Raw genomic sequence first — 56,528 nt, 5'->3', positions numbered from 1 at the left:
GACACCGTCACCGTGCGTGATCTGGCGTCCCTGAACCTGCCGGTGCTGGATGGCGAGCTGGCCATGGGCCTGCGCGGTGGTGAGAACCTCAATGAGCGTCAACTGGCCGTGCTGGCCCAGTCCGACGAGCTGGTTGCCGAATTGAAGGCAAGCGATCTGGTGGTGATTGCCGCCCCCATGTACAACTTCAACATCCCGACCCAGCTGAAAAACTGGATCGATCTGGTGGCCCGCGCCGGCGTTACCTTCCGTTACACCGAAACCGGTCCGGTCGGCCTGGTGGAAAACACCCGCGCCCTGGTGATCAGCCCCCGCGGCGGCATGCACGTCGGCAGCGCCACCGATCTGGTGACCCCTTACATGCGTACCGTGCTGGGCTTCATCGGCATCAAGGACGTGGACTTCATCTACGCCGAAGGCATGGGCATGGGCCCGGATGCCCAGGCCAAGGGCATCGAGCAGGCCAAAGGCCAGCTGGAGACCCTGGCACTCTGATCAAGACGGCACTTTGCCAGACGTCAGAAAGCGACAACGCAGCCCTCGGGCTGCGTTGTCTGTTTTGGGGCCTTGTAGCGAATGGGGCCGGGCAGGTTAATCCCGCAGAAAGCGGCGGCAGCCGCTGCCGACCATCAGGCAGACCGCCACCAGGGAGCCCAGCAGCAAAGTGGTGAGCCACTGCTCGGCGCTGTCGGGCAGGCGCGGTGACAAGAGGCTGATCATCAGCAGGGCACAGAGGGTGATCAGGCTGGTCGGGCGGGTCAGGAACATCATGGGTCATCCTTGGCTGCGGCTGGTGAGTAGAAGGCTAACCGCGGTCTGTGACAGCAAGATGTATCCATACCTCTTGCCGCAGGTCAGTTGACCGGGGTAGCCATCACCATAGCAGCTTTTGCCGCCGGAGCCAGCGGCATGGGCCGGGTTGTGATCCGGATCCCTATCTGAACTGCTTCTGATCTTCCTGATAGTGGAAATCACCGCTGGCCAGCCTGGCGACCAGCGCTTCCTTGTCGAGATCCTGCGCCTTGCAGAGATCATCGAGATCATCGAAGCGATCACGCAGCTGCATGTTGACCAGGCTCAGCAGCATGTTGACGTCCATGGTGGCAAAGTTGTTCAGGTTCATGAGGGTCGCTCGCTATCCAGCAGGTGAAGTTGTTCGATGGCGTCGCTGACGCTTTGCAGGTGCAGACGGATGGATTGACGTGCCTCGGCCGGCAGGTAGTCGGTGAGGGTGTGCTGCCAGCTGCCCGCTTCGGTCTTGAGCTGCTGGAACAGGGTGAGCCCCGCCTGGGTGAAGGAGACCAGGCTGACCCGCTTGTCGTGCTCGCTGCTCTCGGTAAAGAGGATCCCTTTCTCCACCAGCCGGTGAATTTCGCGGGAGATCCGCACCTTGTCCATCCCGCTCGCCTCGACCAGCTCTTTCTGGCTGATGGGGTAGTTGGGGCCGAGCACCATCATCAGGCGCCATTGGGGCACCGTCAGCTGATAGCGCTGCTGGTAAAACTGCTCAAAGGTGTCGCGCACCATCTCGGCGGCGTGAACCAGCTGATAGGGGGGATAGTGGGCAAGCAGCTCTATGATCTTTGACATATGACATCCTGCTGTGACGGCTGCATCGGGTGCAGTTTCTCTTGATACTTTGGCCTTGATGATACGTAACACAAGGCCGTTTGTCTGAACATGCACCAGAGAAATGTGCGGTTGCGCACGTCATCCGCCGCAACCGGGTCTGTTCGAGGCTGGTTTTGTGGCTGCGGGCTCAGCCTTTGCGCAGCCAGATCAAGGCGTTGTGCTTGAGCCAGGCCTCGCGGCTTTGCAGGGTGTAGAGCGCGGCCTCGTCGCGACTGCCCGCCTGCCAGCTGTGGGGCTCCTGTTTGGGCAGTTTGCGCTGGCCCAGCAGACAGGCCGGCACATGGGCGTTGGCCTTGATGGCGGCGCTCAGCAGCGGCTGCGCGGCCTCGGCACCCGCGCAGACGAATGTCATCAGCGCCTTGTTGTAGAGCAGCCAGCTGGAGGCTTCATCAAAGCGCACCAGCAGGTCCTGCAGCGCCTGCCACTCCCCTTGCAGGGCATAGAGGCTGGAGAGGGGATAGCGGCAACCCAGCTCGTCGGCCACGCACAGTTCGAGCAGCGCCAGATATTCGCTGCGCGCCTGTTCCAGTTGGCCGAGGCGCAGCAGGCAGTCGGCCCGTCCGGCCCGGGCGGCGAGCAGCGGGCGCGCTTCGTGGGCACTCCAGCCATGGCCGGCAATCTGCAGCCAGAAGGCGGCGTCGAACAGCGGCTCGGCGTCGGCGATCACCTTGTCGAACCAACCGAGGCGGCTGTGCGGATCGCGACTGGCATCGGCCAGTTCGAACCACTGTTGCCACTGCTCGGCCTGCTCGGCCTGCTCGCTGTCCAGCGTCTGTACCGTGCTTGGCACGGCCTGATACTCGTCCAGTTGCAGCAGCTGGTTGAGGGCGGTCTTCATGTTCTGGCGCTGGCGCTTGCAAAACTCCATGAAGGGGAGGTCACTGCCGGCGGCCGAGTGCAGCATCTGCGCCATGGGCTTGTCACGAAACAGGCTCAGCTCGGCGGCCAGGCTGAAACGGTACTGGGTGGTCGGGTCGTTCAGATCCTTGGGCTTGGGCCAGGTGGCAAAGCCCTGGCTGAAGCCGTAACACCACTGACCGAGCGGGTGACTCTGCTCGAAGACCTGTTCCGGGCTCTCGGTGGAGAGGCGGCACTGGCTCGGCAGGGCGAGCTGGGCCTCATCGGCCTGGGCTTCCAGCTCGGCGATCAGATGGTGCAACGCATCGCGGCTCTTCTCATCCAGCTCGGCGTCATGGGGCAACAGACCGGCCAGCGGGGCCTGCCAGTCAGGGGCATCCGGCCCGACCAGGCGGGCGCACAAAAAGCCGTGCAGCGCCGGGTAGGTCATGTCCTGCCCACTGTGGGTCTGGATCCATTGATTGAGATGACGGGTACGAGTGGATGGATTCATCGACAGTTCCTCTGGATTTTGACAGCGGCGAAGTCTACCCAAAAGTGGGGTTATTTGCAGCTAAAGGGCGGCTGACTGGCGATTATATCGCCGTGACGCTGCCAAAAGGTCCTGAAAATCACCCGCGAACAGGGCAAGGGACTAGGCCCTGTTACCGCTCTTGGGGTAACATGCGCGCCCATACGGGCAATGAAAAATTGGCCATCCGGACAATGAAAGAAGAGAACACCATGCTACAGATTGGCAAGATGAACACCCTTACCGTAGTCGAGCTCGAAGAGCGCGGCGCCTGGCTTGCGGCCGACGAATATGGCGAGCTGCTGCTGCCCAAACGCCAACTGCCGGAAGGGGTGGCCGAGGGCAGTGAGGTCAAGGTCTTCCTCTATCTGGATGCCGACTGCGAGCCGGTGATCACCACCGACAAGCCGTTTGCCATGGTGGACGACATCGTCGGCCTCAAGGTGGTCAATGCCAACAAGATCGGCGCCTTCCTCGACTGGGGCATGAAGAAGGATCTGTTCGTGCCGACCCGTGAGCAGAACAAACCGATGCAGGTGGGCCACGTCTATCTGGTGCGGCTGATGCTCGATCACGAGGGCCGCATGGTGGGCACCAGCCGCCTCGAGCGCTTCCTGCGCACCGACAAGCCCCCCTTCAAGGCGGGTGACGAAGTGACTGCCCTGCCCGGCGAGCGCACGCCGCTCGGCATCAAGGCCATCGTCAACGGCGAATACGCCGGCATGCTGTTCAAGAACGAGGTGTTTGGCCGGGTGACCACGGGCCGGCCGTTGACCGCCTGGGTCAAGCAGGTGCGTGATGACGGCAAGCTGGACCTGACCCTGCAAAAGCCGGGCATGGCGCGGATGGACGATGCCGGTGAGCTGATCCTGGCCCGTCTCAAGAAGCAGGGCGGCAGCCTGGCGGTGGGTGACAAGAGCGAACCCCAGCTCATCTACAAGCTGCTCGGCATGAGCAAGGGCACCTTCAAGAAGGCCATCGGCGGCCTCTACAAGCAGGGCAAGATTGTGCTCGAGGATAACTGCATCACACTTGTGGCTGCCGATAACGCGCCGGATGGCAAGTAAGTGCCGAGCCCCTGCATTGGCCATTGCCAGGCGAAAGATGGCCTCTGTCTTGGCTGCGGCCGTACCCTGACCGAGATAGGTCGCTGGTCCGCCATGGACAGTGATGGCCAGCTGGCGGTGATGGCACAGCTGGACGGCTCAACCAGCACCCATCGCTGCCCCGGTTGCGGTGAGCCGGCGTTTTGCGCCGTGTCAGCCGGCGCGACCATCACCGAGTGCTGGTGCAGCCAGTTGCCGGCCCTGCCCATGAGGGAGGCCAGCGCCTGCTGGTGCCGCCGCTGTCTGGTCAAGGCCATAGCGGCCCGTCCCTGAGGGGGCTTAGGAGAAAAGAGAAAGGCGCCGAGGGCGCCTTTTTTATGCCTGTTGCTGGCGGTGCCAGCGCACATGGACATCGTGCTCATTGAGATGACGGGGCAGCAGGAAGGTGGCGAAAATCACCTCAAACTCTTCCTGATGATCCAGCAAGCCGACCCACACCTCGACCCAGCGCTCCATGTCGACCGGCACACCGAGTTCGGCTGACCAGTCGGCGTTGGGCAGGGTCGCCTCGACGGCGCCACGCTGCTCGAACTCCAGGGTGATGTCGACGATTTGTTCGGGGGCCAGCATGTCTGCGGCCTGCTCAAGAAACTGATCATAGGCCCATTCGACCAGTTGATCCGGGGTACGCTGTTCCATGAAATCACTCCAGATACATCGAGGTTCGCTACTGTAGCAATTATTGGCGGTGGCGGCCAGACCAGTGGCCATGGTGCGCCAGGTCTGGGCAAGGGCGCCGGCAAAGGGGTATGGTTGAAGGGGGATGGCCAAGGGAGAGGTGCCATGAAACGACGGACAAGGCGACAGCAGATCAAACGGCGGCGAGAGGCCTGGTGGTGGCATTATCTGCCGCTGCACCGGGGCACCATCGGCGGCCATCTGGGCCCACCGGCAGACGATCCGGCCGCCAGCAGTTGAGCCTTGGCGGCCAGCTGGTCAATCGGCCTGATGCACCTTGTTGAGGGTGATCTGACCGAGCTGGCCCATCTGGCGGCGGATCCAGGCCGAGCGTTGCTGGACGTAGGGTGAAGGAGGCTTGACCCGGTAGCGCCAGGGATTGGGCAGGGCGGCGGCCAGCAGGGAGGCTTCGTAGCGGGTCAGGCGGGCGGCCGGTTTGCCGAAGTAGTGCTTGGCCGCGGCCTCGGCGCCGTAGATGCCGGGTCCGAACTCCACGATATTCAGGTACATCTCGAGGATGCGGGACTTGTCCCAGCCCAGCTCCATCAGCAGGGTGAACCAGGCCTCGATCCCCTTGCGCAGGAAGCTGCGATCGCTCCACATGAAGAGGTTCTTGGCGGTCTGCTGGCTGAGGGTGCTGGCGCCGCGCACCCGTTCGCTGTGCTGGTTGTGCTTGAGCGCCGAGCTGATGGCATCCATGTCGAAGCCGTTGTGTTCGGCAAAGCGTTGATCTTCGGCGGCGATCACCGCCAGTTGCAGCTCGCGGGAGATCTTCTCGAGCGGCACCCAGTCGTGCTTCACCTCGGCCACCTTGGCCGGTGGAAACAGCGCCCGCTCGAGGCGCCAGGTCCACATGGGCGGATCGATGAAGCGCAGCAAGGCCACCGAGACGATGGTGCTGAGCAGTGCCGCCAGCAGCAGTTTGCCGAGCCCGCTCAGCAGGCGTCTGGCGAGGGCGGGACGCACGGGCTCCGGCTCCGGTTCTGGCTCCCAGACGTAGTGGCTGGGATCATCGGGATCCGGAATTATTGGGGCAGCCATTCGATGTGGCAGAACTTCTCGTCAACACGGCGGGAGAGCAGCATGCGGGCGAACAGGTGCTCGTACTCTTCCTGTTCGTTGCCAAGCCCGATCCAGACTTCGGCATAGTCGGCGTCGCTGACTTCGAATCCCACGTCCGCTTCCCAGTCATCGGCCGGATCGGTTTCCGCCAGCAGGCCGCGATCGTTGAACTCCTGATTGAAGCGGGCAATCTCCTGCTCCGGCAGGTTGTCGGAGGCCAGCTCCATGAAGAGTTCCAGAGCGGTGTCGAGCAGTTCCTCGACGCTGTGCATTTCGTCGTTCAAAGACATAAGCGGTCTGTTCCAGCTGAAAATAAAAGAAAAACCCCGTCGGCAAGGCCGGCCGGTGGCGCGCGGTATTCTAGCTGGCCCCTGCTTGCTTGGCGAGTACGGCTGGCGGCGCCGTGGCAATAAAAAACCGGATCCTGGCACAGGATCCGGTCTTCATTGGGGGAAGGGGTCACGCATAGGGCGTCAGCTCATCCCTTCTTGTCATCGGCGAAGGTGATGTTGAGCTCCAGCACGGACAACTCATCACTCTTCTTGTCCAGCTGGACCGTGATCTTGTCAGGGTCGATCTGCACATATTTACGGATCACGTCGAGGATATCCTGCTTGAGCTGGGGCAGGTAATCCGGCCCCCTCTGGATGAACGCTCGTGAGCCACGATGATCTGCAACCGCTCTTTGGCCAGTTGTGCGGTGCTCTGTTTCTTGTTGGAACGAAAATAATCCAATAATGACATGCTTAACTCCCGAACAGTCGGCTAAAGAAGCCCTTCTTTTCTTCTTCCAGAAAACGAAAATCCTTGGTGTCGCCCAGCAGACGTGCAACGGCATCCTCATAGGCCTGACCGGCATCGGACTCCTTGTCCAGGATGACGGGTTCCCCCGAGTTGGAGGCACGCAGCACCGCCTGGGACTCCGGGATCACCCCGAGCAGTTTGATGGCCAGGATCTCCTGCACGTCCTGCACGCTCAGCATGTCGCCACGGTTGACGCGAGTCGGGCAGTAGCGGGTGAGCAGCAGGTGTTCCTTGATCGGGTCTTCGCCACGCTCGGCGCGGCGGGACTTGGATGCCAGGATACCGAGGATGCGGTCCGAGTCGCGCACCGACGAGACTTCCGGGTTGGTGGTGACGATGGCCTCGTCGGCGAAGTAGAGCGCCATCAGGGCACCCGCTTCGATCCCCGCCGGGGAGTCGCAGACGATGTAGTCGAACTTCATTTCGGTCAGCTGATCCAGGATCTTCTCGACCCCTTCACGGGTGAGGGCGTCCTTGTCCCGGGTCTGGGAGGCGGGCAGGATGAACAGGTTTTCGCAGCGCTTGTCCTTGATGAGGGCTTGGTTGAGGTTGGCCTCGCCATTGATGACGTTGACGAAGTCATACACCACGCGCCGTTCGCAGCCCATGATGAGGTCCAGATTTCTCAGACCAATGTCAAAATCGATGACCACGGTCTTGTGGCCACGCTGAGCTAAACCGGTACTCAGGGCCGCGCTGGTTGTGGTCTTGCCAACGCCACCTTTACCCGATGTAACGACTATGATTCGCGCCATTCTCGCTTCCTTGTAACTCTATTTGATACGGTCTATACGGAGTTGTTCGTTATCCAGCCGGACATGAACCGGCTGCTGGATGAGGCCGGCCGGCAATGCATCGCTCAGCTGGAATGTGCCTGCGATGGAGAGCAGCTCGGCCTGCAATTGCTGGCAATAGATCCGTGCCTGGGGGTTGCCCTTGGCACCGGCAATGGCCCTGCCACGCAGAGTGCCATAAATATGAATACTGTCGTCGGCGATCACTTCGGCGCCCGGACTGACCGAACCCAGCACCACCAGCGAGGTGCCGGCGGCATAGAGCTGCTGGCCGGATCGCACCGGGCCCACATGTACCTTGCTCGCTATCAGCGGAGCCGGCACGGCTTTCACCTCGACGATGGGGGCCGGGGCTGGAGCCGGCTCTGGCTGGGGTTGCGGCTCGGCTTTGCGGCTCTTGCCGGAGGCCATCACCGCCAGTCCGGCCGCCTTGGCCGCCGTCTTCATCGCCTCGCTCTGGGCCCCCGTGATCCCGACCAGCACGAAGTCTTCCGATTCCACCAGCTCCTTGAGCTGCTCGAAGTCGGGGATATCGGTGAGCCGTTCCACATTGATGACGAGGGGGGCACAATTAAAAAACTGGGGCGCCTGAGCCACTTTGGCCGCCAGCAACTGGCGGATCCGCTCAGGTTTGCCATCGCTGATATGCAACACAGAAATAGTGAAGGTGGTCCCTTTCAATTCGTTATCGCGCTCAACCATGAATCTTCCCCGAGACAGAGACGGTAATCCGTTATTGTTATTCAATTCCCGATGTTATAGTTTGCCATCCTCAGAGGCAATAAACCGGTTGGATTATATCAATTTCCATGTTGTGTGCAGTCTATAAAAGTCGCAAAAAAGCCGAGACCTATCTTTTTGTTGAAAGAAGAGAGGATTTTTCCCGCGTACCCGAGGTGCTGATGAGTGCATTCGGCCGTCCCGAACTGGTATTGATGACCAAACTGGACCCAGCCAAGCCCTTGGGGATCGCCTCCACCAGCCGGGTGATGGAGGCGCTGCAGAGCCAGGGCTTCTATCTGCAGGTGCCACCGCCACCGGAAAATCTGCTGGAACAACACAAGGCCCAATTAAAGGCCGAACGGGAATGAAGGGTCGGCTGGCTCTGTTATTGATAAGCGGGATCGTCAGTTACCCGCTGCAGGCCAGCCCCGATTTTGAACATTATGTGACGGGTCTCAAACAAGAGGCCCTGGCCGCCGGGATCTCGCCGGCGACGGTCACCACCGCCTTCGCCGATATTCACCTGATCGAGGTCGCCATTCGGCACGATAAAAATCAGCCGGAATTTAAACAGACCCTCGCCACTTATATTCCTCGCGCCGTGCCGCAATGGAAAGTCAATGAAGCCAAACGGCTATATCGTCAGTATTTGCCGCTGCTCACAAAAATAGGGGCGGAATATGATGTGCAACCTCGTTTTATTGTCGCCCTGTGGGGCATTGAAACCAATTTCGGCAAATTGACCGGCAAATATCCGCTGGTGTCGTCGCTGGCGACCCTGGCCTGGGAGGGGCGCCGTGAAGCCTTCTTCAAGGGGCAGTTGTTCGACGCCCTGCGCATTCTGGAGCAGCAGAAAATGGCGCCAGCCGATCTCAAGGGATCCTGGGCCGGCGCCATGGGGCAGGTGCAGTTCATGCCCTCGTCCTACCTCAAATATGCGGTCGATCAGGACGGGGACGGCAAGCAGGATCTGTGGGGCAATCTGGCGGATGTGTTTGGTTCGGCAGCCAATTATCTGCATCAGAACGGCTGGCACGGGGATGAAACCTGGGGTCGTCGGGTGAGGGCACCGGCAGGGCTGGATCCTGCGCTGGTCGGGCTGGAGGAGACCCGGGCGCTGTCGGCATGGCAGGCCCTCGGAGTGCGCAAAGCGGATGGGGCAGACTTGCCGCGGGCGTCGCTGCAGGCCTCGCTGGTGCAGCCCGATGAAGAGGGCGGGGCTGCCTATCTCGCCTATCCCAATTATCGGGTGCTGCGCGACTGGAATCGCTCCCACTATTTCGTGGTGGCGGTGGGCACCCTGGCCGATCGTATCGTGGAATAATCGATCTCAGCAGCGCCGGATTTGCCGCCGGGGGCAAGCAGCCAGCGTGGGAATAACGATCGGATGCGGTGGACTTGCCGGGTGAGGCGGGGCGCAATATCCAAACGACAGGCAATAAAAACGGCGGGAATGCCCGCCGTTTTTATTGTTGCCACGCCGACTTATTCGCAGGCGACTTGCATCACCTTGATGGCCAGGCCACCGCGGGAGGTTTCACGGTACTTGGAGTCCATGTCCTTGCCGGTGATGTACATGGTCTCGATCACCTTGTCCAGCGAGACGCGCGGCTTGGAGGTGCGACGCAGCGCCATGCGGGAGGCGTTGACCGCCTTCATGGCAGCGATGGCGTTACGCTCGATGCAGGGCACCTGCACCTGACCGGCGACCGGGTCACAGGTCAGACCCAGGTTGTGTTCCATGCCGATCTCGGCGGCTTCACAGACGTGCTCCGGGCTGCCGCCCATCAACTCGGTCAGACCGGCGGCGGCCATGGAGCAGGAGACGCCCACTTCACCCTGACAGCCCACTTCGGCGCCGGAGATGGAGGCGTTCATCTTGTAGAGCATGCCAACGGCGGCGGCGGCCAGGTAGAAACGGGTGTAGTCGTCGCGGCCAACCGGCTGGATGAACTTGTCGTAGTAGGCCAGCACGGCCGGGATGATGCCGGCGGCACCGTTGGTCGGCGCAGTCACTACACGGCCACCGGCCGCGTTCTCTTCACTCACCGCCAGGGCGAACATGTTGACCCAGTCCACGATGTTCATCGGGTCGTTGGAGAGGTTCTCGTTGGTGGTCAGCTGACGATAGAGCGGTGCGGCGCGGCGCGGTACGCGCAGCGGGCCGGCGAGAACGCCTTCGGTGCGGCAGCCGCGCTCGATCCCTTCACGCATGGTGGTCCAGATCTTGCCAAGCTTCTTGTAGATCTCTTCCGGGGTATTGAAGCACTTCTCGTTTTCCATCATCAGGGCGGAGATGGAGAGGCCGGTCTGGCTGCAGTGGGCGATAAGCTCGGCCGCGCTCTTGAACGGGTAGCTGACGGACATGTCGCCGCTGTCGGCCTTGCCGAAGTTCTCTTCGTCAACGATGAAGCCACCGCCGATGGAGTAGTAGGTCTTGCTGTAGACGGCAGCATCTTCGATGAAGGCGGTCAGCTTCATGCCGTTTTCATGCAGCGGCAGGGCTTCATCATGGAACACCATGGCATCGCGCGGGAAGCTGACAGTGTGGCAGTGCAGGCCGATGGGCAGACGACCGGTCTGCTCGACGCGGGAGATGAACTCGGGGATGCCGTCGATGTCGACATTTTCCGGCAGGTTGCCCGCCAGACCCATGATGATAGCGGTATCGGTGTGGTGACCTTTGCCGGTCCAGGAGAGTGAGCCGTAGACATCGACCTGGATCCGGGTGATGTCACGGATCTTGCCGCCTGCACGCAGTTCATCCACGAACTGTTTGGCTGCTTTCATCGGGCCGACAGTGTGGGAAGAGGAGGGGCCAACACCGATTTTGAAGATATCAAAAACGCTGATCATGTAACAATTACCTCAGGATAGAAGGGGGCGCCATGCCCACTCGCAGAAACGGGGTGATCCATGGGACGAGGGCGTCGTCGCCGAGGTCAATGAACCAGATAACCACAGTGTAACGGCTCAAAGCCCAAAAAAAGTTGAAATAGATCTATTTTTGTTGAATCAGAGCGGGCGAGTATAAAATTTATTTTGATGCTTATCCATTTTGTTAAGCGTTTGCCCATAAAAATACCCGACAATGCCGGGTACTTAGGAACCAAATGGAGCAAGTTACCGATTTTTAACACTCGGTAATGTTAACTGCCAGGCCACCGCGGGCGGTTTCCTTGTATTTGGTCTTCATGTCGTTGCCGGTTTCCCACATGGTCTTGATCACCTTGTCCAGCGACACCTTGTGCTCGCCGGTACCGCGCAGGGCCAGGCGCGCGGCGTTGATGGCCTTGACCGCCCCCATGGCGTTGCGCTCGATGCAGGGCACCTGCACCTGGCCACCCACCGGATCGCAGGTGAGCCCCAGGTTGTGTTCCATGCCTATTTCGGCGGCGTTTTCGACAATCGCCGGACTACCGCCGAGGATCTCGGTCAGCGCCCCCGCCGCCATGGAGCAGGCGACGCCTACCTCGCCCTGGCAGCCCACCTCGGCGCCGGAGAGCGATGCGTTCTTTTTGTAGAGGATGCCGATGGCGGCGGCGGCGAGGAAGTAGCTCAGCAGCAGCTCGTCATCCACCTTGCGCACGAAGCGATCGTAGTAGTGCAGCACGGCGGGGATGATGCCAGCGGCGCCGTTGGTGGGGGCGGTCACCACCCGGCCGCCGGCGGCGTTCTCCTCGTTGACGGCCAGCGCGAACAGATCCACCCACTCCATCACCATCAGCGGATCCTTGTTGAAATTGGTCTCGCAGCTGAGCTGACGATAGAGTGCCGGGGCTCGCCGTTTCACCTTGAGGCCGCCGGGCAGCACCCCCTCGCTGCGACAGCCACGCTCGACGCAGCCCTGCATGGCCTGCCAGACCTTGCGCAGGCCCGCCTTGATCTCGGCTTCGGTGCGAAATACCTTCTCGTTGGCCAGCATCACGCCGGAGATGGAGAGGCCGCTCTCCTGGCAGTGGGCCAGCAACTGGGCGCCGCTCTCGAACGGGTAGGGGATGGGGTGGGCCGCATCGAAGCGGGCGGCCTCCTCCTTGGCGTTGGCGAAGTGGCTCTCCTCGATGATGAAACCGCCGCCGATGGAGTAGTAGGTCTGGCTAAACAGCAGCTGTTCCCCGGCGAAGGCGCGCAGGGTCATGCCGTTGGAGTGGGCGGGCAGGGTCTTGCGCCGGTTGAAGATGATGGCGCCGCTGCGGGCAAACTGGCTCGGCTGTTCACCCGCAAGCAGCAGCGACTGGCTGCGCTCCACCTCGGTCAAAAAGGTGGGGATGGCTTCGATGTCCACCGACTCGGGTTCGAAACCGGCCAGTCCCAGGATGATGGCCTTGCCGGTGCCATGGCCCTTGCCGGTCTGGCCGAGCGAGCCGTAGCACTCTACTTCTACCCGTTCGGTGTTGGGCAGCACTCCCTGCTGCTTGAGCGCGTTGACAAAGGCGTAGGAGGCGCGCATCGGCCCCACGGTATGAGAAGAAGAGGGACCGATCCCGATGGAAAACAGGTCGAAGACACTGATCATGACACCACTCCGATTATGGGTTTCGTCTAAATATTGTAAATTTTTTGTAGTCGATGGAAAGCGGGAAAACCGAGGGGTGTGATGGCGGCACGCAAATGAAAGCAAGGATAGATGGCAAAGAGGAGGGTGCTTTACGCCAAATAAAGAAGGAGCGGCCCAGGGGCAGCTCCTTTGTGCGTGTTCAGGCAAGGGTTGCCGGCGGTTTAATCGAGAAACTCGCACAGATAGGCGGTGGGGGTTTTCACTTCCAGCTTGAAGGAGGAGTGGCCGGCCACGTCGAAGGATTGACCCTGCTCATAGGTGTGCCATTCGTCTTCGTCGGCCAGCTGGATGGTCAGCGCACCCTTGACCACCGTCATCCGCTCGGGGGCGGCGGTATTGAACTGGTAGTCACCGGCTTCCATCACACCCACGGTGGCTTTGTCGCCTTTTTGCTCGAAACCGATGGATTTTACATTTCCATCAAAATACTCGTTAACTTTCAGCATGTTTTCATCCCTGTATGCACGTTTGCCCAGCCAAAGTAGCACAATCTTTTGCCAGTTGTCATGAATAAAGCGGGAAAAATCGCCGTGAGCCTTTTGAATCTTTACTTTGTTGCAAACTTATCAATAACTCCCGTTAACGATTTGACGATTTAAAACAGCGAATAAATATGAGATAAAGCGCGCGCTCAGGGGAATGGACAGCTGTTCATCCCCTGTTTGGTTGATTGCACTGGGAAAGTGCGAATATTTGCTACTTAAAGGAACATTCTGTGTTAACAAAAGGACTCATTAAGAACGTTGGCTTCCAGGTCGTGGTCGCCATGGTGCTGGGGGCACTGGTGGGGGCGTTCATGGGTGAACAAGCCACCGTGTTTGCACCGCTCGGTACTCTCTTCATCCAGCTGATCAAGATGCTGGTGATCCCGCTGGTGGCGGTGGCCATCCTGTCGGGGGCGGCCAACCTCGGCGCCAGCCCGGCGGCGGGCAAGATTGGCGTTACCACGCTGGCCTTCTTCCTCGGTACCTCGGCGCTGGCGGTACTGCTGGCCCTGGTGATGGGCCAGATCTTCAAGCCCGGTGTCGGGGTCGAGTTCGGCTCCATGGCCTCCATGTTCTCCGGTGACTATGCCGACAAGGGCGCTCTGCCCGATGCGGTCGCCACCCTGCTCGGGATGATTCCGACCAACGTCTTCCAGTCACTCAACGAAGCCAACATCCTGCAGATCCTGGTGTTCTGCATGTTCCTCGGCATCGCCCTGGCCAAGCAACCCCGCGAGCGGGCCAAACCCCTGGTGGACGGCCTCAACACCCTGGTGGATGCCTTCGTCTGGATGATCAACAAGGTGATGCTGATCGCGCCGCTCGGCGTGTTCGGCCTGATGGCCGATGCCATCGGCACCTACGGTTTCGACGTGCTGACCCTGGTGCTCAAGCTGTTCGTGGTCTATCTGGCCGCCATCCTGATCTTCGCCTTCGTGGTCTATCCGCTGCTGATCGTGCTCTTCTCCAACACGCCGGTACGCAAGTATCTGTCTGCCATGAAGAAGCCGCAGATCGTCGCCTTCTCCACCGCCTCTTCCATGGCGACCCTGCCGGTCAACATGGAGACCTGCGAGGAGGAGCTGAAGGTAACCAATGCCACGGCCTCCTTCGTGCTGCCGCTGGGCGCCACCATCAACATGAGCGGCAACGCCATCTATTACGGTCTGGTCGCCATCTTCTTCGCCCAGGTCTACCAGATCGATCTCTCTATGGGGGCCTGGGCCGCCATCATAGTGACCGCCACCCTGGGGGCCATCGGTCAGGCCGGTGTGCCGGGCCCGAGCTTCCTGGTGGTCGCCGTGCTGCTGGCAGCCGGGATCCCCATCGAGGGGCTGCCGTTGTTGTTTGCGCTGGATCGTTTGTTCGACATGATCCGTACCGCTCTCAACATCACCGGTGATGCGGCCTGCGCCGTCATCGTCGACCGCTACAGCCCGGATTACGATCCGGACCGCTGGAACAAATAATCCAACTGCAATGAACAAGGGGCCCGCGGGCCCCTTTCTTTATGCTTGTTGTTGTGACCGTCAGCCGAGCTGAGCGAGTGCCTGCTGGCAGCGCTGCTCGGCGGCGTCCAGCTCCAGCAGCACCATCTTGATGTCTTCGAGCTGCTGCTGCAGGGTCTCCCGTTTGTCGGCCACCAGCCCCAGCATGGTCTGCAGCTGGGTGCGGCTGCTCTTGTCCGCATCGTAGAGATCGAACAGATCGCGGATATCCGCCAGGCTGAAGCCCAGTCGCTTGCCGCGCAGGGTCAGCTTGAGCCGCACTCTATCCTGCCGACTGTAGATCCGGGTCTGTCCCTGACGGGCAGGATTCAAAAGTCCCTGATCTTCATAAAAACGAATACTTCGGGTCGTAACATCAAATTCACGGGCCAGTTCGCTGATGCTGTAGGTCCGCGTGTCATCCTTGGTTCGGTTCATGGCGCTATCTTGGCTGTCAATCCTGGCTGGCACCTTACCCAAACGTCAACTGCCCCGCAAGTCTTGTTCCCGCAGCGGCGGCAGCATATGTTATTCCAATGTAACAAGGAGAGTGCAATTGATGGATATCGTGATTGTTGCGGCCAAACGTACCCCCATGGGGGCCTTCCAGGGAGCCCTGGCCAACCTGACGGCACCCGAACTGGGCGCCTGTGCCATTGCCGCGGCCATGGCAGAAGCGGGGCTCCGGGGGGAGCAGATCGATGAAGCCTATCTGGGCAACGTGCTGAGTGCCGGGGTCGGCCAGGCACCCGCCCGTCAGGCGGTGCTGAAGGCGGGCCTGCCGGACAGCATTCCCTGCACTACGGTCAACAAGGTGTGCGGTTCCGGCATGAAGGCGGTGATGCTGGCGGCCGATGGCTTGCGACTCGGCGATACCAAGGTGGTGATCGCCGGCGGGATGGAGAGCATGAGCCGCGCCCCTTATCTGCTCGACAAGGCGCGCAGCGGTTTTCGGATGGGGCACCAGAGCGTGCTCGATCACATGTTCCTCGACGGACTGCAGGATGCCTACGAAGGCCAGCTGATGGGGCATTATGCCCAGCTGAGCGCCGATCGCGCCGGGTTGACCCGTGCCGACATGGATGCCTTTGCCATCGCATCGCTGGAGCGGGCGCTGGCGGCCCAGCGCAGCGGGGCCTTCGCGGCGGAGCTGGCGCCTGTGATGGTCGGAGATACCCTGCTGCTGGCCGAGGATGAGCAACCTGCCAAGGCCAGGCCCGAGAAGATCCCCCAGCTCAAGCCGGCTTTCAGCAAGACGGGCACCATCACGGCGGCCAATGCCAGCTCCATCTCGGACGGGGCGGCGGCGCTGATCCTGATGCGGGGTGAAACTGCCGCGCAGCTAGGGCTGCCGGTGCTGGCGCGACTGGTGGGTTATCAGAGCCACGCGGCCCTGCCCGCCGAGTTTACCAGCGCACCGATAGGAGCTATCAAGGGCCTGCTGGCCAAGGTGGGTTGGCGGGTGGAGGAAGTGGATTTGTTCGAGGTCAACGAGGCGTTTGCCATGGTCAGCCTGCTGGCGATGGCCGGTTGCCAGCTGCCCCATGACAAGGTCAACGTGAACGGCGGCGCCTGCGCGCTCGGTCATCCGCTGGGGGCGAGTGGCGCCAGGATCCTGGTGACCCTGATCCATGCCCTGCGCGAACGCGGTCTCAAGCGCGGGGTAGCCAGTCTGTGCATCGGGGGTGGGGAGGCGACGGCGGTCGCCATCGAGCTGGGTTAATCTGTCTCCGCCATCGCCTGGAGTTGCTGGTTGACCCAGGCGGTGGCGGTCAGATAGAGCTGACTGACCTTCTCTTCATTGAGCCCGAGCCGGGCCGTTCTGGCCGTGATCCGCTGCCAGTTCGCACTCTCGTAATCTTCGCAAAACGACAGATAGAACCCCAGGTTGCCCTTGCGTTCCAGCAGGGCGACCCGGATCTCCTCGATCAGTGGAATGGTGCCGAGCAGCTTGTCCATCGGCTGTTCCATCAATACATCGAGCAGGGAGAAGAGGCCGGTGATGAAGGCCTGCTGGGCTTCCTGGGTTGGTGCATGGGTGTGGGCCAGCAGCTCGCAGAAGCGGGCCCGGATCATCGACATCTGATAGAGCTCGGCACTCTTGCCGTGGCCGGCGCTGGTGGCGGCGACCAGGGTCACGAAGCGTTTGAGCTGGGTGTGGCCGAGATAGACGGCGGCCTGGCGAAAGGAGGAGATGGGATTGGCGTGGCTCTTGAGGTGATTGACGTAACGCAGCAGCTTGAGGGACAGGGAGATGTCCTGACTCAGCAGCTGCTCGATGCGGTTGAGGTCGGGCTCAGGCTGGTTGACCACGTTGAGCAATTGCATCACCACCACCTGGGCCGGCTCCATGGTCGCCTGCTTGACCATCTCGGGCCGGCTGAAGAAGAAGCCCTGGAACAGGTCGATACCGAGGCGCTTGACCCGTTCAAACTCCGCCTTGTCTTCTACCTTCTCCGCCAGATAGGTGAGCTTGAGCTGCTGATGCTGCTGGATGAACACCTTGATCTGCAGCAGCGACGTGGCGCGCAGATCGAACTTGATGATGTGGATGTAGGGGAGGAAGCGCTCCCAGTCCGGCGACAGGGTGAAGTCGTCGAGGGCGAGCTGATAGCCCAGCCCGTGCAGCTGTTTCACCTTGGCCAGCAGCGCATCGTCGGGATCGGCATCTTCCAGGATCTCGATCACCACCTTCTCCGGCGGCAGACACTCGGCCAGCCCTTCCAGCAGCAGCGAATGAGGGAAGTTGATGAAGCAGGGACGGCCGCCGAGCAGCTGATCGATGTTCTGTTGCAGGAACTGTTCGACCACCAGTCTGGCGGTGGCTTGCTGGGAGGAGATGGGGGGGAACACGTTATCCAGACTGTCGCGAAACAGCAGCTCATAGGCGTGGGTATTCAACTCCCGATCCAGGATGGGCTGCCTTGCTACGTATGAATACATGCATCTCTCCAGCGTGTGTACTGGATTGATTTTATTGTGAAGCCGCGCACTATGCCAGCGCTTGGAGGCCATAAACGGTCAATAACTGGCATAGTGCTTGAATAGGCGGGCAGGGGATGCCCGCCCGCTTCAGAACAGGTAATTGAGCTGCAGACCGGCCAGCCAGGCGTCCCCTTCCGAGGTGCCCTGGAAGGTGGAGGTGGTCTGCGGGATGCCGGGTTTGAGCTGCATGGTCTCGCTCACGTCCACCTTCTTGCCGTCGATGAGCGTCACGCCCAGATCCAGCGAGAGGTTGCGATCGATCTGATAACCCACCCCGGCGCTGTACCAGACCCGATCCGAGTCGGGGATGGAGATGGTGCGGCGATCCGCCGGGACCGGGCTGCGGTCATAGGCAAGACCGGAGCGCAGCTGCCATTGCGGTGCCAGCTGGTAGGTCAGGCCCAGCGCGTAGCGCCAGCTGTCTTCCCAGTGCTCGTCCTTGATGTGCATGACACCGTGGTGATCGAGCTCGGATTCCAGCTGTACGAACTTGCTCCAGTTGGTCCAGTTGATGCTCGAATGCAGCGCCAGCGCCGGCGTCAGCTGATGGAACAGGGCCAGCTCGGCGGTGGCGGGCAGCGGCAGATCCAGGCTGCCGGTATCGGTGAAGGGCTGCCCGTTCTGATCGATGCCGATGGCGTCGCCGGAGAGTTTCAGGGTGACGTCGTGGCGGTAGGAGAGGCCGATGCGGGTCGCCTCCGACAGCTCCAGCAGGGTGCCCAGGTTCCAGCCCATGGCCCAGCCATCCCCTTTCAGGTGCTTGGCGATCTGGTTGTTGGACGGGAAGGTGCCGCCCACTTCCCCTTCGCCCTGAATGGCGGAGAGGCCGGCGCCGAAGGACCAGACGCGGTTGACGCGATAGGCCAGCGACGCCCCCAGATCCACGGTCTTGATGTCGGAGACATTGCCGAAGTGACCGGCATTGTAGTTGTCCGGCATCTTGACGCCGAGCCCGTAATAGGAGGTGGCAGCCAGCCCCAGGCGCCACTGGTCGTTGAGCGGCACTATGAGGTAGGCGTTGGGCACCCAGGCATCATCGGCGATGTCGTGGGCCGCCGCATCCAGGCTGACCGGCCCCTTGGGGGTCGGCACACGGGTGGTACCCTCGATGTTGACGTCGGGGTGCACATAGATGAAGCCACCGGAGAAGGCCATGGTATCGAAACGGGTCATGGCGGCGGCGTTGCGGGAGAGCACGCTGGCATTGTCGGCGATGGCGGCTTCGCCGGCGAAGGCGCGGCCCATGCCGGTGGCGGATTGTTCGGCCAGCTGAAAACCTGCCGCCTGGGCCTGGCTCGACAGCACCAGCAGGGCGATGAGAGACGGCTTCATGATGGAGTGCATTGCATTGTCCTTGAAAATGAACCTGAAGTTCGATCGTTTTTATGGTTGGAGGCAGGATTTTATATGGTATGACCAGTAAGGCAACGGGCGCGGGGGCGAGGGGATGAAAACGGGATTAAATGCTGGGGGATGTGCTGCTAATAGCTTGATAAAAAAAGAAAAGCGCACAGTTGTTTGCTACAGATGTACGCTGAAACATGAATTTGGAATAAAAAAAGAGCGCCCGCAGGCGCTCTGGTCAATTCGCTGATTATCAGAACTTCATGTTGAACTGAGCGGAAGCGAGGAAGGCGTTGCCGTGGGAGGTGCCTTTCCAGCGCAGCGCTTCGTTGCTTTCGACCAGCTTCTCGTTGACGTCCACTTTCTTGCCGTCCAGATAGGCCATGCCGAAGTCGACGCTCATGTCCTTGTCGATGTGGTAGGTGGCGCCAGCGCTATACCATACGCGGTCGGAATCCGGGATGCTCAGGCTGCGGTATTCCGGCTCGATCGGGGTGTTGTCGTAGGCAAAGCCGATACGGGCTTCCCAGGACGGGTTGACGTACCAGGTACCGCCCAGAGAGTAACGGGTGGAGTCCTTGAACTTCTCAGGCTTGTAGAGGCAGACGCCGGCACCGTCGGTGCTGTTGCACTGACCGCTGGTAGCTTTGAGCTCCTGGAAGGCGCTCCAGTCGGTCCAGTTGACGGAGTAGTGCACGGCAAACTGCTGGTTCAGACGGTGGTAACCGGCGAACTCGGCCTGGGCCGGCAGATCCAGCGGCAGTTCGCCACCAACGGTCTTGAAGCCGGAAGAGGTGCCCTGATAGTCACCTTTGAACTTCAGGTCTACCTGGGAGCGATAGGTCAGCGCGAAGCGGTTGTTCTCGTTCACTTCATACATGGTGCCCACGTTCCAGCCGTAACCCCAGTCATCACCCTTCAGGTGGCTGACGATGGTGTCCTTGCCGATACCCGGCACGCTGCTCAGCGGCGGCACGGCGGCCAGTACGCCGGCGCGGCGGTTCAGTTCAGCCTTGGCATAGACCAGGTTCAGACCGGCGCCGACGCTGAAGTGCTGATTGACGCGGTAGGCGATGTTCGGGTTGATGTTGAAGGTGAGCAGTTCGGTGTTGCCGGCAATGGAGCCACCGTTGAAGTTCTCGGTGTATTCGGTCGACAGACCGTAGTTGGAGAACAAGCCGATACCCCAGGCCCACTGGTCGTTCAGCGGCTGGATGAAGTAGGTGGCAGGCACGAAGGCGCTCGGGGCGATGCCGCTTTCGCTGGCACCGGCCATTTTGGCGGAGCCTGCATAGATGTCACCATTTACATCCACGTCCGGCTTGATATAGGTACCGGAGACAGAGAACGCCATCTTGTCAAACTGGGTCATGGCTGCCGGGTTGCGGGACAACACGGAGGCGTTGTCCGCCACGGCGGCTTCCCCTGCATACGCACGACCCAGGCCGGAGGCTGAGTGTTCGTTCAATTGGAACGCGGCGGCGAAGGTTTGGGTACTGGCCAGGGTGACGGCGGCAGCGATCAGGCTCTTTTTGAAAAAGGCAGTTGTCATAGTGTTCTCTCTTGTAGGCAGATTTTCCGTCGGCATCAGGGCTATTTTGCCTCTGTATGTGACAAGATCTGTTGTTATTTCAGCTTCTTCCCATTCAATTCTGGCGTGATTCTATGGATCTGGTAGGAGGTAAGAAATCAGACCAGTGACAGCAGAATACATAAAAGTTTCCAGAGTGTTAATCATTTGTTTGAATTCGCCGCTTAAATAGTCTCTTTTACCATTAATTGGATAAAAAACACCCACATGCAGCGATCTGCATCACAAAAATATTTTTGGGTATTTGCGGGGAATGAGCGGCGAATAGGGGAGAATCGTGACGGGAAAGGAGATAAACGGGCAGCCAACCTGATTGGTCTGCCCGTTGGCTTGACCCGCTACGAGGCGAGTCAAGATTGGGTTAATGCCTGTTAAATCGACCAGTGCAGCCGGGATTCCAGCTGCTCTGCCACCGGCGCCAGCGGCTCCTCCATCTCACCGATCAGCACCATGTTGGCCCCCTTGAGTTGCAGGATCTCGCCTTTGAGCTGGCCATCTTCAAAGGTGGGCTGCAGGGTGAGTGGCACATGCTTGGGCACCAGGAACAGGGTGACCGGGCCCATCTTGCCCTGCAATACCATGTGCAGCGCCGGCCCCTGATAGAAGGAGCAGTGGTTGACATAGGTGATCTTCAGCCCCTGCATGCCCATCAAGGTGGCGCCATATTTCTCCATCTTGGCGTTGATGGTGCGCAGGCTCACCTGCTCGTCCACATCCTTGATGAAGGGCTCTTCGCCATAGACGTGGGCCATGGCGACCTGGGCCAGCGAAAGCTCGTCGGGAGCGGCCAGTGGCCAGCTCAGCCAGCGGGTGCTCATGCCGAGCAGAAAGGCGACCGAGGCTGCCATCGCCAGCGCACGCCAGTTGCTGCTCGGGCGCACCGGCAGGGGAACCACCTGCGGCTGATCGGCTTCCAGCGCCTGTCTGAGCAGGATGCGCTCGGCCAGCCCGGCCGGCACCTCGACCTCCATCGCTCGCTGCAGGCTGCGATCGAGCTGCTTCATCTCGTCCAGATGCTTGCGATTGGCAGGGGAGCGCTGGGCCTGCTCGAGAAACGCTGGATCCTGCTCATGTGGATGGGCTATGGCCCGACGGCGAAATTCCAGCTCATCCATTGGTGTGTCCTCTCTGTTGGGTCGTTGACTCCATGGCCTCTTTTATCTGATTGCGGGCCCGAAACAGGCGAGTCATGACGGTGTTCTTGTTGAGCCCCAGCTGCGCCGCTATCTCGTCGCCGCTAAAGCCCCCCAGCACCTGCAGCAGCAGGGGTTCCTGATATTCGGCCGGCAGACGGGCGATGTGGCGTCTGAGCCACTCGTTCTCCATCTCCTGCTCGCTGTGCAGTGCCTCCTGATCGCTCTGGGGATGCTCGTCGAGATCGACGAGGTCAAACTGCTTGCGCTCGAACCGGCGTGCATTTTCCCGCCGCAGTATGGTGATGAGCCAGGCCTTGGCGGCCTTGTCGTCGAGCAGGGAGTCGATGCTCTTCCAGGCGCGCAGAAAGGTCTCCTGCACCAGATCTTCCGCCACTTGCGGATCCCGACACAGCCAGTAGGCGTAGCGGTAGATGTCCCCGTGCAGGGCATGTACCAACGCTTCGTATTTGGTTTGTTTGTCTGCCATGCCTCCATAGACCGGGGAGGTCGTGGGATCCTTTCCGACCGTGGCACCTTTTTTTCTGAAAAAACCTAAAGCCATCGCTGGGCTTCCTTATTTGAATGAAGGCCAGGATCAACCGATCCTGGCCAGTTGCCTGAGGCCATAGGCTATCGCAAAAGTTTCGTGGCCGCATAGGGCGCTGGCAAAGTCCGCCCAGGTTGGCGGGTGGTTCTTAGCAGGGGATACGGTAGCGAAGCAGGCGCGCTCCAGGGCGGCAAAGTGGGGTACAAGGGCGGGATCGCGACGACAGGGCAGGGTATCGAGGCGGGGATGGGGCAGTAACCCGCGCAGGCTGGCCCACGCCAGCAAGCGGGCCCGGATCTGCTCGGCATCGGCCCGACACAGCGCCTGTTGCAGGCGATAGAAGGCGTGCCAGCGCGGCCCGTGGCGCCAGCAGGCGCGCAGCAGCAGAGCCCAGATGACCCACAGCAGGCTCTCGTCGTTCGGCCCATCCTGCGCCGGCGGCGACTGCGTGCTTGCGGCAATGTGCAGGGGAGTGGCGGGCAGCCGAGCATGTTCGATGCGCCCGCGCTGGGTGTTGAACCAGGCCAGCTCGATGGCGGGCAGCAGATAGTCACCGGGTTCGTCCACGGTCAAGGCCTGGCGCCACTCGCGCTCGAAGCGCAGCGTCCCCTTGGCGAGATAGCGCTCCTGCTGCTGCTCCCCATCCGGCCTGGCCCTGATGCCGGCGGGCAGGCCGGATGAGCCGAGCAGGCGTGCCAGATTGAGGCGGCTGCCATCCCCCCCTCCAGGGTGAGGGTCAGGGTGCGGATCACCGGCTCACCCGCTCTGGCCGCCGTAGGCGGATCCAGCCGCTGGCTCAGGGTGAGCTGGCTCGCCACCGGTTGCAGCGGGGGCTCGTCGATCTGCACGAACAGGGTGGCCGCCCGGGCCGAGAGCGGGTCACTGCCGCCGTCATCTTGTGGCAAACGCCCCTGAAAGCGGGGGGACTCCAGTGGATGGCGCCCCGCTTCCTTGGCTTGCAGCAGCCAGCTGCGGGTCAGGCGGCCGGGCAAACCGGGGCTCGCCGGTGGCTGCCACTGATCGTTGCCGAGGCGGCGAATGGTGAAGGCATCGCTGGCCGGCTCTGTGAGGTTGGGGGCCTCCATGTTGGCCGGCAACCAGAGGCTGAGCTGATAGACAAAGGGCTGGCCGGGGTAGAGCGGCCCCTGTTGCAGCACCCGGGCCTGCAGTTCGATGGGAGAGATGGCAGGTGCTGGCGCCAGGTTGCCGGCTTCGCTGCGTGGCGGAAAGGGGATGGACGGAGTCTGCTGCGCCCCCAGTGGCAGGGCTGGCACCTGCTGCGGGCTGGTATCCAGCAGGTGCAGGGGGATCTGCCAGCGGGTCAGACTCTGCTGTGGGGTGCTGACCCGGCTCATGGTCACCTTGCCCACCGCGAACTGACGCAGCAGGGGGGTGATGGCAAGCTCATTGCTCTGGCGCTCCCCGTCCGCTTCGATGATCAGCAACCAGTCGCGGTGATCGGCCCCCGGCAGCAGCTCGGCCCGGGGCGGGGCGGCAAAAACCTGCGCCGTCATCAGCCAGAGCAGCAACAGGCACAGGGCATGGCAACGAGCGAAGAGGCGGTTCACCAGGGATCCTCTCCTTTCAGGTTGCCAGGGGCGAGGCCGCGATCGCTCTCCTGCTGGCGTCTGCGCTGATCTTCCTTGCGCAGCCGCTGCTCCAGCAGCAGGACGGGGGGCGACGGAGGCAGGGGAGCATCCGGGGTGGCGGCCTGCTCGGGGGCATCGATGGGCTTGGGATCCTGCGCCTGTGGGGTTGCCTCGGGCGGTTGGGCGCGCAGCAAAGTCAGGTTGTAGCGCGCATCCTGATGGCCCGGCTCCAGCGCCAGCGCCGCCAGATAGGCCTGCTCGGCGGCCGCCAGCTGACCGAGTTGCACCAGGGCATTGCCCCGGTTGTAGTGGGCAGTGGCCGTGCTGGCCCGGCCATAGGCGGCGGCCGCCTTGGCGTAGTCGCCAGCCCGATACCAGGCATTGCCCTGCCAGACGGGATCCGCAAAGGTGCGGGCGGCTTCCTGATAGCGCTTTTGCAAGAAGGCCTGCCAGGCCTGATAGTCATGGGCTGCGGGCGGGAGGGCCGTTGGCGCCGGGCTGGCCTGCAGGGAGGGGGGGGGGACAGCAGCGCCCCCACCAGTACCAGCCAGAGGGTGCCGATACGGGCCAGCAGCGCCAGCGGCAGCAGGGGCAGCAGCAGCCAGGGGCCGAGATCCATGGCCTGGTGTGTACCTGTGGCCTGGCTCATGGGCAGGGGGGCAAAGCGTGGTGCCCCCTGTTGCAGCCACTGCAGTTGACCGCCGAGATCGCCGGCCAACTGTTGCAGGGTGGCCACGTCGGGGGCCGGCAGGGCGCGACCGAAGCCACCGCCCATGGCGGCGGGCAGGCGACTGGCCTGGCCGCTATTGGCCAGCAAGACGTCGAGGCGCGCTTGCACCTGTGCGTGGCAAAAGAGGCTGCCCTGGCAGGGCCACACCGCTTTGATCCGCTCGGCCTGACGGGCGGTCAGGTCATCGGTGATCAGCAGCAGGCGGGCCTGCTGGCCGGCGGGGATCTGCTTGAGCGCCAGCGCCACCGCACGCTCGGGCGCGCTGCCTTGCCTTGGCATGATGGCCGGGCGCAGGTCGGGCAGCAGCAGGGCGAGGGCCTGGTGATCCCGGGTCGGCGGCATGGCGAGGTAGGCATCCCCGGCAAACAGGATGAGGGCGATGGGATGGGCCGCTTCCTGCTGCGCTCTGTCAGCCAATAGATCCTGCAGCAACACCCGCACCCGGGTGGCCCGGTCTGGCAGCAGATCGGTGGCCAGCATGGAGCGGGAGAGATCCAGCAGCCAGATGTCGAGGGCCGGGCTCGGAATGCTCTGGCTCTGCTGGCGCAGGGCCGGGCCGCTCAAGGCCAGGATCAGCGGCAGGCAGGCCAGCCAGAGCCAGGGAAAATGGCGCCGTTGCCCAGGCAGCAGATAAGCCTGCATGGCGGGGGCCAGCAGCGGGGTCTGGCGACGACGGCGCCATCCTTGCCACAGCCAGGGCAGCAGGGCCAGCAACCAGAGCGGGCGTAGCAGGGTGAGCTCCATCATGGGGCGCCTCGGGATGGGTTGTCAGGCAGTGCGGCTTTGCGGGTCAGTCGCCGCGGCCAGCGCAATCGGGCGGGCCAGCTCAGCAGCAACCAGGCCAGCGCCAGCGGCCAGGGGTAGAGCTCCTGGTTGGGGCGATAGCGGGTCTGCGCGGTGGCGACGGGCTCCAGGGTATCCAGCGCCTGATTGATGGCCTCGAGATCCCCCTGGGTGCGTGCCCGAAAGTAACGGCCATGGCCCACCTCGGCCAGCTGCTGCAAGAGGGATTCGTCGAGCTCGGCACTGGGGTCGCTCTGGGCCGGGACCTGCGCGGGGGTCATCGCCTCGGCAAAGGTATCCGGATCGGCGCCCACCCCCAGGGTATAGAGGCGAATGCCTGCTGCTGCGGCCTGCTTGGCCTCGCGCAGGGGGTCAGCGCTGCCGGCGGTGTTGCGCCCGTCGGTGACCAGCAACAGGGCGGTGGAGCGATCGGGGGCCTTGTGCTGGCGCGCAAGCAGGATGGCCTCACCGAGGGCGGTGGTGCGTCCCACCAGCTCGAAATCGAGCTCGCGGGTGAGACCGAGCAGGGCGTTGGTCTCCTGGGTCAGGGGTGAGAGCAGGTAGGCGTGATCGGCGAACACGATGAGGGCGATGCGATCGCCGAGGCGGGCGGCGATGAGCCTGTCTATCTGCTGGCGCACCGCGCTGAGCCGGTCTTTTTGCTCCCCTTCATCCAGCATGTCCTGGGTGCGCATGCTGTCGGAAAGATCCACCGCCAGGATGAGATCCCGGCTGCTCTGGTAGCTCACCTGAGGCGGCTCCTGCCACTGGGGGCGGCAGAGCGCCAGCACCAGGGCGCACCAGCACAGCGCCATCCGCCACAGGGGCTGGCCGGCATGGGGGCGCAGCAGGGGAAAGCCGGCATGGGTCAATACGCCTGGGTCATGTGCGCCGCTGGGGCGGGGCGGCAGACCAAAGCGCACCAGCAGCGGCAGCACCAGCGCCAGGGCAAACCAGGGCCAGGCGAGGGTCATGACTCTCTCCCGGCGTGCACGTCGCTCAGGCGGGTTCGCCCCCGCCGCCTGCGAGTGCGCAGGTCCAGCAACCAGGATGGCGGGCAGATGCAGTGACGTCCCCAGGCGAGGTAGGCCCGGCGCAGCGCCAGGCGCTGCTGCGTATCCGGGCTCTGACCACCGTAGAGCCAGGCAGACCAGTGCGGGGCCAGCTCGCGAAAGCGGCTGCCCCCCAGAGCATCGAGACCCAGAGAATCGAGCCCCAGAGAATCAAGAAAGACGAGCCAGGGCTCTCCTTGCAGTACGGCCGCCTCGGGCCAGCGGGGCAGCACGGCCTCGCGCAACACGGCTTGCAGCTGGGGCACCAGATTGGGGGCCTGCCAGTCGAGCTGCCGCCGCCAGCGGCGATAACGCAGCAGGCTTTGCACGCCGAGGATGATCATGGCGCCGACCAGCAATGCGATCAGCAGCCACCACCAGCCCAGCAGGCGGGGATCAGCGGCCAGCTGTAGCGGCGGGCCGGGGTGAATGTCGCGCAGCTGGGCCGCCAGCGGCGAGGTGGGGACGCTGCTGCCCGGCACGGCGCTGGCGAGCCAGTTCAGAATTGGCGGCATGCCCCCTCCTGCCATTGGCGTTGCAGCGGCTGGCCGTTGTCGAGCCGGTAGAGGCGCTGCACCAGCGGCAGCAGTTGCTGATGGCTCTGGCGGGCCAGCTGTTCGGCAGCCTCTTGATAGCGCCAGGCGAATCCCGCTTCGCCGGCCTCGAGCCAGCCACTCTGCTGGCCGGCGCGCACCGCCAGGCGGCCTTGGGCGGGCAGGGCTGCCTCCAGCGGATCCCGAATTTGCCAGCAATGCAGGTCGTGGCGCCGGCCGAGCAGTTGCAACTGGCGGCAGAGCGCCTCGTCGAGAGGGCTGTGATCGGTGATCAGGGTCAATCTGGCACCGTGGGGCAGGTTGAGCCGGGCCAGGGTATGGGCCAGGGCGTGGGGGGCGGCGTGCGTGCCAACCCCAGCCGATAGTGGTGGCAGAGGGCCTCCAGCAAGGGCACCAGGGGGCCGCGCTGGTGTTGCAGATGCGGCTCCACACCGTGGCAGATCAGGGTGTTGGCCTGCTTTTCCCCTTGCCAGAGCAGGGCAGCGGCCAGCTCGCAACCCAGGCGCGCCTTGAGCTGGTGGCAAGAGCCGAAGTACATGGCCGGGGAGAGATCGAGCAGCAGCCAGTGGGCCTGATCCTGCTCTTCGCTGTAGAGCCGGGTATAGGGGCGACCGAGGCGGGCGGTCACCCGCCAGTCGATATGGCGCACCTCGTCGCCGGCCTGATAGGCGCGCAGCTCGCGAAAGGTGAGCCCCGGCGTGCGGCCAAGCCGCCCTTGCGCCACCGGTTGAATGCGCGAACGCGGCCCCTGCCGGGCCCACAGCCTGATCGCCAGCAGTCTGGCGAGCGGCAGGGCGATATCGGGATGGGCGAGGGGATCGGCGGCGTCCGTCATGGCTGCAGGGCCCGCACAGAGGAAACGAGCGGACTCAGGGGCATGGGATCGCATCCAGCAGCAGGGTGATGAGCGCCTCGTTGTCGAGGTTGTCCGCCAGCGCCTGATAACTGGGGATGAGGCGATGGCGCAGCACGGCCGGCGCCAGCTGCTGAATGTCTTCGGGCAGCACGAAATCCCGTCCGGCCAGCCAGGCCCTGGCGCGAGCCGCTCTGGCCAGACCTATGCTGGCCCTGGGGCTGGCGCCCACCGCGACCAGGGGTTCGAGTTCCGGACACAGGCCGCTGCCCGGCCGGGTGGCGCAGACCAGCTGCACCAGATAGTGCTCGAGGCGCCCCTGCATCTGCACGGCCTGCACCGCGCTGCGGGCCGCCAGCAGATCGGCCTGGCTCAGGGTGAGCGGCGGCGTCGGCAGGGTGTCGCCGCGAGCGTTTAATTGGAGGATGGCCAGCTCCATGGCGGGGCTCGGGTAGTCCACCAGCAGCTTGAGCAAGAAGCGATCGAGCTGGGCCTCCGGCAGGGGATAGGTCCCCTCCTGTTCTATGGGGTTTTGCGTGGCGGCCACCATAAAGAGCGGCGGCAGGCGCCAACTCTTCTTGCCCACGGTGATCTGATGCTCGGCCATCGCCTCCAAGAGGGCGGACTGCACCTTGGCCGGCGCCCGGTTGATTTCGTCCGCCAGCACCAGGTGGTTGAAGAGGGGGCCGGGCTGAAACACGAAGCTGGCATCTTGGGGATGAAACACCTCGCTGCCTGTCAGATCGGCAGGCAGCAGGTCGGGGGTGAACTGGATGCGGGCGAAGCGCCCCTCCACCGCGCCGGCCAGCGCCTTGACGGCCCGGGTCTTGGCAAGACCGGGGGCGCCCTCGATCAACACATGTCCTTCACATAACAGGGCGATCAGCAGCCCCTCGATGAGGGGGCCCTGTCCCAGAATTTGACTACCAAGATAGTCCCCAAGCGCTCTGAACTCGGCCGCTGCCATGCAATAAACCCGTTGTTTTCATAGAAGTTGATCTTTTTATACTCCAGTTGGCGCACAAGGGCGAGGGAGGGGGCCAAGATGGCGGCAATTTAGTTTCAATCAGCCGTATGAAATTTGTGAGTGGATTGTTAAGATGTGGCGCAATGAGGTCAGACCTCTCCCTTTAGTCTTCTCGTTTAACCAAGGAGCCAGGATGAAAGAGCCATTGAAACTGACGACTCGCCAGGGCGAACGGATTGCCGTCGTGGCGGGTTTGCGCACTCCCTTTGCCAAGCAGGCCACCGCCTTTCACGGCGTGCCTGCGGTGGATCTGGGCAAGCTGGTGGTGAGCGAGATGCTCGCTCGCACCGATCTCGATCCCAAGCTCATCGACCAGCTGGTGTTCGGCCAGGTGGTACAGATGCCGGAAGCCCCCAACATTGCCCGCGAGATCGTGCTCGGCACCGGCATGAGTGTCAGCACCGATGCCTATAGCGTGTCGCGCGCCTGCGCCACCAGTTTCCAGGCCGTCGCCAACGTCACCGAATCCATCATGGCCGGCACGGTGGATATCGCCATCGCCGGCGGCGCCGACTCCTCGTCAGTGCTGCCCATCGGGGTGAGCAAGAAGCTGGCTCGCGCCCTGGTGGATCTCAACAAGGCGCGCAATCTGCAGCAGCGTTTCAATATCCTGCGCCAGTTGCGGGTCAAGGATCTGCTGCCGGTGCTGCCCGCCGTGGCCGAGTACTCCACCGGTCTCTCCATGGGGCAGACCGCTGAGCAGATGGCCAAGAGCCACCAGATCAGCCGTGAGGCGCAAGATGCGCTGGCGCACCGCTCCCATACCCTGGCCGCCCAGGCCTGGGCCGATGGCAAGTTGAGTGGCGAGGTGTTTACCGCCCACGTACCGCCCTACAAGGCGCCGCTGGAGCGAGACAACAACATCCGCGAAAGCTCTGATCTGGCGAGCTACGCCAAGCTCAAGCCGGTGTTTGACCGGGTGCACGGCTCCGTCACCGCCGCCAACGCCACCCCGCTCACCGACGGCGCCGCCGCCGTGCTGCTGATGCGCGAAGGGCGGGCCCGTGAGCTTGGCCTCGAGCCGCTCGGCTACATCCGCAGTTTCGCGTTTTCTGCCATCGACGTGTGGCAGGACATGCTGATGGGCCCCTCCTACGCCACCCCGCTGGCGCTGGATCGCGCCGGCATCACGCTCAGCGATCTCAACCTGATCGACATGCACGAGGCTTTTGCCGCCCAGACCCTGGCCAACCTCAAGATGTTTGCCAGCAAAGAGTTTGCCCAGAGCAAGCTGGGTCGCGATCAGGCCATTGGCGAGGTGGACATGGACAAATTCAACGTCCTCGGTGGCTCGCTGGCCTTTGGTCACCCCTTTGCCGCGACCGGTGCGCGCATGATCACCCAGACCCTGCACGAGCTGCGGCGCCGGGGTGGGGGATTGGGGCTTAACACCGCCTGTGCGGCGGGTGGTCTCGGCGTGGCCATGGTGTTGGAGGTAGAGTGATGAGCGAGAAGACTTTTTCCCTGGCAGTGCGCCAGGATGGCATCGGCATTCTCACCATGGATGTGCCGGGCGAGAGCATGAATACCCTCAAGGCCGCCTTCGTGGAAGAGATCCGCGCGGTGCTGGCCGAGGTGAAAGCCAATAAAGAGCTGATCGGCCTGGTGGTGGTCTCCGGCAAGAAGGACTCCTTCATCGCCGGCGCCGACATCAGCATGCTGGCGGCCTGTACCAGCGCCAAGGATGCCGAGACGCTGTCGCGGGAAGGGCAGGTGATCTTCGCCGAGATCGAGTCGCTGCCCATTCCGGTGATCGCCGCCATTCACGGCCCCTGCCTCGGCGGCGGGCTGGAGCTGGCACTGGCCTGTCATGGCCGGGTGGTCACCGATCACGGCAAGACGGTACTCGGCCTGCCCGAAGTGCAACTGGGCTTGCTGCCGGGCTCCGGCGGGACCCAGCGTCTGCCGCGCCTCATCGGGGTGGCCAAGGCGCTCGACCTGATGCTGACCGGCAAGCAGGTGCGGGCCAAGCAGGCCAAGAAACTGGGGCTGGTGGACGACGTGGTGCCGCCCTCCATCCTGCTGGACGCCGCCATCAAGTTGGCCAAGAAGGGCAAGCCCCGTCACGAGCTCAAGCGGGATCTGCAGGGCAAGCTGCTGGAGACCAACAAGCTTGGCCGCAAGGTGCTGTTCGATCAGGCCCGCAAAGGGGTGAAGGCGAAGACCCGCGGCAACTACCCGGCCCCGGATCTGATCCTGGAAGTGGTGCGCATCGGGGTGGAAGAGGGGATGCAGGCCGGCCTTGCCGCCGAATCCCGCCACTTTGGCGAGCTGGTGATGACCAGCGAATCCGCCGCCCTGCGCTCCATCTTCTTTGCCACCACCGAGATGAAGAAGGAGGTCACCTATCAGGGGGCTGAGCCGCGCAAGGTGGGTCATGCCGCTGTGCTGGGCGGCGGTCTGATGGGGGGCGGCATCGCCTTCGTCACCGCTACCAAGGCGGGCGTGCCGGTGCGGATCAAGGACGTGGCCAGCAGCGGCATCGGCAATGCCATGCGCTACAGCTACGACATCCTGGCCAAGAAGCTCAAGCGTCGCCAACTGCTGCGCAGCGAGCTTGAGAAGCAGATGAGCCTGCTGACCGGTACCCTCGACTACTCCGGTTTCCACCGGGTCGACATGGTGGTGGAGGCGGTGTTCGAAGATCTTTCCCTCAAGCACCAGATGGTGAAGGACGTGGAGCGCGAGTGCGGCGAGCACACCGTGTTTGCCTCCAACACCTCCTCTCTGCCTATCCACCAGATCGCCTCGGCGGCGGCGCACCCGGAGCGGGTGGTGGGGCTGCACTACTTCAGCCCGGTGGACAAGATGCCGCTGGCGGAAATCATCCCCCACGCCGGCACCAGTGCCGAGACGGTTGCCACCACCCTGGCCTTTGCTCGCGCCCAGGGCAAGACCCCCATCGTGGTCAAGGACGAGGCAGGCTTCTACGTCAACCGCATCCTGGCTCCCTACATGAACGAGGCGGCGCGCCTGGTGCTGGAAGGGGAGCCGGTGGAGGTGCTGGACGGCGCCCTGCTCGATTTCGGTTTCCCGGTGGGTCCCATCACCTTGCTGGACGAGGTGGGGATCGACGTGGGTGCCAAGATCTCCCCGATCCTCGAAAAAGAGCTGGGGGGGGAGCAGTTCCAGGCCCCGGCGGCCTTTGACAAGCTGCTGCAAAACGATCGCAAGGGGCGCAAGAACGGCAAGGGCTTTTACCTCTACGGTAAGGCGGCCCCGCGCAGCAAGCTTACCGGCAAAGAGGGCAAGAAGACGGTGGACGAGAGTGTCTACGGTGTGCTCGGCATCTCGCCCCAGGCCAAGCTGGCCAAGGCGGAGCTGGCCGAGCGCTGCGTGCTGATGATGCTCAACGAAGCGGCCATGGCGCTGGACAGCGGCGTGGTGGCCTCGGCTCGCGACGGCGACATCGGCGCCATCTTCGGCATCGGCTTCCCGCCGTTCCTGGGTGGCCCGTTCCGCTACATGGACAGCCTCGGCATCGAGCACCTGGTGGGGCGCCTTGAGCACTATCAGAAGCGCTATGGCGACCGCTTCGCCCCCTGCGATCGCCTCAAGGCGATGGCGGCGGAACAGCAGCGCTTCTATTGAGGGTGCGCCGCTCGCGGCAACAGGCCAACCGACAAGGAGGCGACCCCGGGGTCGCCTCCTTCTTTTTGGCGCCGAGATGGAAAATGCGGGGGCAGCAGGCTGACAACTGGTTGAATCCCGTCCATATTTTTCCTCGGCAAGGGATAAATTGTTGATCCAACTCAAACTAGCCCCCTATTTATTACTTTGGTGGCATAGGACTCAGGCGCTGGTTGGGGTCAAATAGCATCATCAGGAACGGGGGGATAACCCCGTCACGAAAGGGACACCCATTTCACTGGATGAAGGACACATAATGAGTCTGCTTGAACAAACCATCTGGACTGTATTGGGATACGGGGCCATGCCCTTTATCTTCCTGAGCGGGTTTGTGGCGGTGGCAGTGACCTGCTGCCTGCTGCTCAATGCCTTCGGGGTCAAGTCCGCCGAGAAGTGATCCGCTTCTTTCGTTCATACCGCCAAATGCCAGTCTTCGGACTGGCATTTGTTTTTTGAGCCTTGGCAGGCAGTTATCTGCGGTCTATGGGCCAAATGTGTGCTGCTTGAGGTCGAACCGGCCGCCGATTTTGATTACACTGGCGCGCAGTTTTTCGTTTCGGCCCGCTTCCCAAGGTATTCAAGGTTTTCTATGGCTCTCAAGGCAACCGTATTCAAGGCTCAGCTCAGCCTGTCCGACATGGATCGCAATCTGTATCAGGACTTCTCTCTCACCCTGGCCCGTCACCCCTCCGAGACCGACGAGCGGATGATGATCCGGCTGGCGGCCTTCGCCTGGCATGCCGCCGAACGACTGGAGTTCACCAAGGGCCTCTCTGCCGATGACGAGCCGGAACTCTGGCGCAAGAACTATTCCGACGAGATTGAACTCTGGATCGAACTCGGCCAGCCCGACGAGCGCCGTCTCAAGAAGGCGTGCAACCGCTCCCGTCATGTGGTGCTCTACCTCTACGGCGGCCGTGGTACCAGCGTCTGGTGGAAGCAGAACCAGGGCAAACTCGGTCTGCACGACAACCTCACCGTGATTGAGCTCTCCGACAGCCAGACCCTGCCGCTGACCGAGATGGTGGAGCGCACCATGCAGCTCACCTGCACCATCTCCGACGGTCAGCTCTGGGTGAGCAACGGCCGCCAGGAAGTGACCCTGGATCCCGTGCTGCTGATGGGAACCCCCGCCCGCGAACTGTAAAGGACTCGCCCATGTTCAGCGCGCTGCTCAATATCGTCATTCCGGTGTTTGCGGTGGTGGGGCTTGGCGCCCTCTACGGCCGGTTGCGCCCGGGCGGTGCGCTGGGTTACGTCAACCGGGCCAATATCGAGCTGTTCACCCCGGCGCTGGTGTTCTCGGCGCTGGTCAAATACCCGCTGGATCTGATGGCCCACCTGTCGCTCATCGCGGCGGGGGCCCTGGTGATCCTGCTGCCGGGGCTGCTGCTCTCCCTGCTCAGGCTTAGCAGCATCAGCCGACCGGCCCTGATCCTGCCCGCCATGTTTCGCAACACCGGCAACCTCGGCATTCCGCTGATGGTGCTGGCCTTCGGCGAGCAGCAGCTGGGCGCCATCATCATACTGTTCGTACTCTCCAACCTGCTCCACTTCTCGGTGGGCATGTTCATCCTCTCGGCCAACACCTCCCGCTGGCTCTGGCTGAAAAGCCCTGTGTTGTGGGCCGCCCTGGCGGGCCTGCTGGTGGCCAATCTGCACATTCCGCTGCCCGAATACCTGGTGACCAGCGCCTCTCTGCTCGGCCAGATCTCGGTGCCCCTGATGCTGTTTGCCCTCGGTATCCGGCTGATGGAAGGGGAGCTGGATCACCTGGGGCTCGCCCTCAAGTGCAACCTGCTCTATCTGCTGGCCGGCGGCATCTCCCTGGGGCTGGCGGTCTGGTTGCTGCCGCTGCAACCGGCCTGGGTTCCACTCCTGATGCTGTCGGTGGCGCTGCCCCCGGCGGTGCTCAACTACATGCTGTGCGAGCAGTACCAGTGCCAGCCCGAGAAGGTGGCCAGTATCGTGCTCGGGGGCAATGCGCTCTCGGTCCTGGTGATCCCGCTGGCAGTCTGGCTGGCCCTGCATCTGGGCAGTTGATCCCTAGAACTCCACAAGTGGTGATTCCGACCCTATTGGTAATGATTGAGTGATATGAGCACTCCATGAGCAAAGCCATTCTGGGGGGCATCTTGATCTCACAGGCCGATGGTAAGAGCTCGGCCAGCTGATAAAGGGGAGGGGGGATGGCGGTTGCTGTGGTTAGCGAATGTGCCTCTTAGCCCAATCTCCCGCCGGAGTGAGGGGAAATAGCGCAGACGGTTGTCGAGTTTGCTCCCTCTCTGACTCTTTGTCGCAAAAAAGGGGAGAGTGTTGGGGTAAGGGGGGCAGGGGGAAAATAAAAATACCCAAGCGGCCAGATACTGACGACTTGGGTATCGCGCCCACCCCTATCCCTGTTGGTATACAGCCATTTCGGCTACTGGGTGACCTGTTCGCCTAGCTCTGTATGAGCCGCCTGCATACCCCTTGTCGATTTGAATCGCGCCGTGAGAGCAAAGGGCTGTTCACAGGGCTTAACTCGCAAGAGTGCTCAAATCTGTGGCGGTATCGCCGCCTTTCAGAGCGTAAGGTGCTCTGACACCTGTTTGGGTGTCCGGTGAGGCTACCACTGTGCCGGGTATTCCTCAATCCCTTCTACCGGAAAGCCGTGTTGCAGCATGGCTTGGCGGATCAGAAAGGGGAGGGCGTGGCCATCGCTAGGCCATGTGGACGCTATTTCAGTACCGGCCTTATCAAGGTGGCACACTAGTTGTTTGCCAGTTAGTGGGGGAGAAATGGATGAGAACCAAATCGAATCATCCTGATGGCTATCGAGTAACAGCCCATCGTTAAATTGAATGCGCGCTTGAGAAACTATTCGAAAGGTATCCTGCCCTTGGTGATGCACAATCAGGCGCTCTTCCGGGTTGATCTTGTGCTGTTTCCCGCTGCGGGTATCGCGCCGCAGGTTGTAGAAGATGTGCTGGAAAATAACCTTGCCCTCAACCCGGTAAAATTTCTTCGTGTTGGTTTCATCGTCGATAGACCAATAGAGGCGAAAGGATTGGCGGCGCAGCGTATGGCCATAGCGGGTCAGCAATTCGGTCAGTTGCCCCTCATTGGCCAGTTTCGTCCCTTTTGCCCACGCGCTGACAATAGATTGCTGGGTTCGGCAAAGTGCGGCGATCTCTTTTTGCGTAAGACCCTCGTTGAGGGCGAGCCGGATAAGGGCCCGAGTCTGTTTAAAGGGGCGCTTGGCGCCGGTGGATTGCTCGTTCTGTGTCATAGGGATCCAGATAAGGGGGACGAGCCCCCCGGTGTCTCTTGCTTACTTTTTGCCGCTGCTTTTCGGGGTCTGCGGATTCAATTGCCAGCCACGGTTCCCCTGATTACGGTCATAGGTAGGGTTGGTACCGTTCGAGCCTTTGTTGGGGTTGCTGATATCGGCATTGTGGTTTGATTGCTTGGTCATAACATTCTCCCTTGTGTGTGTGATGACGAGAGAAATGTTAGCTAATTCATAATCTTATACCATTGATGATTTAATGATAAAAGTTGATAAACCGTGATATTTGACCTGGCTGCCCAATTTTCACTGGGCGCAGGATACGAGCACTGGCACAACAAGCAGCAGGGGGTAATCAGATGGCAAATAACGAGAGTGCGCTCAATATGGTGGGGTTGGTGGATGCGAGCGACTATCTGACCAGCTTGCTGGCACGGCTCGCTGCACTGGAGCAGGGGAACGGTGTGGCTGCGGTCAGCGCTTTGCCAGAACTGCTGGCTGCCCAGCCCGATCCCCGCTCTCTTTACTTCGGCACCCCGCAGGAATATGGTGCCGCCCACCAGTTCGGGCGTCCCGAGATCAACCTGCCAGAGCGCCGCGCTCTGGGGTTGTCAGAAGGGGATAAACAGAGCGTGTTGGATATGTTGAGTCTTTATTTGGATATGTCGAGCCAGCACAATTAAGTTGATACATTTAATCATCATTGGTGTTATTGTTATAACAAAGCTGAATAATCCCTGTACGGTGCTTATGTGAGTCTGCACTTTTCATTTTAATTACTTCCTTGCTATTGCATTATTAAATGGTAATTAATTATTGCGGGGCGCCATTTTAATGCAAAAAATATTATTCTTGTTTGTCTGTGTGTTGAGTTTGGCGGGGTGTGCTCAAATTCAGCAATATAAGGATTACTCAAAAGCATTTTATCAACCTCAGACTGTGTATGTAGGTGGTGAAATCTATGCAGTAAACAAGACTCGCGATTTGCCAAATGTATTTGGCAAAGCTGACATCTATGGTGGGAAAGTCCAAGAAGGCATGTCAGAGTTGCGCTTTATGGGATTTGACTCAGACGGTATGGCAGTCTTGAGATTTACAGATGTAAAAATCCAATCCAATGAGAGTGTATTTACCCGATATGGTAGGAATAGTGTTGTGGCAAACACTAATTCATTTTCAACGCTCAATGTAAATAATTACAGTGCCGCTGGTACAACAAATAGCAATACTGTTGTAACGCAATATCAAAAACCAGAGGCGCAAATATATGCACTACCACCTAATACTGCAGAGTTTAAATTTAATCCTGCAGATAAAAAGTTAAAGATGGATGGTGTAACCATTGAGATTATTGAAGTTGGTAGTAACTCAATGTCTTACAGATTGTCAGAGTCTTAATCACTTGGGCAAAGCGAGCATAATATGTGCGATGTGGTAGGCATCGCCCTTTAAATGGGCTCCCCATGGGAGCCCTGTTCAGGCTGCTCGCTTGTGATGCGCCATACTGCGTTCGTATCACCCGCCAGGGCGGATGGTCAGACAGATAGCAAGGTGTAAGCCATTAGCGCAATTAAACACCCTTAAACACCGTAACTTGATAGCGATCACTTTTTAGGGGATGCAATCGAGATAGAGTGAGCCCCATTTGTGGCTATTGGGGATTTGATATGAGTAATTGGTTTGATGCATTTCAGTCAAGAACAGACCTACAAGTTTATAATGATAATGCGTTAGCATTATTTGCTCTTGCATTGAGGTTTAGAACTGAGGATCTTGACACAGTTGCCGCTGAATCAATAACTGATGGTAGAGATGACAAAAAGTGTGATTTGGTTTATGTAAATAGAGAAGATGGATATGCGGTTATTGCTCAGTGTTATCTTAGCTTAAAGGATAAGCCAGCTGCCCCTGCTAATAAAGCTAGTGATTTAAATACTGCCTTAGGATGGTTGCTCTCTCGCTCAATAAATGAAGTGCCAGAGATAATAAAGTCTGCAGCTCAAGAATTGAGAGATGCAATACTGCAGAAGGAAGTAACCACCATATATATATGGTATGTTCATAATCTACCACACTCTAATAATGTAAGAGATGAGTTAATAACGGTTCATGAAACAGCTTCCTCGATTATAAAACAACACTTTTCTCAATCAAATATAGACCTGCAAGTATTTGAAGTCGGAAATGAAATGTTTTCTGATTGGTACGAAGACTCTCAATCACCAATCTTAGTAAATGATGAGGTTGAAGTTGACTGTAATGGTGCATATGAGGTTTCTGGACCTGGTTGGAAAGCTGTCTCAGCTACTATACCGGCAGCATTGTTACATCGTTTATATAAAAAACATAAGACAAAAGTGTTTTCCGCCAATATAAGAGATTACTTGGGATCTAGATCATCAGATTCCAACATTAACAACGGCATTAAATCGACACTTGATAACGAGCATGATAATTTTTGGGTATATAATAACGGCCTCACAATTCTTACACATGCTGCGTCATATGATCCAACAAAAGGTAAGTTGTCTTTTAGAGGGCTTTCCATTGTTAATGGAGCACAAACGACGGGGGCAATAGGTTCGCTCAGAAAACTACCACACGCAGACACTGTCGTTCAAGCTAGGTTCGTAGCGACGACTAATGGAGATGAAGAGTTAATAAGAAAAATCATTCAATATAATAATAGTCAAAATAAAATCGAGGCATCAGACTTTAGAAGTACAGATAAAGTACAGCGAAGACTAAAAGAAGAAATCTCAAAAATCCCTAATGCTGAGTATGATGGAGGTCGAAGAGGTGGGGTTACAGACGCGATTCGCCGCAGGGTTAATCTACTTCCATCATATACCGTAGGTCAGGCTTTGACAGCTTTTCATGGTGATCCAATAACAGCATATAACCAAAAATCTGGGATATGGGTTAATGATAGATTATATGGGCGTATTTTCAACGAAAGCACTCATGGTGCTCATATAGTATGCGCTTATGCACTAATTAGATCTATTGAAGATAGAAAAACAGAAATTATTCAAAAAGATAGAAATGGTGCTAGTTTAACTAAAATGGAGCAAGATTATTTAGAGTATTTTAGACGGCGTGGTTCAATATTTCTTTTTGCAAGTGCAATAGTTTCATGCTTGGAGATATTTCTATCTAGACAGGTGCCAAATCTGTTTAGGGTGTCTTTTGGAAATTCATGTTCGCCTGCTAAAGCCCAAGAATATTGGAAAACAGTGGTCGATGTCGGGATACCATTCTGTAAACAGTTAGTTCCGGCACTGGATGGTGGTTTGAAGAATACTAAGTCTGTAAACGACGCAATTTCAACGTTTCGTTCGCTTGTTCAAGCAACATCGAATGCCAATCAAAATATATATGACCAGTTTAAAGCAGTGGTGATATCTCCAATTTCATAATGACTAACCCACCATAAACCCCATCCCCCTTCATGCCGCCGCACTATGGCGGCATGAACATATCCAAGACCCCATACTCAGCGCCCTTCGTGGCCATCCTCCAAGCCAACCCCGTCAGCGGGGAGCGGCTGGCGGTGCTCGATGCGCAGCTCACCCCCCAAGGTGATGGCTGGTACCAGCTGCTGCCGGTCGGCCCCTTCAAAGCCCGTGATGGTCGCCCGTTCGATATGGCGAGTGGCCACTGTCAGCTAGCTGGATGGGCAAATTGCCGCTGCCCTGATTGCTTGTGTCAACGCGCTCTGGCAAGACATCTGGAGCGATACGACCAACAGACTCTCAGGGCAGCACAGAATGGTCAGCCTGCGCCAGCTCTCACTCCGGGGAGTGGGGTGGGTGCAAGTTCCCTTTTCGTGATCCTCGGCGAAGTCGCTGCCATCGAATTGGCATAGTATCTGGCCAGCATGAATCCCACCCGTGGTGGGAGCCAGGGGATTTACAACATGATGTCCGTCAGTAACCAATGTTTGTTGATGCAGATCCAGCCCACCATTTTGCGCTTTGCCAAGATGCTGGCCAGCGTGCTGCAACTGGAAGTGGAAATCGTGGACGCCAACATGGTGCGGGTGGCGGGAACCGGCCCTTACGGCAAGTTCTTCGGTCGCCAGCTGGAGGGGGACTCCCGCCTGTTGCGCTACGTCATCGAGCATCAGCGCGAGAAGATCGTCACCCACACCAGCGAGGATCCGGTCTGCGAGGGGTGCAGCTGCAAGGAGAGCTGCCGGGAGCGGGCCTTTCTCGGGGTGCCCATCATGGTGGAGGAGAACTGCATCGGGGTGATCAGCCTGGTGGCTTTCAACCCTGAGCAGCAGACCCGCCTCAACAACAACCTGCAGGAGGTGTGCGACTATGTGCAGCACATCTCCAGCATCTTCGTGGCCAAGCTGCTCGATTCGCGCGGGCTGTCGGACGGGGTCAACAAGGTCTTTCTGAGCCTGATGAACCACATGGATCAAGGCTGCCTGCTGCTCGACGAGAAGAGCCAGGTGCTTTATGCCAACGAGGTCGCGCTCAAGCAGCTCAACTGCCAGCAGGAGGCGCTGCTGGGCTGCGAGATAGGGCTGCGGCCGCTCACCTTTGCCCAGCAGGGGTTGACCGGCCACCTGCAGCACATCGTCACCCTGGGGGATCGCCAGGAGCTGATCATCGGCCAGTTGCACCACGTGCAGGGCCAGCAGCTGTTTCTGATGGCGTTTCACCAGTCTCACGGTACGCCGAGTCAGCCGCTGGAGCCCGACGAGGGGGTCAGCATGCTGATCGGGGAGAGCAAGCCGATGCGGGCCCTGAAAAAGCTGCTCCATCGCATCGCCCTGAGCCCCTCCAGCGTGCTGGTGTGCGGCGAGAGCGGCACCGGCAAGGAGGTGGTGGCCCGCGCCATCCACCGACTCAGCCCGCGCCGCGACAAGCCCTTCATCGCCATCAACTGCGCCGCCATCCCGGAGCAGCTGCTCGAGAGCGAGCTGTTCGGTTACGTGAAAGGGGCCTTCACCGGCGCCTCCAGCACCGGCAAGCAGGGGCTGATCCAGGCCGCCCAGCAGGGCACTCTGTTTCTCGACGAGATAGGGGACATGCCGCTCACCATGCAGGCCAAGCTGCTGCGAGTGCTGGAGCTGCGGGAGGTGACCCCCATTGGCGCCAGCCGGCCGGTGCCGGTGGACATTCGCATCATAGCCGCGACCCATCAGCATCTGGAGCAGTACATCGCCGAGGGCAAGTTTCGTGAGGATCTCTTCTATCGCCTCAACGTCATTCCCATCCACCTGCCGCCCCTGCGCGAGCGGGAGGGGGACGTGGCGCTGCTGACCCACTACTTCCTCAACCTGCACACCAGTCGCATCGGCCTGCTGTATCCGGGGCTGAGCCCGGAGGTGATGGCTCTGCTGGAGGGCTACCGTTGGCCCGGCAACGTGCGCGAGCTCAGCAACCTCATCGAGTACCTGGTGAACGTGGTGCAGGCGGGGGAGGTGATCGAGAGCATCCTGCTGCCCCCCAATATCCTGCGCAACCAGCGCAGCGGGGCGGATGAGCCGTCACGCAGCACGGCGCAGATCGCGCGTATGCCGCTCTCGCCCGACCCTTATTCCCATGGCCTGCTGGCCGATCCTGCGCTCACTCCTGCCGCTGGCAACCCGGCATCGGCTACGGGAGCGCCCTGGCCATCGCCAGAGGCAAACCTGCCAGAGCCGGTTGCTGGCCAGGCCGAGCGCGGGTTGGCGCTGCCACTTGGCGAAAACGGGCTGGAGAACATGGAAAAGCAGATGATAGAAGAGACCCTGCTGCGTCTTGGCAACAAGAAGCTGGCCGCCCAGGCGCTCGGGATCGGCATCGCCACCCTCTATCGCAAGATAAAGAAGTACGAGATAGCCGTGCAGGCCTGAGCCCGCAGCGGGTCGCCTGGCGGCCCGCTTGACCGCGCCGCGACCGACAATCGCGGCGTTATCATTATGAGAATGTGACCCCGCGTTCTATCAATTGGCAGGCTCTGGTGATAGCCGGACTGATAATTATCAGGGCCGGCTTCGTTTCTTCTTGCGCTATTTCAGCAGCGCGCAGCTATCTGCTGGAAAATAAGCCGGTTCACCTGCCTTGGCGGGGCGCGATATATCCTCAGACTGTGCGCCGGCTCACATTCAAGACGCCTTTTCTGGTTATTTCCCGCTTATTTATGCGTTGGCACGCTTATTGATTGCCCTTATTTGACGCTGACCGATGAACTCACCCAATGGCCCTTGTTTCGGTGACCTGTGAGTGGAAGGGGAGCAATGCATTTCTCATCAACAGATTGGGGCTAACGATGAAAGCAGTGAACCAGTTAATCAAAGAGATCAATGAACTCAAGTCCAACCTGCATGAAAAAGACTTCCTGCTGACCTGGGAGCAGACCCCTCAGGAGCTGGCGCTGGTGCTCAAACTGGCGGAGGCCCTCAAGGGACTGCGTGCCGAAAACATCGCCACCAAGCTGTTCAATACCGGTCTTGGCATCTCGGTGTTTCGTGACAACTCCACCCGGACCCGTTTCTCCTACGCCTCCGCCCTCAACCTGCTCGGCCTGACCCAGCAGGATCTGGACGAGGGCAAGTCCCAGATTGCCCACGGCGAGACCGTCCGTGAAACCGCCAACATGATCTCCTTCTGCGCCGATGCCATCGGCATTCGCGACGACATGTACCTGGGGGCCGGCAACGCCTACATGCGTGAAGTGGGCGCCGCGCTCGACGAAGGGTTCGAGAAGGGGGTGCTGCCCCAGCGCCCGGCGCTGGTCAACCTGCAGTGCGACATTGATCACCCGACCCAGTCCATGGCTGATCTCGCCTGGTTGCAGGAGCACTTCGGCAGCCTGGAAAACCTCAAGGGCAAGAAGATTGCCATGACTTGGGCCTACTCGCCGAGCTACGGCAAGCCGCTCTCCGTGCCGCAGGGCATCATCGGTCTGATGACCCGCTTTGGCATGGATGTGACCCTGGCCCACCCAGAGGGGTATGACCTGATCCCGGACGTGATCGAGGTGGCCAAGGAGAATGCCAAGGCCTCCGGTGGCAGCTTCCGTCAGGTCACCTCCATGGAAGAGGCGTTCAAGGATGCCGACATCGTCTATCCCAAGTCCTGGGCGCCCTATCAGGTGATGGAGCAGCGCACCGAGCTGCTGCGGGCCAACGATCACGCTGGCCTCAAGGAGCTGGAGCAGCATTGCCTGGCGCAGAACGCCAAGCACAAGGATTGGCACTGCACCGAAGAGATGATGGCCCTCACCAAGGGGGGCGAGGCGCTCTATATGCACTGCCTGCCGGCGGATATTTCCGGCGTCTCCTGCAAGGAAGGGGAAGTGAGTGAAGGGGTATTCGAGAAATACCGGATCGCCACTTATAAAGAGGCGAGCTGGAAGCCCTATATTATCGCCGCCATGATTGTCGCCCGTAAATTCTCGGCACCGGGCGCCGCCCTCGAAGGCTTGATAAAAGAGGCGCAAAAACGCGTCAAATAATGGCCTGGCCGGGCGGAAAATAAGTCCCGCCCGGCCGTCGTCATCACGCAATTATTGTCACGGGTTCTCTCCCCGGGGCGCTTTTCACTCGATGATCCCCGGCGAGATGACTCTTTGCGAGGTATTCATGTCCCAATTTTCCCTGAAGATGGAGATTGCCGATAACCGTTTCTTTACCGGTGAGTCGCTGCCCCTGTTTTCCCGTATCGAGGCGCAAAAGGCCCGCGCCTTTCATAAAAAACTGGCCGGTTATGAGCCCACCCCCTGTGCGATCTGACAGCGCTCGCCGGCTATATCGGGGTGAAGAACATTCTGGTGAAGGATGAGTCCAAACGTTTTGGCCTCAACGCCTTCAAGATGCTGGGGGGCGTCTACGCCATCGCCAACCTGCTCTGTGAAAAATACGGGGTGGCGGTGGAGGATTTCACCTTCGATCTCATCAAGCGCACCATCAAGGAGCCGATGACCTTCGCCACCACCACCGACGGCAACCACGGTCGTGGCGTCGCCTGGGCCGCCAAGCAGGTGGGTCAGCATGCGGTGGTCTACATGCCCAAGGGCTCGGCCCAGGAGCGGGTGGACCACATTCTGGCGCTGGGGGCCGAGTGCATCGTCACCGACATGAACTACGACGACACAGTGCGCCTGACCATGAAGATGGCCGAGGAGCGCGGCTGGTACATAGTGCAGGACACCGCCTGGGAGGGGTACACCAAGATCCCGACCTGGATCATGCAGGGTTACGCCACCCTGGCCGACGAAGCGGTCGAGCAGATGCAGGCCATAGGCATCAAACAGCCCACCCACGTACTGCTGCAGGCCGGGGTCGGGGCGCTGGCGGGCGGCGTGCTCGGTTATCTGGTGGACTGCTTCGGGGCGAAAAACCTGCACAGCATAGTCGTCGAGCCGGATCAGGCCGACTGCATCTACCGCTCCGGGGTGGCGGGGGAGATGGTCAACGTGGGGGGCGACATGCGCACCATCATGGCCGGTCTTGCCTGCGGTGAGCCCAATCCCCTCGGCTGGCCGGTGCTGCGTGGCTGCACCACCCAGTTCATCTCCTGTCACGACAAGGTCTCGGCGCTCGGCATGCGAGTGCTCGGCAACCCCCTTGGCGATGATCCCCGCATCATCTCCGGCGAGTCCGGCTCGGTCGGCACCGGCGTGCTGGCGGCGGTGCGCCACCACCCGGATCGCGCGGCGCTGATGGCCCGGCTTGGGCTCGATGAGCAGTCGGTGGTGCTGGTGATCAACACCGAAGGGGACACCGACGTGGCCCATTACCGGGAAGTGGTGTGGGAAGGCAAGCACCCTGCCTGCGGGTAATCCCGCCTGCAAATGAAAGAGGCACGAATTGAAAATGATGGCGCCCGGCGGGTGCCATGACGAGTAGCGGGCGGGAGGCGTACTCCCGCACCCCAGGTTGGTTATGGAGAGACACAATGAGCAAGCAAATTCCGTTTGAAATGGTGTTGGAGAAGGCCTACCAGTACAAGGCCGAGATGACTCAGTTCCTGCGCGACATGATCGCCATCCCGAGCGAGAGCTGCGATGAGGAGCGGGTGGTGCTGCGCATCAAGCAGGAGATGGAGAAGGTTGGTTTTGACAAGGTCGAGATCGACCCCATGGGCAACGTGCTGGGCTATATCGGCCACGGCCCGCACCTGATCGCCATGGATGCTCACATCGATACCGTGGGGGTCGGCAACATGGCCAACTGGACCTTCGATCCCTATGAGGGAATGGAAGATCACGAGATCATCGGTGGTCGCGGCGCCTCCGATCAGGAAGGGGGCATGGCCTCCATGGTCTACGCCGGCAAGATCATCAAGGATCTGGGGCTGGAAGACGAGTACACCCTGCTGGTGACCGGCACCGTGCAGGAGGAGGATTGCGACGGCCTCTGCTGGCAGTACATCATCGAGCAGAGCAAGATCCGCCCCGAATTCGTGGTCAGTACCGAACCCACCGACTGCCAGATCTACCGTGGCCAGCGTGGCCGCATGGAGATCCGCGTGGAGGTGCAGGGGGTCAGCTGCCACGGCTCCGCGCCGGAGCGCGGCGACAACGCCATCTTCAAAATGGGCCCGATCCTCGGTGAATTGCAGGAGCTGAGCCACAACCTCGGCAACGACGACTTCCTCGGTAAGGGCACCCTGACCGTCTCCGAGATCTTCTTCACCTCCCCAAGCCGCTGCGCCGTGGCGGACAGCTGCGCCGTCTCCATCGACCGCCGCCTCACCTGGGGCGAGACCTGGCAAGGGGCGCTCGACGAGATCCGCGCCCTGCCTGCGGTGCAAGCCGCCGGCGCCGAGGTCTCCATGTACCAGTACGACCGTCCGGCCTACACCGGTCTGGTCTACCCGACCGAGTGCTACTTCCCGACCTGGAAGGTGGAAGAGGATCACATCACCGTCAAGACCCTCTCCAAGGCGTACACCCAGCTGTTCAACAAGGCGCCGGTTGTGGACAAGTGGACCTTCTCGACCAACGGGGTCTCCATCATGGGTCGTCACGGCATCCCGGTCATCGGTTTTGGCCCGGGTAAAGAGCCGGAAGCTCACGCGCCGAACGAGAAGACCTGGAAGGAGCATCTGGTCAAGTGCGCCGCCATGTACGCGGTGATCCCCATGCTCTATCTGGCCGAGCTGGACAAGTAAGGGGGCTGCCGGGTGGTGACTGCCATCACCGCCCGGCTGTTGCAAGTGTGGCCAGTGCCCCGTCTTTCGCAGGCGGGGCCTTGCTGTTTGACGCGATCGGATGTGCGAGGGGGTGGGGATGAAACGGCTGATCAAACAGGGTGTGCTGGTCGATGCGCAGGGTGAATATCGTCAGGATCTGCTGATCGAGAACGGGGTGATCCTTGAGCGCGCCGCCGATATCCAGCCCGATGGCGAGACCGAGCTGATCGATGCCAGCGGCTGCTACGTGATGCCGGGCGGTATCGACGTCCATACCCACTTCAACATCGATGTTGGGATTGCCCGCAGTTGCGATGATTTTTTCAGCGGTACCCGTGCCGCCGCCTGTGGTGGCACCACCACCATCGTCGATCACATGGGATTTGGCCCGGCAGGGTGCAATTTGCATCACCAGCTGGCCCGCTATCACGACTACGCCGCCGAGCAGGCGGTGATCGACTACAGCTTTCATGGCGTTGTTCAGCATGTGGATGACGCCATCCTCCACGAGATGGCCGCCATGGTGCAGGAGGAGGGGATCAGCAGCTTCAAGCTCTATCTCACCTACCAGTACAAGCTGGGGGACCACGACGTGCTGCGTGCCCTGGCCCGCCTCAAGGAGGTGGGGGCGCTTGCCACCGTCCACCCCGAGAACGACGCCGCCATCGCGGCGCGCCGGGCGGCCCTGCTGGCCGCCGGCCACTGTGAGCCCTGGTATCACCCGCAAAGCCGTCCGCTGCAGTGTGAAGCCGAGGCGATCGCCCGGATGATCAATCTGGCGGGGCTCGCGGGCAATGCGCCGCTCTATATCGTCCATCTCTCCAACGGCTTGGGGCTGGAGTATCTGAAACTGGCGCGCCGCCAGGGGCAGCCGGTCTGGGTGGAGACCTGCCCGCAATATCTGCTGCTCGATGAGCAGTGTTATTACAAGGAGAACGGGGTCGACTATCTGCTGAGTCCGCCGCTGCGCGGGTGTAGCGAGCAGGACAAGCTGTGGGTCGGCATCGCAGCTGGCGACATCGACACGGTGGCGACCGATCACTGCAACTTCTCCCACGCCCAGCGCATGACCCTCTCCGGCGGCGATTTCAGCCGCTGCCCCAACGGCTTGCCCGGGGTCGAAAACCGGATGCTGCTGCTGTTTGCCCACGGGGTATTGGGGGGGCGCATCTCGCCGTCCCGCTTCGTGGCGCTCACCAGCGCCAACCCGGCGCGCCTGTTTGGCCTCTGGCCGCGCAAGGGCAACCTGCAACTGGGGTCTGACGCCGATCTGGTGATCATGGATCCCCGCGGTGACACCCTGATTTCTCACCCACTGCTGCACGACAACGGCGACTACAGCCCCTATGAGGGGATGCATTGCCCCGGCCGGATCAGGCTGACCCTGAGTCGCGGCGAGACAGTGGCCCGCGATGGCGAGTTTCTGGGGCGACGTGGTCACGGCCGCTTTCTGGCCAGAGCGCCCTTTGACCCGGCCTTGGCGCCGGATCGGCACTCGCCTTGCCCCGTGGTGGCAGGCTGACAGGCAGTTCGCATCCCGCAAAACTACGAGGTTTTTTGAACAACGAAAGGTGGGCCGGTATCGCGCCGGCTTGTCCCCTCACTGGAGATAACAAGATGAAACAGCGAATCGTACTGGCTCTTGGCGGCAATGCGCTGGGCAACAACCTGCCCGAGCAGATGAAGGCGGTGCAGAGCACGGCGGGCACCATTGTCGACCTGATCGCCCAGGGGCACGAGGTGGTGGTGACTCACGGCAACGGCCCGCAGGTGGGGATGATCCAGCAGGCGTTCGAGGTGGCGGCCCGCCACGATCCCAAGGCGCCCCATCTACCCATGTCGGTCTGCGTGGCCCTGAGTCAGGGTTACATCGGCTATGACCTGCAAAACGCCCTGCGCGAGGCCCTGCTTGAGCGCGGCATCCATAAGCCGGTGGCCACCCTGGTGACCCAGGTGGAGGTGGATAAAAACGATCCCGCCTTCCTCGACCCGAGCAAGCCCATCGGCGGCTTCTTCAGCAAGGAGGAGGCCGAGGCGCTGATGGCCAAGGGCGAGCGGCTCAAAGAGGACGCCGGTCGCGGCTATCGCCGGGTGGTGGCGTCTCCCAAACCCGTCGACATCATCGAGAAGGAGACCGTCTCTGCCATGCTGGCTGCCGGCCAGGTGGTGATCACCGTCGGTGGCGGCGGCATTCCGGTGCTGCGGGAGGGCAACCACCTGCGCGGTGCCAGCGCGGTGATCGACAAGGATTGGGCCAGTGCCAGGCTGGCGGAGCTCATCGATGCCGACATGCTGATCATCCTTACCGCGGTGGAGAAGGTGGCCATCAACTTCGGCAAGCCCGAGGTGCAGTGGCTCGATACCCTGAGCGTGGCCGATGCCAACAGCTTTATCGCACAAGGGCAGTTTGCCAAAGGCTCCATGCTGCCCAAGGTGGAGGCGGCGCTCTCGTTCGCGACGTCCATGCCGGGGCGCAAATCCCTGATCACCCTGCTGGAGAAGGCGGCTGATGGCATTGCCGGCAAGACCGGCACCCTGATCAGCCTGTAGCCTCGTCTTGGATGGTTGTAAACAGGGGGCCCAAGGCCCCCTTTCTGTTGGCTGGTGCCAGGGATTGGCAGGCGGGAAGCACGGGCCGGCCAGCTCTTATCCACGGTGGGCAGGGGGACGGCAGAGGAGTAAGATGGCGCCCGGAATGGCGGACGTACCGGCCGCAGTAGCAACAAGGCAGCACAATGAATAGCAAGTTGAACATGGCGGCGCTGGGGGGATTGGTCCTGCTCACCGCCATCTGGAGTTACAGCTGGATCGTGATGAAGCAGGTGATGCTCTACGCGGGGGCGTTCGAGTTTACCGCCCTGCGCTGCCTGTGCGGATCCCTGGTGTTGCTGCTGGTACAGTGCCTGCGCGGCCGCCGTTATCTCAAACCCACCCCGTTTCGCTATACCCTCGCCATCGCCCTGTTCCAGACCTGCGGCATGGTGGGGTTGGCCCAGTGGGCGCTGATCAGCGGCGGGGCAGGCAAGGTGGCCATTCTGAGTTACACCATGCCGTTCTGGGTGGTGATCTTCGCGGCGCTCTTTCTCGGTGAGCGGATGCGCAAGCTGCACTATCTGGCGGTCGGGGTGGCCGCCTGCGGCCTGCTGTTGGTGATCGAGCCCTGGCAGCTGCACCTCGATTCCATGAAGAGCGCGCTGCTGGGCATTGCCTCCGGCATCTGCTGGGGGATCAGCGCCATCATCGCCAAGCGGATGTATGCCCGCCACCCCGGGGTGGATCTGATGTCCCTCACCACCTGGCAGATGATCTACGCCACCCTGGTGATGGCGCTGGTGGCGGCGCTGGTGCCGGAGCGACCCATTGACTGGCAGCCCTATGTATTTGGTGCGCTCGCCTACAGCGCCATCTTCGCCACGGCGCTGGCCTGGAGCCTCTGGCTGTTTGTGCTGAAAAAGCTGCCGGCGGGGATCGCCGGGCTCAGCACCCTGGCGGTGCCGGTGAGCGGCGTGCTGCTCTCCTGGTGGCTGCTCGGCGAAAACCCGGGGCCGGTGGAGGGGAGCGGCATCGCCCTGATCGTGCTGGCCTTGGTCGTTATCAGCCGCAAGGGGAAGCGTTCCGTGGTGTCGGTGGCGGGGGAGACCCGGGTCAAGCAGGGCTAAGCCGATTAGAGGAACGAGAATGGAAAGGGCCCGCCATCATGGCGGGCCCTTTGTGTTGGTGCGCTGGCTTATCTGCGCTTGGCCAGATGCATCATGGCCTCCAGCACGGCGCCGCCGATCGCTCGCGCCTTGTCAGAGACGGTAGTGGGATCGGCCCGCTCGCCCCTGGGGTCGATATCACCAATCTTGAAGCCGACGGTCACCTCGATGCCATCGCTGAGTAGCCCCCGCACCATGCCGGAGAGCGGCGCAATGATGGGGGCGTCCCCCACGTGGGCGATCACGTCCCCCTCCTGCACCAGATCGCCGAGCCTGATCAGGCTCTTCATCACCCCGGCGACGGGGGCGCGCACCACCCGGCGGGCGGAGTGTCCCTCGATCACCCCGGGAATGCCAGTATTGGGCTGGGCAGGGCCCTGATAGATGACCCGCCCCAGATGGTGGCCACGGTTGGTCTCAATGACCGCATCGCAGTCGCGACCCGCCTCAAACCCCGGGCCCAGGGCCACCGTGATAGGGGCCATCTCCCTGTGGGTGCCGAGATTCTGCTTGGCGAGGATGGCATCCACCAGATAGCGGGGCTTGAGTTCGGCAAGGGTGGCGCAGTCGGGGTCAACCAGTAGCGGTATGACACCCCGCTCCAGCTGCTCGAACGCCTGTTCGACGCTTTCGACCCGCTTGGCACGCACCCCCTCGACGCTGGTTTCGCCGTCGAACATCCCCTGGGCGAAGGCGACGGTGCGGCGGATCACCGTGGGTTTGTCGAGATCCAGCATCACCACCTTGAAGCCGGCATGGTAGAGGCGCAGCGCCACCCCGGTGGCGATATCGCCGGAGCCGCGCATCACCACCAGCTGATCCCGCTTGAGGCGCACGTCATCCTGCATCAGACCACCGGCCTTGCCGTTTTTCACTTGAAGCAGCTCGGCGAGGATGCTGATGGCGATCTCCTCGGGGGTTTCGGCACCTATGTTGTAGCCGATGGGGGCGTGCAGCCGCTGCAGTTGCTCCTGACTCACCCCTTGCTGGCGCAGGGCCTGGGTGAAGGTCTGCACCTTGCGCTTGCTGGCGAGCAGCCCCAGGTAGGCGAGGGGACGGCTGATGAGCCGATCCAGCGCCTCCTTGTCCTGATGGTTGGTGGCGATGATGACGAAGTTGGCGGGCTCGATGGCCAGTTGCTCGATCACCGCGCTGATGGTGTCGGCCTGCTGCAGATGGGTGCCGGCCGGGAAGCGATCTGGGCTGAGGCTCCCCTCGAAGCAATCCCCTACATGGATGTCAAAGCCGAGCGGCGCCGCGGCATGAGCCAACGCCCGGTTGACGTGGCCGGCACCGATCAGTACCAGACGGGGGCGCAGGCCGTACACGTCGATGTAGACCGACATGGCGCCGCCGCAATCCGAGCCCACCGCATGTTCACCGTTGCGGGCCATCCGGCCGTGGAAGATACGCGGCTTGCGCTCGGCAATGGCCGCCACGGCTTCTTCGATCACCAGCCGCTCTATCATGCCGCCGCCGATGGTGCCGAGGATCCGGCCATCGGCCATCACCAGCATCTGGGCCTGATGGCGGGGAGTGGATCCACGGCTCTCGATGATCTGGGCCATGGCAAATGGCGTGTTCTCCTGTTCCAGTCGGGCTGCGTGTGCAAACAGATTCATAAGGTACCTCTTCTTATCCTTAAAACGTCAGGGGTGAGGCTAAAGCGCCTCCCCGTGCGGAGCTGTGCAGATCAGGTGACGGATGGGGGGGATTCGCGCACGGCCCCCTGCCAGATAGCGTGGATCTCGGGGTGGCGGCTATGCAGCTTTATCAATTCATCGAGCCACGACGCCTCATTTTGATAATCCCCATTGATAAACCAGATCCGGCGCGCCCTGGCCGGGGTGCCCTTGAACAGCCCCTCGGGGTGGGAGAGCAGCTGGTGAAACAGGGCCCAGTCGAGGGGGTCACCGGCTTCTATCCCGCACAGGGCCTGGAACTCGGCCCAGCGGTGGATCTGCGCCGGGTCGGCGCTGGCGCCCACCATGGCGCCGCCCACCAGGGCGATCACCCAATCACTGTGCTGAGGAATGCAAGGTTCGTGCAAAGCGGGCGCTTTCAATAACTTGTGATGGGCGCCGTCCGCCTCCACCAGGATGATGTCGAAGCGTTGCTGCCCCTTGAGCAGATCGATCTGCTGGGGGCTCGGCCCCACCGCCTTGCCGCTGGCCCGATCGAGGTGGCTGAACAGCACCAGCTGCATCGGTTCATCGGGCAGCGCCTGGCAGCGGGCCAGCTGCCGGATGGGGTCGGCCTCGATCAGCAGGGTGCGCCGAGGGGAGGGGGCGGGCAGAAACATCCGGGTGCTGGTGGTGAGCAGCACCTTCTTGCCCTGTTGATGGAAATAGTCGGCCAGCCAGAAGAGGGTGCTGGTTTTCCCCCCGGCGCCGCAAAGACTAATTAAAGTGGTACGCCCATCAATATTTTCGGTAAGCGGGTTTAATACACTCTCGATATTTGGCGAGGTGAGCAGAATGGGTGATGAAATAGCCATGGCGACGACCGATGAAAATAGAGGCGCGGTCAGTGAGAAGCACTGGCATTCGCGCGAGCGGTGCGACTGCCTAATTACGGCGGCCGGGCTCTCATCACGAATGGGCGCGTGGAAATTGATGCTACCGTATCGCCAGAGCACGATTCTTGATGAGAGTCTCAAAAATGCCCTGGTGCTGTGTGACCGGGTCATTCTGGTGGTGGGGCATCGCGCCGATGAGCTGATCAGCCGCTATGCCAATCACCCCCGTATCCTGCTGGTACACAACCATGATTATGCACAGGGGCTCGGCAGCTCCATCCGCGCTGGGCTCGCCGCCTGTAGCAGCGATCACCTCTTCGTGAGCCACGGCGATCTGCCATGCATCCCCCACGAGGTGTACCGCTCGCTCTGGCAGGCGCGGGGGGACGAGACCCTCTTTCCTTCTTATCAGGGGGAGGCGGGCCACCCCGTGCTGTTGCCCAGATCCCTTGCCAGGGCGCTGGCGGCAGCGCCGGCACAGGGTTCGGTACGCCGCTGGCTGCTGGCGCACCGCCATCGTTTCATCGAGGTGCAGAGTGCCGCCATCCTGCAGGATGTGGACACCCCGGAGCGCTATCAGGCGCTGCTGGCAAACGAAGCATTCGAGCGCTGAACTGGTCGGCTGGCAGGGACCTTGCCCGGCCTTGGTTTGCATATTTATCCCCTTGTCCAACCCGTTATCAGGGGCCGACAGCGACCGTTATCATCCTGGCCGGCCTGATAATGGCGCTGGCTGCGCTCTTTATCAAACTGATAGCGCGCCGCGCCAAAGTGAGATCATTGTTAGCCGTGAGGGAGGCGTTTCCATTATTTAAATTCGGTGTTGATAGCCACTCTCATTGTCGAAACCGGTATCGGTTTTCGATGTTTTATTAATTGGAGGTGCCTCACGTTTTTATGGCTGAAAAATAAAAAGATCCGACGCTGGCCTGATTGTTGCTCTTGTCAGTTTCAAGGGGCTTTTTATGCGTGGTTGTGGATGGGCCCCATTTATTCACCCTGTCAATGAGCAGTGCCGCTGCAAGGAGATCAACATGGGCGATATTATGCGACCCGTTCCCTTCAAGAACCTTCTGGTCCGTATCTTCTCGGAATATAAAGCGAGTCAATCCATCTTCGGCATTCCCGCCGCGCAATTCTATCGCAAGCAGGACGATCGCAAGATCAAGGTGTTCGGTGAAACCTGCGAAACCCCCATCGGCCCGGCAGCCGGCCCCCATACCCAGCTGGCCCAGAACATCGTCACCTCCTGGCTGACCGGCGGGCGCTTTATCGAGCTCAAGACGGTGCAGATCCTGGACCGTCTCGAACTGGAAAAACCCTGCATCGATGCCGAAGACGAATGCTTCAACACCGAGTGGTCCACCGAGTTCACCCTGCCCAAGGCGTTTGACGAGTACCTGAAAGCCTGGTTTGCCCTCTATCTGCTGGAGGAGGTGTTCGACCCGCGTCTCGACGGGGAGGCCAAGTCCTTCATCTTCAACATGAGCGTGGGGTATAACCTCGATGGCATCAAACAGCCACCGATGCAGCAGTTCATCCACAGCCTGATGGATGCAAGCCAAAGTCCGAAGTTTGCCGAGTACCAGCAGGTGATGCGCGAGCTGGTTGCCGACGAGCAGTTCATCGCCGAGCTGGGTCTGGGGGCGCGCCGCGATCGCCTGCAACAGCTGGTGGATCGTATCCCGGCCAACCTGGTGCACGGCGTCACCCTCTCCACCATGCACGGCTGCCCACCGAACGAGATTGAGGCCATCTGCCGCTACATGCTGGAAGAGAAGGGGCTCAATACCTTCGTCAAACTCAACCCGACGCTGCTGGGCTACCAGCGGGTGCGCGAGATCCTCGACACCTGCGGCTTTGATTACATTGGTCTGAGCGAAGCGTCGTTCGATCACGACCTCAAGCTGGATCAGGCCAAGGCGATGCTGACCCGATTGATGGCGCTGGGGGCCGAGAAGGGGCTCACCTTCGGGGTCAAGCTCACCAATACCCTTGGCACCATCAACCGCAAAGGGGCACTGCCCGGCGATGAGATGTACATGTCCGGCCGGGCGCTGTTCCCGCTCTCCATCAACGTGGCCGCCGTGCTGTCCCGCGCCTTCGATGGCAAGCTGCCCATCTCCTATTCGGGCGGCGCCAGCAAGTTCAACATCGCGGAGATCTTCGAGACCGGCATTCGTCCCATCACCATGGCCACCGACCTGCTGAAACCGGGTGGTTACCTGCGCCAGATCGAGTGCCTCAAAGAGATAGATGCGTCGGGCAGCTGGGGCATGAGTCAGGTGGATGTGGCCAAGCTGGAGGCGCTTGCCGCCAAGGCCCTCACCATGGATTACACCCAGAAGGAGTGGAAGTCCGAGGATCGCATCGAAGTGGGTGGCGGCCTGCCGCTGACCGATTGCTACGTGGCGCCCTGTGTCACTGCCTGCGCCGTGCATCAGGATATCCCCGAGTACATTCGTCTGATGGGCGAGGGAGAGTATGTGGCAGCCCTTGAGCTGATTTATCAGCGCAACGCCTTGCCTGCCATCACCAGCCATATCTGCGATCACCAGTGCCAGTACAACTGCACCCGTCTCGACTACGACAGCGCGCTCAATATCCGCGAACTGAAAAAAGTGGCGCTGGAGCGCGGCTGGGAAGGGTACAAGGCGCGCTGGCACAAGCCGGCAGGCAGCGGAGACAAACACCCGGTTGCGGTGATTGGCGCTGGTCCGGCCGGTCTCTCCGCCGGTTACTTCCTGGCTCGCGCCGGTCACCCGGTTACCGTGTTCGAGCGCGAAGCGGATGCCGGTGGCGTGGTCAAACACATCATCCCCGAGTTCCGCATCCCGGCGGAGCTGATCCAGCATGACATCGACTTTGTCGCCGCTCACGGGGTCAAGTTCGAGTTTGGCTGCGATCCGGCGCTCACCGTCGACAAGCTGCACGCTCAGGGCTTTAGCTATGTCTTCGTTGGCATCGGCGCCGACAAGAATGGCGGCATGCGTCTCGAAGGGGGTCATGATCGGGTCTACAAATCTTTCCATTTCCTGCGCAGCTTCAATCAGGGCAAACCGCTGCCGCTGGGTCGCCATGTGGCTGTGGTCGGTGCCGGCAACACCGCCATGGACTGTGCCCGCGCCGCCCTCAAGGTGCCCGGTGTCAGCGATGTGACCGTTATCTACCGTCGCAGCGAAAAAGAGATGCCTGCCTATCGCGAGGAGTATCTGGAAGCGGTGGAGGATGGGGTGCGTTTTTGCTTCCTCACCAATCCGGAGCGTTTTGACAAAGATGGCAAGCTTGTCGTGCGGATGATGGCGCTGGGGGAACCTGACGAGCAGGGTCGCCGCCGTCCGGTGCCCACCGAGCAGACCGAAGTGATGCAGATGGATGCCTTGATCACCGCCATCGGCGAACAGCCTGATTGCGAAGTGCTCAAAGCGATGGGCATTCCCCTTGGCAGCGATGGCTGGCCCGAGGTGGATGGCCAGAGCGGCGAAACCAGCCGTCGCAACGTCTTCCTCATCGGTGACGTGCAAAGCGGCCCATCCTCCATCGTCGGTGCCATCGGCGGTGCCCGCCGCGCCGCGGATCTGGTGCTCTCTCGCGAGCATATCGCCAGCCAGCAGAGTGACGTGACCATCCAGCCGTCGGGCAAGGATGAGATCTACCGCCGCAAGGGGAGCATCGCCGTCACCATGGTTGACAAGAACGAGCGCGATGCCTTCGTGGCGCAGGAGGCGCACCGTTGCCTCGAGTGCAACTACCTCTGCAGCAAGTGCGTGGATGTCTGCCCCAACCGGGCCAACGTCGCCATCGCAGTGCCGGGCTTCAAGGACCAGTTCCAGACCCTGCACCTAGATGCCTACTGCAACGAGTGCGGCAACTGCGCCCAGTTCTGCCCCTGGCAGGGCAAGCCCTATCAGGACAAGGTCACCATCTTCAGCCTGGCCGAGGACTTCGACAACAGCCGCAACCCCGGTTTCTATCTGGCAGGCAGTGGCGAACTGCGGGTGCGTCAGAGTGGCGAGACCTATCGCCTGACCATAGACGCCCAGAGCCGGATCAAGGACGCGCCAGCGGCCCTTGGCGACATGTGCCGCATCATCAGCCATGTCCACGCTCATCACCACTACCTGCTGGGGGCCGTCGAGGCCTGAGCGAACCACGAATAAGCGAAGGAGCAGACCATGTTTATTCTGAAGAACGTCACCGCCGTCCAGCTGGAGCCGACCCTGGTGCTGGAAGGGGTGGATATCGCCATCGAAGGATCGCTTATCAAAGCGGTGGGGCCCAATCTGCGGGCCCTCTACCCGCAGGCCAACTATCGGGAGATGGGCGGCAAGCTGGTGATGCCGGGCATCGTCTGTGCCCACAACCACTTTTACTCCGGTCTGT

51 protein-coding genes and 5 pseudogenes (2 of these 56 running past the window's edge) are annotated in these 56,528 nt (G+C 61.1%); 26 read left to right on the top strand and 30 right to left on the bottom strand.

Features of this window, described 5'->3' with window-relative positions; genetic code table 11:
* Positions 1–495: the 3' portion of an FMN-dependent NADH-azoreductase gene (locus E5E97_RS16855; RefSeq protein WP_026080124.1), read on the top strand. Its footprint begins 93 nt before the window's first position; 495 of the gene's 588 nt are visible here — the last part of the coding sequence; the start codon falls outside the window, past its left edge; it ends in the stop codon at positions 493–495.
* Positions 496–591: 96 nt separating this feature from the next.
* Here the strand turns inward: E5E97_RS16855 and E5E97_RS16850 are convergent, their stop codons facing one another.
* The 4 genes from E5E97_RS16850 to E5E97_RS16835 form a co-directional block, all read right to left on the bottom strand.
* Complete coding sequence (locus E5E97_RS16850) at positions 592–771, bottom strand: hypothetical protein (protein WP_039214394.1); 180 nt, start codon at positions 769–771, stop codon at positions 592–594.
* 163 nt (positions 772–934) lie between these two features.
* Positions 935–1,123 carry a DUF4250 domain-containing protein gene (locus tag E5E97_RS16845; RefSeq protein WP_029302933.1) on the bottom strand — a complete coding sequence of 63 codons (189 nt, stop codon included), beginning with the start codon at positions 1,121–1,123 and terminating at the stop codon, positions 935–937.
* Positions 1,120–1,590: a MarR family winged helix-turn-helix transcriptional regulator gene (locus tag E5E97_RS16840; protein ID WP_016350842.1), complete on the bottom strand. Its 471-nt coding sequence runs from the start codon at positions 1,588–1,590 to the stop codon at positions 1,120–1,122. The genes E5E97_RS16845 and E5E97_RS16840 overlap by 4 nt, the downstream gene beginning before the upstream one ends.
* A gap of 169 nt (positions 1,591–1,759) precedes the next feature.
* On the bottom strand, positions 1,760–2,983 hold the full coding sequence (locus E5E97_RS16835) for a UPF0149 family protein (protein WP_171280607.1): 1,224 nt from the start codon (positions 2,981–2,983) through the stop codon (positions 1,760–1,762).
* Between the two features lie 212 nt (positions 2,984–3,195).
* Between E5E97_RS16835 and E5E97_RS16830 the strand changes: the two genes are divergently transcribed.
* Both E5E97_RS16830 and E5E97_RS16825 read left to right on the top strand, forming a co-directional pair.
* Entirely contained in the window at positions 3,196–4,068 is an 873-nt protein-coding gene (locus tag E5E97_RS16830) for a S1 RNA-binding domain-containing protein (RefSeq protein WP_253265096.1), read from the top strand.
* Entirely contained in the window at positions 4,069–4,380 is a 312-nt protein-coding gene (locus E5E97_RS16825) for a DUF1289 domain-containing protein (protein ID WP_171280605.1), read from the top strand.
* A 42-nt stretch (positions 4,381–4,422) separates the two neighbouring features.
* Here the strand turns inward: E5E97_RS16825 and E5E97_RS16820 are convergent, their stop codons facing one another.
* The gene (locus E5E97_RS16820; protein ID WP_016350838.1) at positions 4,423–4,746 is read right to left on the bottom strand and encodes an HI1450 family dsDNA-mimic protein; all 324 of its coding nucleotides are present in this window, start codon (positions 4,744–4,746) and stop codon (positions 4,423–4,425) included.
* Between the two features lie 144 nt (positions 4,747–4,890).
* Between E5E97_RS16820 and E5E97_RS23695 the strand changes: the two genes are divergently transcribed.
* The gene (locus E5E97_RS23695) at positions 4,891–5,025 is read left to right on the top strand and encodes a hypothetical protein (protein ID WP_256123504.1); all 135 of its coding nucleotides are present in this window, start codon (positions 4,891–4,893) and stop codon (positions 5,023–5,025) included.
* Between the two features lie 18 nt (positions 5,026–5,043).
* Here the strand turns inward: E5E97_RS23695 and mtgA are convergent, their stop codons facing one another.
* From mtgA to minC, 5 genes and pseudogenes are all read right to left on the bottom strand, one after another.
* Positions 5,044–5,751, bottom strand: coding sequence for a monofunctional biosynthetic peptidoglycan transglycosylase (mtgA, locus tag E5E97_RS16815; protein WP_171281233.1), 708 nt, complete (start codon positions 5,749–5,751; stop codon positions 5,044–5,046).
* 59 nt (positions 5,752–5,810) lie between these two features.
* A complete protein-coding gene (locus E5E97_RS16810) occupies positions 5,811–6,137 on the bottom strand; it encodes an HI1450 family dsDNA-mimic protein (RefSeq protein ID WP_016350836.1) in 327 nt (108 codons plus the stop codon).
* A 188-nt stretch (positions 6,138–6,325) separates the two neighbouring features.
* Positions 6,326–6,591: pseudogene (gene minE, locus E5E97_RS16805) on the bottom strand (cell division topological specificity factor MinE).
* A 2-nt stretch (positions 6,592–6,593) separates the two neighbouring features.
* A complete protein-coding gene (gene minD, locus E5E97_RS16800; RefSeq protein WP_011705992.1) occupies positions 6,594–7,406 on the bottom strand; it encodes a septum site-determining protein MinD in 813 nt (270 codons plus the stop codon).
* An 18-nt stretch (positions 7,407–7,424) separates the two neighbouring features.
* The gene (gene minC / locus E5E97_RS16795) at positions 7,425–8,147 is read right to left on the bottom strand and encodes a septum site-determining protein MinC (protein ID WP_171280604.1); all 723 of its coding nucleotides are present in this window, start codon (positions 8,145–8,147) and stop codon (positions 7,425–7,427) included.
* 107 nt (positions 8,148–8,254) lie between these two features.
* On the opposite strand from minC, the gene E5E97_RS16790 reads away from it, so the two are divergent.
* Positions 8,255–8,536, top strand: coding sequence for a YcgL domain-containing protein (locus E5E97_RS16790; protein ID WP_011705994.1), 282 nt, complete (start codon positions 8,255–8,257; stop codon positions 8,534–8,536).
* Entirely contained in the window at positions 8,533–9,492 is a 960-nt protein-coding gene (locus tag E5E97_RS16785; RefSeq protein ID WP_171280603.1) for a lytic transglycosylase domain-containing protein, read from the top strand. Before E5E97_RS16790 ends, E5E97_RS16785 begins: the two co-directional genes overlap by 4 nt.
* Before the next feature lie 161 nt (positions 9,493–9,653).
* Here E5E97_RS16785 and E5E97_RS16780 read toward each other — a convergent pair whose 3' ends face one another.
* The 3 genes from E5E97_RS16780 to E5E97_RS16770 all read right to left on the bottom strand — a co-directional run bounded on the left by E5E97_RS16780 (position 9,654) and on the right by E5E97_RS16770 (position 13,172).
* The gene (locus E5E97_RS16780) at positions 9,654–11,024 is read right to left on the bottom strand and encodes an L-serine ammonia-lyase (protein ID WP_011705996.1); all 1,371 of its coding nucleotides are present in this window, start codon (positions 11,022–11,024) and stop codon (positions 9,654–9,656) included.
* 277 nt (positions 11,025–11,301) lie between these two features.
* Entirely contained in the window at positions 11,302–12,684 is a 1,383-nt protein-coding gene (locus E5E97_RS16775; RefSeq protein ID WP_171280602.1) for an L-serine ammonia-lyase, read from the bottom strand.
* A 203-nt stretch (positions 12,685–12,887) separates the two neighbouring features.
* Positions 12,888–13,172 (bottom strand): pyrimidine/purine nucleoside phosphorylase, encoded by a 285-nt coding sequence (locus tag E5E97_RS16770; RefSeq protein WP_026080125.1) that lies wholly within the window; start codon positions 13,170–13,172, stop codon positions 12,888–12,890.
* Positions 13,173–13,441: 269 nt separating this feature from the next.
* On the opposite strand from E5E97_RS16770, the gene E5E97_RS16765 reads away from it, so the two are divergent.
* Positions 13,442–14,680, top strand: coding sequence for a dicarboxylate/amino acid:cation symporter (locus tag E5E97_RS16765; RefSeq protein ID WP_011705999.1), 1,239 nt, complete (start codon positions 13,442–13,444; stop codon positions 14,678–14,680).
* Between the two features lie 60 nt (positions 14,681–14,740).
* Here E5E97_RS16765 and E5E97_RS16760 read toward each other — a convergent pair whose 3' ends face one another.
* Positions 14,741–15,136, bottom strand: a complete 396-nt coding sequence (locus E5E97_RS16760; protein ID WP_016350830.1) for a MerR family DNA-binding transcriptional regulator — start codon at positions 15,134–15,136, stop codon at positions 14,741–14,743.
* A 121-nt stretch (positions 15,137–15,257) separates the two neighbouring features.
* Between E5E97_RS16760 and E5E97_RS16755 the strand changes: the two genes are divergently transcribed.
* A complete protein-coding gene (locus tag E5E97_RS16755; protein WP_171280601.1) occupies positions 15,258–16,421 on the top strand; it encodes an acetyl-CoA C-acyltransferase in 1,164 nt (387 codons plus the stop codon).
* On the opposite strand, the gene E5E97_RS16750 is transcribed toward E5E97_RS16755, so the two are convergent.
* The 11 genes and pseudogenes from E5E97_RS16750 to E5E97_RS16700 all read right to left on the bottom strand — a co-directional run bounded on the left by E5E97_RS16750 (position 16,418) and on the right by E5E97_RS16700 (position 28,829).
* Positions 16,418–17,641, bottom strand: coding sequence for an EAL and HDOD domain-containing protein (locus E5E97_RS16750; RefSeq protein WP_024945326.1), 1,224 nt, complete (start codon positions 17,639–17,641; stop codon positions 16,418–16,420). The genes E5E97_RS16755 and E5E97_RS16750 overlap by 4 nt on opposite strands.
* 129 nt (positions 17,642–17,770) lie before the next feature.
* A complete protein-coding gene (locus E5E97_RS16745; RefSeq protein ID WP_171280600.1) occupies positions 17,771–19,027 on the bottom strand; it encodes an OmpP1/FadL family transporter in 1,257 nt (418 codons plus the stop codon).
* Between the two features lie 253 nt (positions 19,028–19,280).
* A complete protein-coding gene (locus tag E5E97_RS16740) occupies positions 19,281–20,579 on the bottom strand; it encodes an outer membrane protein transport protein (protein WP_024945328.1) in 1,299 nt (432 codons plus the stop codon).
* Between the two features lie 410 nt (positions 20,580–20,989).
* Positions 20,990–21,733, bottom strand: a complete 744-nt coding sequence (locus tag E5E97_RS16735) for a DUF3379 domain-containing protein (RefSeq protein WP_171280599.1) — start codon at positions 21,731–21,733, stop codon at positions 20,990–20,992.
* Positions 21,726–22,316, bottom strand: a complete 591-nt coding sequence (locus E5E97_RS16730) for a sigma-70 family RNA polymerase sigma factor (RefSeq protein WP_017408325.1) — start codon at positions 22,314–22,316, stop codon at positions 21,726–21,728. Before E5E97_RS16730 ends, E5E97_RS16735 begins: the two co-directional genes overlap by 8 nt.
* Positions 22,317–22,349: 33 nt before the next feature.
* A pseudogene (locus E5E97_RS16725) lies at positions 22,350–23,869 on the bottom strand (hypothetical protein).
* A pseudogene (locus tag E5E97_RS16720) lies at positions 23,866–25,364 on the bottom strand (tetratricopeptide repeat protein). Before E5E97_RS16720 ends, E5E97_RS16725 begins: the two co-directional pseudogenes overlap by 4 nt.
* Complete coding sequence (locus E5E97_RS16715; protein WP_171280598.1) at positions 25,364–26,377, bottom strand: VWA domain-containing protein; 1,014 nt, start codon at positions 26,375–26,377, stop codon at positions 25,364–25,366. Before E5E97_RS16715 ends, E5E97_RS16720 begins: the two are co-directional and overlap by 1 nt.
* Complete coding sequence (locus tag E5E97_RS16710; protein WP_171280597.1) at positions 26,374–26,970, bottom strand: DUF4381 domain-containing protein; 597 nt, start codon at positions 26,968–26,970, stop codon at positions 26,374–26,376. The genes E5E97_RS16715 and E5E97_RS16710 overlap by 4 nt, the downstream gene beginning before the upstream one ends.
* Positions 26,955–27,844: pseudogene (locus tag E5E97_RS16705) on the bottom strand (DUF58 domain-containing protein). The gene E5E97_RS16710 and the pseudogene E5E97_RS16705 overlap by 16 nt, the downstream one beginning before the upstream one ends.
* A gap of 34 nt (positions 27,845–27,878) precedes the next feature.
* Positions 27,879–28,829, bottom strand: coding sequence for a MoxR family ATPase (locus E5E97_RS16700; protein ID WP_029302946.1), 951 nt, complete (start codon positions 28,827–28,829; stop codon positions 27,879–27,881).
* A 193-nt stretch (positions 28,830–29,022) separates the two neighbouring features.
* Between E5E97_RS16700 and fadI the strand changes: the two genes are divergently transcribed.
* From fadI to E5E97_RS16675, 5 genes are all read left to right on the top strand, one after another.
* The gene (gene fadI / locus E5E97_RS16695; protein WP_171280596.1) at positions 29,023–30,333 is read left to right on the top strand and encodes an acetyl-CoA C-acyltransferase FadI; all 1,311 of its coding nucleotides are present in this window, start codon (positions 29,023–29,025) and stop codon (positions 30,331–30,333) included.
* A complete protein-coding gene (gene fadJ / locus E5E97_RS16690; RefSeq protein WP_043162545.1) occupies positions 30,333–32,480 on the top strand; it encodes a fatty acid oxidation complex subunit alpha FadJ in 2,148 nt (715 codons plus the stop codon). The genes fadI and fadJ overlap by 1 nt, the downstream gene beginning before the upstream one ends.
* 295 nt (positions 32,481–32,775) lie before the next feature.
* Complete coding sequence (locus E5E97_RS16685; protein ID WP_005301193.1) at positions 32,776–32,916, top strand: TIGR02808 family protein; 141 nt, start codon at positions 32,776–32,778, stop codon at positions 32,914–32,916.
* Positions 32,917–33,108: 192 nt separating this feature from the next.
* Positions 33,109–33,666 carry a YaeQ family protein gene (locus E5E97_RS16680; RefSeq protein ID WP_016350817.1) on the top strand — a complete coding sequence of 186 codons (558 nt, stop codon included), beginning with the start codon at positions 33,109–33,111 and terminating at the stop codon, positions 33,664–33,666.
* An 11-nt stretch (positions 33,667–33,677) separates the two neighbouring features.
* Positions 33,678–34,562 (top strand): AEC family transporter, encoded by an 885-nt coding sequence (locus E5E97_RS16675; protein WP_042051728.1) that lies wholly within the window; start codon positions 33,678–33,680, stop codon positions 34,560–34,562.
* Positions 34,563–35,127: 565 nt separating this feature from the next.
* On the opposite strand, the gene E5E97_RS16670 is transcribed toward E5E97_RS16675, so the two are convergent.
* Positions 35,128–35,790 (bottom strand): hypothetical protein, encoded by a 663-nt coding sequence (locus tag E5E97_RS16670; protein WP_103827491.1) that lies wholly within the window; start codon positions 35,788–35,790, stop codon positions 35,128–35,130.
* Positions 35,791–35,832: 42 nt separating this feature from the next.
* On the bottom strand, positions 35,833–35,976 hold the full coding sequence (locus E5E97_RS16665; RefSeq protein WP_171280595.1) for a hypothetical protein: 144 nt from the start codon (positions 35,974–35,976) through the stop codon (positions 35,833–35,835).
* A gap of 173 nt (positions 35,977–36,149) precedes the next feature.
* Between E5E97_RS16665 and E5E97_RS16660 the strand changes: the two genes are divergently transcribed.
* From E5E97_RS16660 to E5E97_RS16650, 3 genes are all read left to right on the top strand, one after another.
* Entirely contained in the window at positions 36,150–36,473 is a 324-nt protein-coding gene (locus tag E5E97_RS16660) for a phage virion morphogenesis protein (protein WP_171280594.1), read from the top strand.
* 151 nt (positions 36,474–36,624) lie between these two features.
* Positions 36,625–37,188 carry a hypothetical protein gene (locus E5E97_RS16655; RefSeq protein WP_171280593.1) on the top strand — a complete coding sequence of 188 codons (564 nt, stop codon included), beginning with the start codon at positions 36,625–36,627 and terminating at the stop codon, positions 37,186–37,188.
* Positions 37,189–37,457: 269 nt separating this feature from the next.
* Positions 37,458–39,209: an AIPR family protein gene (locus E5E97_RS16650; protein WP_171280592.1), complete on the top strand. Its 1,752-nt coding sequence runs from the start codon at positions 37,458–37,460 to the stop codon at positions 39,207–39,209.
* Positions 39,210–39,286: 77 nt separating this feature from the next.
* Here E5E97_RS16650 and E5E97_RS16645 read toward each other — a convergent pair whose 3' ends face one another.
* On the bottom strand, positions 39,287–39,451 hold the full coding sequence (locus E5E97_RS16645) for a hypothetical protein (RefSeq protein WP_164927641.1): 165 nt from the start codon (positions 39,449–39,451) through the stop codon (positions 39,287–39,289).
* A 258-nt stretch (positions 39,452–39,709) separates the two neighbouring features.
* Here E5E97_RS16645 and E5E97_RS16640 point away from each other — a divergent pair, with 258 nt between their 5' ends.
* The 7 genes and pseudogenes from E5E97_RS16640 to E5E97_RS16610 all read left to right on the top strand — a co-directional run bounded on the left by E5E97_RS16640 (position 39,710) and on the right by E5E97_RS16610 (position 49,588).
* Positions 39,710–41,644 carry a sigma 54-interacting transcriptional regulator gene (locus tag E5E97_RS16640; RefSeq protein ID WP_171280591.1) on the top strand — a complete coding sequence of 645 codons (1,935 nt, stop codon included), beginning with the start codon at positions 39,710–39,712 and terminating at the stop codon, positions 41,642–41,644.
* Between the two features lie 416 nt (positions 41,645–42,060).
* A complete protein-coding gene (ygeW, locus tag E5E97_RS16635; RefSeq protein WP_011706019.1) occupies positions 42,061–43,248 on the top strand; it encodes a knotted carbamoyltransferase YgeW in 1,188 nt (395 codons plus the stop codon).
* A 127-nt stretch (positions 43,249–43,375) separates the two neighbouring features.
* A pseudogene (dpaL, locus tag E5E97_RS16630) lies at positions 43,376–44,574 on the top strand (diaminopropionate ammonia-lyase).
* 116 nt (positions 44,575–44,690) lie between these two features.
* Positions 44,691–45,908 (top strand): YgeY family selenium metabolism-linked hydrolase, encoded by a 1,218-nt coding sequence (locus tag E5E97_RS16625; RefSeq protein ID WP_005301172.1) that lies wholly within the window; start codon positions 44,691–44,693, stop codon positions 45,906–45,908.
* Between the two features lie 118 nt (positions 45,909–46,026).
* The gene (gene hydA / locus E5E97_RS16620) at positions 46,027–47,451 is read left to right on the top strand and encodes a dihydropyrimidinase (RefSeq protein ID WP_171280590.1); all 1,425 of its coding nucleotides are present in this window, start codon (positions 46,027–46,029) and stop codon (positions 47,449–47,451) included.
* Between the two features lie 95 nt (positions 47,452–47,546).
* The gene (gene arcC, locus E5E97_RS16615; protein WP_171280589.1) at positions 47,547–48,479 is read left to right on the top strand and encodes a carbamate kinase; all 933 of its coding nucleotides are present in this window, start codon (positions 47,547–47,549) and stop codon (positions 48,477–48,479) included.
* A 185-nt stretch (positions 48,480–48,664) separates the two neighbouring features.
* Complete coding sequence (locus E5E97_RS16610; RefSeq protein WP_117403584.1) at positions 48,665–49,588, top strand: DMT family transporter; 924 nt, start codon at positions 48,665–48,667, stop codon at positions 49,586–49,588.
* A 68-nt stretch (positions 49,589–49,656) separates the two neighbouring features.
* On the opposite strand, the gene yqeB is transcribed toward E5E97_RS16610, so the two are convergent.
* On the bottom strand, positions 49,657–51,249 hold the full coding sequence (yqeB, locus tag E5E97_RS16605) for a selenium-dependent molybdenum cofactor biosynthesis protein YqeB (RefSeq protein ID WP_171280588.1): 1,593 nt from the start codon (positions 51,247–51,249) through the stop codon (positions 49,657–49,659).
* Between the two features lie 71 nt (positions 51,250–51,320).
* A complete protein-coding gene (gene yqeC, locus E5E97_RS16600) occupies positions 51,321–52,124 on the bottom strand; it encodes a selenium cofactor biosynthesis protein YqeC (RefSeq protein ID WP_171280587.1) in 804 nt (267 codons plus the stop codon).
* Between yqeC and mocA the strand changes: the two genes are divergently transcribed.
* From mocA to ssnA, 3 genes are all read left to right on the top strand, one after another.
* Positions 52,105–52,758, top strand: a complete 654-nt coding sequence (gene mocA / locus E5E97_RS16595; protein WP_171280586.1) for a molybdenum cofactor cytidylyltransferase — start codon at positions 52,105–52,107, stop codon at positions 52,756–52,758. The two genes, yqeC and mocA, sit on opposite strands and share 20 nt — an antisense overlap.
* 421 nt (positions 52,759–53,179) lie before the next feature.
* On the top strand, positions 53,180–56,290 hold the full coding sequence (gene ygfK / locus E5E97_RS16590; protein ID WP_171280585.1) for a putative selenate reductase subunit YgfK: 3,111 nt from the start codon (positions 53,180–53,182) through the stop codon (positions 56,288–56,290).
* 30 nt (positions 56,291–56,320) lie between these two features.
* Positions 56,321–56,528, top strand: partial view of a putative aminohydrolase SsnA gene (ssnA, locus tag E5E97_RS16585; RefSeq protein ID WP_171280584.1) — the beginning only. 1,121 nt of this gene lie beyond the right edge of the window; 208 of the gene's 1,329 nt are visible here — the first part of the coding sequence; its start codon is at positions 56,321–56,323; the stop codon falls past the right edge of the window.

The organism is Aeromonas sp. 2692-1, from assembly GCF_013085505.1.
Classification (GTDB): domain Bacteria; phylum Pseudomonadota; class Gammaproteobacteria; order Enterobacterales; family Aeromonadaceae; genus Aeromonas; species Aeromonas hydrophila.
This window is presented reverse-complemented; position numbering and strand designations above follow the sequence as displayed.

Coding starts and splice junctions, on each gene's coding strand:
- E5E97_RS16840 (WP_016350842.1), bottom strand. CDS start 1,590: ATGTCAAAGATCATAGAGCTGCTTGCCCACTATCCCCCCTATCAGCTG.
- minD (WP_011705992.1), bottom strand. CDS start 7,406: ATGGCGCGAATCATAGTCGTTACATCGGGTAAAGGTGGCGTTGGCAAG.
- fadI (WP_171280596.1), top strand. CDS start 29,023: ATGAAAGAGCCATTGAAACTGACGACTCGCCAGGGCGAACGGATTGCC.
- yqeB (WP_171280588.1), bottom strand. CDS start 51,249: ATGAATCTGTTTGCACACGCAGCCCGACTGGAACAGGAGAACACGCCA.
- E5E97_RS16850 (WP_039214394.1), bottom strand. CDS start 771: ATGATGTTCCTGACCCGCCCGACCAGCCTGATCACCCTCTGTGCCCTG.
- E5E97_RS16760 (WP_016350830.1), bottom strand. CDS start 15,136: ATGAACCGAACCAAGGATGACACGCGGACCTACAGCATCAGCGAACTG.
- ygeW (WP_011706019.1), top strand. CDS start 42,061: ATGAAAGCAGTGAACCAGTTAATCAAAGAGATCAATGAACTCAAGTCC.
- E5E97_RS23695 (WP_256123504.1), top strand. CDS start 4,891: ATGAAACGACGGACAAGGCGACAGCAGATCAAACGGCGGCGAGAGGCC.
- E5E97_RS16625 (WP_005301172.1), top strand. CDS start 44,691: ATGAGCAAGCAAATTCCGTTTGAAATGGTGTTGGAGAAGGCCTACCAG.
- E5E97_RS16610 (WP_117403584.1), top strand. CDS start 48,665: ATGAATAGCAAGTTGAACATGGCGGCGCTGGGGGGATTGGTCCTGCTC.
- E5E97_RS16665 (WP_171280595.1), bottom strand. CDS start 35,976: ATGACCAAGCAATCAAACCACAATGCCGATATCAGCAACCCCAACAAA.
- E5E97_RS16730 (WP_017408325.1), bottom strand. CDS start 22,316: ATGGCTTTAGGTTTTTTCAGAAAAAAAGGTGCCACGGTCGGAAAGGAT.
- E5E97_RS16745 (WP_171280600.1), bottom strand. CDS start 19,027: ATGCACTCCATCATGAAGCCGTCTCTCATCGCCCTGCTGGTGCTGTCG.
- yqeC (WP_171280587.1), bottom strand. CDS start 52,124: ATGGCTATTTCATCACCCATTCTGCTCACCTCGCCAAATATCGAGAGT.
- E5E97_RS16775 (WP_171280602.1), bottom strand. CDS start 12,684: ATGATCAGTGTCTTCGACCTGTTTTCCATCGGGATCGGTCCCTCTTCT.
- E5E97_RS16830 (WP_253265096.1), top strand. CDS start 3,196: ATGAAAGAAGAGAACACCATGCTACAGATTGGCAAGATGAACACCCTT.
- E5E97_RS16750 (WP_024945326.1), bottom strand. CDS start 17,641: ATGTATTCATACGTAGCAAGGCAGCCCATCCTGGATCGGGAGTTGAAT.
- E5E97_RS16845 (WP_029302933.1), bottom strand. CDS start 1,123: ATGAACCTGAACAACTTTGCCACCATGGACGTCAACATGCTGCTGAGC.
- E5E97_RS16780 (WP_011705996.1), bottom strand. CDS start 11,024: ATGATCAGCGTTTTTGATATCTTCAAAATCGGTGTTGGCCCCTCCTCT.
- E5E97_RS16675 (WP_042051728.1), top strand. CDS start 33,678: ATGTTCAGCGCGCTGCTCAATATCGTCATTCCGGTGTTTGCGGTGGTG.
- E5E97_RS16680 (WP_016350817.1), top strand. CDS start 33,109: ATGGCTCTCAAGGCAACCGTATTCAAGGCTCAGCTCAGCCTGTCCGAC.
- E5E97_RS16740 (WP_024945328.1), bottom strand. CDS start 20,579: ATGACAACTGCCTTTTTCAAAAAGAGCCTGATCGCTGCCGCCGTCACC.
- E5E97_RS16670 (WP_103827491.1), bottom strand. CDS start 35,790: ATGACACAGAACGAGCAATCCACCGGCGCCAAGCGCCCCTTTAAACAG.
- minC (WP_171280604.1), bottom strand. CDS start 8,147: ATGGTTGAGCGCGATAACGAATTGAAAGGGACCACCTTCACTATTTCT.
- ygfK (WP_171280585.1), top strand. CDS start 53,180: ATGGGCGATATTATGCGACCCGTTCCCTTCAAGAACCTTCTGGTCCGT.
- E5E97_RS16810 (WP_016350836.1), bottom strand. CDS start 6,137: ATGTCTTTGAACGACGAAATGCACAGCGTCGAGGAACTGCTCGACACC.
- E5E97_RS16710 (WP_171280597.1), bottom strand. CDS start 26,970: ATGCCGCCAATTCTGAACTGGCTCGCCAGCGCCGTGCCGGGCAGCAGC.
- mocA (WP_171280586.1), top strand. CDS start 52,105: ATGGGTGATGAAATAGCCATGGCGACGACCGATGAAAATAGAGGCGCG.
- E5E97_RS16755 (WP_171280601.1), top strand. CDS start 15,258: ATGGATATCGTGATTGTTGCGGCCAAACGTACCCCCATGGGGGCCTTC.
- E5E97_RS16790 (WP_011705994.1), top strand. CDS start 8,255: ATGTTGTGTGCAGTCTATAAAAGTCGCAAAAAAGCCGAGACCTATCTT.
- E5E97_RS16735 (WP_171280599.1), bottom strand. CDS start 21,733: ATGGATGAGCTGGAATTTCGCCGTCGGGCCATAGCCCATCCACATGAG.
- fadJ (WP_043162545.1), top strand. CDS start 30,333: ATGAGCGAGAAGACTTTTTCCCTGGCAGTGCGCCAGGATGGCATCGGC.
- E5E97_RS16660 (WP_171280594.1), top strand. CDS start 36,150: ATGGCAAATAACGAGAGTGCGCTCAATATGGTGGGGTTGGTGGATGCG.
- E5E97_RS16700 (WP_029302946.1), bottom strand. CDS start 28,829: ATGGCAGCGGCCGAGTTCAGAGCGCTTGGGGACTATCTTGGTAGTCAA.
- E5E97_RS16655 (WP_171280593.1), top strand. CDS start 36,625: ATGCAAAAAATATTATTCTTGTTTGTCTGTGTGTTGAGTTTGGCGGGG.
- E5E97_RS16640 (WP_171280591.1), top strand. CDS start 39,710: ATGATGTCCGTCAGTAACCAATGTTTGTTGATGCAGATCCAGCCCACC.
- E5E97_RS16785 (WP_171280603.1), top strand. CDS start 8,533: ATGAAGGGTCGGCTGGCTCTGTTATTGATAAGCGGGATCGTCAGTTAC.
- E5E97_RS16770 (WP_026080125.1), bottom strand. CDS start 13,172: ATGCTGAAAGTTAACGAGTATTTTGATGGAAATGTAAAATCCATCGGT.
- E5E97_RS16685 (WP_005301193.1), top strand. CDS start 32,776: ATGAGTCTGCTTGAACAAACCATCTGGACTGTATTGGGATACGGGGCC.
- hydA (WP_171280590.1), top strand. CDS start 46,027: ATGAAACGGCTGATCAAACAGGGTGTGCTGGTCGATGCGCAGGGTGAA.
- E5E97_RS16820 (WP_016350838.1), bottom strand. CDS start 4,746: ATGGAACAGCGTACCCCGGATCAACTGGTCGAATGGGCCTATGATCAG.
- arcC (WP_171280589.1), top strand. CDS start 47,547: ATGAAACAGCGAATCGTACTGGCTCTTGGCGGCAATGCGCTGGGCAAC.
- E5E97_RS16835 (WP_171280607.1), bottom strand. CDS start 2,983: ATGAATCCATCCACTCGTACCCGTCATCTCAATCAATGGATCCAGACC.
- E5E97_RS16715 (WP_171280598.1), bottom strand. CDS start 26,377: ATGACCCTCGCCTGGCCCTGGTTTGCCCTGGCGCTGGTGCTGCCGCTG.
- E5E97_RS16650 (WP_171280592.1), top strand. CDS start 37,458: ATGAGTAATTGGTTTGATGCATTTCAGTCAAGAACAGACCTACAAGTT.